This is a genomic window from Micromonospora sp. NPDC049230, from assembly GCF_040647875.1.
Classification (GTDB): Bacteria; Actinomycetota; Actinomycetes; order Mycobacteriales; family Micromonosporaceae; genus Micromonospora.
This window is the reverse complement of the sequence record NZ_JBEZCZ010000022.1, coordinates 1-57,671: the sequence shown is the minus strand read 5'-3', so window position 1 is coordinate 57,671 and position 57,671 is coordinate 1. Positions and strand designations below refer to the sequence as shown.

The 57,671-nt window shown below is 72.6% G+C and carries 44 protein-coding genes and 1 pseudogene (1 of these 45 running past the window's edge); 31 read left to right on the top strand and 14 right to left on the bottom strand.

The features are described from left to right. Positions 1–1,150: the 3' portion of an AAA family ATPase gene (locus AB0A95_RS19585; protein WP_357557162.1), read on the top strand. The gene continues 1,583 nt to the left of window position 1, outside the view; 1,150 of the gene's 2,733 nt are visible here — the last part of the coding sequence; its start codon lies off the left edge, out of view; its stop codon occupies positions 1,148–1,150. Here the strand turns inward: AB0A95_RS19585 and AB0A95_RS19580 are convergent. Further along, positions 1,135–3,576, bottom strand: a complete 2,442-nt coding sequence (locus AB0A95_RS19580) for a hypothetical protein (RefSeq protein ID WP_357557160.1) — start codon at positions 3,574–3,576, stop codon at positions 1,135–1,137. The two genes, AB0A95_RS19585 and AB0A95_RS19580, sit on opposite strands and share 16 nt — an antisense overlap. A 138-nt stretch (positions 3,577–3,714) precedes the next feature. Beyond that, a complete protein-coding gene (locus AB0A95_RS19575) occupies positions 3,715–5,172 on the bottom strand; it encodes a hypothetical protein (RefSeq protein ID WP_357557159.1) in 1,458 nt (485 codons plus the stop codon). A gap of 122 nt (positions 5,173–5,294) precedes the next feature. Between AB0A95_RS19575 and AB0A95_RS19570 the strand changes: the two genes are divergently transcribed. The 8 genes from AB0A95_RS19570 to mycP all read left to right on the top strand — a co-directional run bounded on the left by AB0A95_RS19570 (position 5,295) and on the right by mycP (position 13,406). Continuing rightward, a complete protein-coding gene (locus AB0A95_RS19570; protein WP_357557158.1) occupies positions 5,295–5,582 on the top strand; it encodes a hypothetical protein in 288 nt (95 codons plus the stop codon). Continuing rightward, on the top strand, positions 5,579–5,920 hold the full coding sequence (locus AB0A95_RS19565) for a hypothetical protein (RefSeq protein WP_357557157.1): 342 nt from the start codon (positions 5,579–5,581) through the stop codon (positions 5,918–5,920). The genes AB0A95_RS19570 and AB0A95_RS19565 overlap by 4 nt, the downstream gene beginning before the upstream one ends. A 38-nt stretch (positions 5,921–5,958) precedes the next feature. Further along, a complete protein-coding gene (locus AB0A95_RS19560; protein ID WP_357557156.1) occupies positions 5,959–6,909 on the top strand; it encodes a zf-HC2 domain-containing protein in 951 nt (316 codons plus the stop codon). Positions 6,910–7,097: 188 nt separating this feature from the next. After that, entirely contained in the window at positions 7,098–7,655 is a 558-nt protein-coding gene (locus tag AB0A95_RS19555; RefSeq protein WP_357557155.1) for a sigma-70 family RNA polymerase sigma factor, read from the top strand. A 100-nt stretch (positions 7,656–7,755) separates the two neighbouring features. Beyond that, complete coding sequence (locus AB0A95_RS19550; protein ID WP_357557154.1) at positions 7,756–9,516, top strand: RICIN domain-containing protein; 1,761 nt, start codon at positions 7,756–7,758, stop codon at positions 9,514–9,516. Beyond that, positions 9,513–11,189: a S8 family serine peptidase gene (locus AB0A95_RS19545; RefSeq protein ID WP_357557153.1), complete on the top strand. Its 1,677-nt coding sequence runs from the start codon at positions 9,513–9,515 to the stop codon at positions 11,187–11,189. The genes AB0A95_RS19550 and AB0A95_RS19545 overlap by 4 nt, the downstream gene beginning before the upstream one ends. Positions 11,190–11,319: 130 nt before the next feature. After that, the gene (locus AB0A95_RS19540; protein ID WP_357557152.1) at positions 11,320–12,204 is read left to right on the top strand and encodes a zf-HC2 domain-containing protein; all 885 of its coding nucleotides are present in this window, start codon (positions 11,320–11,322) and stop codon (positions 12,202–12,204) included. Positions 12,205–12,206: 2 nt separating this feature from the next. Next, positions 12,207–13,406: a type VII secretion-associated serine protease mycosin gene (gene mycP / locus AB0A95_RS19535; protein WP_357557151.1), complete on the top strand. Its 1,200-nt coding sequence runs from the start codon at positions 12,207–12,209 to the stop codon at positions 13,404–13,406. Between the two features lie 15 nt (positions 13,407–13,421). On the opposite strand, the gene eccCa is transcribed toward mycP, so the two are convergent. Continuing rightward, positions 13,422–17,393, bottom strand: a complete 3,972-nt coding sequence (gene eccCa, locus AB0A95_RS19530) for a type VII secretion protein EccCa (RefSeq protein WP_357557150.1) — start codon at positions 17,391–17,393, stop codon at positions 13,422–13,424. 202 nt (positions 17,394–17,595) lie between these two features. Here eccCa and AB0A95_RS19525 point away from each other — a divergent pair, with 202 nt between their 5' ends. From AB0A95_RS19525 to AB0A95_RS19470, 12 genes are all read left to right on the top strand, one after another. Next, positions 17,596–18,459, top strand: a complete 864-nt coding sequence (locus AB0A95_RS19525) for a hypothetical protein (RefSeq protein ID WP_357557149.1) — start codon at positions 17,596–17,598, stop codon at positions 18,457–18,459. An 18-nt stretch (positions 18,460–18,477) separates the two neighbouring features. Beyond that, positions 18,478–19,866: a type VII secretion integral membrane protein EccD gene (eccD, locus tag AB0A95_RS19520; RefSeq protein WP_357557148.1), complete on the top strand. Its 1,389-nt coding sequence runs from the start codon at positions 18,478–18,480 to the stop codon at positions 19,864–19,866. Then, complete coding sequence (gene eccB / locus AB0A95_RS19515; RefSeq protein WP_357557147.1) at positions 19,866–21,278, top strand: type VII secretion protein EccB; 1,413 nt, start codon at positions 19,866–19,868, stop codon at positions 21,276–21,278. The genes eccD and eccB overlap by 1 nt, the downstream gene beginning before the upstream one ends. A 129-nt stretch (positions 21,279–21,407) precedes the next feature. Further along, the gene (locus tag AB0A95_RS19510) at positions 21,408–21,731 is read left to right on the top strand and encodes a hypothetical protein (protein WP_357557145.1); all 324 of its coding nucleotides are present in this window, start codon (positions 21,408–21,410) and stop codon (positions 21,729–21,731) included. Positions 21,732–21,763: 32 nt separating this feature from the next. Further along, complete coding sequence (locus AB0A95_RS19505) at positions 21,764–22,066, top strand: WXG100 family type VII secretion target (protein ID WP_357557144.1); 303 nt, start codon at positions 21,764–21,766, stop codon at positions 22,064–22,066. Between the two features lie 83 nt (positions 22,067–22,149). Beyond that, positions 22,150–25,026 (top strand): hypothetical protein, encoded by a 2,877-nt coding sequence (locus tag AB0A95_RS19500; protein WP_357557143.1) that lies wholly within the window; start codon positions 22,150–22,152, stop codon positions 25,024–25,026. A gap of 3 nt (positions 25,027–25,029) precedes the next feature. Continuing rightward, positions 25,030–25,950, top strand: coding sequence for a hypothetical protein (locus AB0A95_RS19495; protein ID WP_357557142.1), 921 nt, complete (start codon positions 25,030–25,032; stop codon positions 25,948–25,950). Continuing rightward, positions 25,943–26,395: a YbaB/EbfC family nucleoid-associated protein gene (locus tag AB0A95_RS19490; RefSeq protein ID WP_357557141.1), complete on the top strand. Its 453-nt coding sequence runs from the start codon at positions 25,943–25,945 to the stop codon at positions 26,393–26,395. The genes AB0A95_RS19495 and AB0A95_RS19490 overlap by 8 nt, the downstream gene beginning before the upstream one ends. Beyond that, positions 26,388–26,693 carry a hypothetical protein gene (locus tag AB0A95_RS19485; RefSeq protein WP_357557140.1) on the top strand — a complete coding sequence of 102 codons (306 nt, stop codon included), beginning with the start codon at positions 26,388–26,390 and terminating at the stop codon, positions 26,691–26,693. The genes AB0A95_RS19490 and AB0A95_RS19485 overlap by 8 nt, the downstream gene beginning before the upstream one ends. A gap of 55 nt (positions 26,694–26,748) precedes the next feature. Then, positions 26,749–29,190, top strand: a complete 2,442-nt coding sequence (locus tag AB0A95_RS19480) for a right-handed parallel beta-helix repeat-containing protein (RefSeq protein WP_357557139.1) — start codon at positions 26,749–26,751, stop codon at positions 29,188–29,190. 234 nt (positions 29,191–29,424) lie between these two features. After that, complete coding sequence (locus AB0A95_RS19475; RefSeq protein WP_357557138.1) at positions 29,425–31,536, top strand: hypothetical protein; 2,112 nt, start codon at positions 29,425–29,427, stop codon at positions 31,534–31,536. 361 nt (positions 31,537–31,897) lie between these two features. Continuing rightward, on the top strand, positions 31,898–32,962 hold the full coding sequence (locus AB0A95_RS19470; RefSeq protein WP_357557137.1) for a discoidin domain-containing protein: 1,065 nt from the start codon (positions 31,898–31,900) through the stop codon (positions 32,960–32,962). A gap of 69 nt (positions 32,963–33,031) precedes the next feature. On the opposite strand, the gene AB0A95_RS19465 is transcribed toward AB0A95_RS19470, so the two are convergent. Next, the gene (locus tag AB0A95_RS19465; protein WP_357557136.1) at positions 33,032–35,179 is read right to left on the bottom strand and encodes a glycogen debranching N-terminal domain-containing protein; all 2,148 of its coding nucleotides are present in this window, start codon (positions 35,177–35,179) and stop codon (positions 33,032–33,034) included. A 148-nt stretch (positions 35,180–35,327) separates the two neighbouring features. Continuing rightward, entirely contained in the window at positions 35,328–35,729 is a 402-nt protein-coding gene (locus tag AB0A95_RS19460; RefSeq protein WP_357557135.1) for a hypothetical protein, read from the bottom strand. Positions 35,730–35,828: 99 nt separating this feature from the next. Here AB0A95_RS19460 and AB0A95_RS19455 point away from each other — a divergent pair, with 99 nt between their 5' ends. Beyond that, positions 35,829–36,368, top strand: coding sequence for a hypothetical protein (locus AB0A95_RS19455; RefSeq protein ID WP_357557134.1), 540 nt, complete (start codon positions 35,829–35,831; stop codon positions 36,366–36,368). Positions 36,369–36,493: 125 nt separating this feature from the next. Here the strand turns inward: AB0A95_RS19455 and AB0A95_RS19450 are convergent, their stop codons facing one another. After that, positions 36,494–37,201: a Crp/Fnr family transcriptional regulator gene (locus AB0A95_RS19450; RefSeq protein WP_357557133.1), complete on the bottom strand. Its 708-nt coding sequence runs from the start codon at positions 37,199–37,201 to the stop codon at positions 36,494–36,496. Between the two features lie 328 nt (positions 37,202–37,529). Between AB0A95_RS19450 and AB0A95_RS19445 the strand changes: the two genes are divergently transcribed. Continuing rightward, positions 37,530–37,787: a hypothetical protein gene (locus AB0A95_RS19445; RefSeq protein WP_357557132.1), complete on the top strand. Its 258-nt coding sequence runs from the start codon at positions 37,530–37,532 to the stop codon at positions 37,785–37,787. Here AB0A95_RS19445 and AB0A95_RS19440 read toward each other — a convergent pair. Next, positions 37,707–38,765 carry a hypothetical protein gene (locus AB0A95_RS19440; protein ID WP_357557131.1) on the bottom strand — a complete coding sequence of 353 codons (1,059 nt, stop codon included), beginning with the start codon at positions 38,763–38,765 and terminating at the stop codon, positions 37,707–37,709. The two genes, AB0A95_RS19445 and AB0A95_RS19440, sit on opposite strands and share 81 nt — an antisense overlap. 679 nt (positions 38,766–39,444) lie before the next feature. Between AB0A95_RS19440 and AB0A95_RS19435 the strand changes: the two genes are divergently transcribed. The 8 genes and pseudogenes from AB0A95_RS19435 to AB0A95_RS19400 all read left to right on the top strand — a co-directional run. After that, positions 39,445–40,260 (top strand): hypothetical protein, encoded by an 816-nt coding sequence (locus AB0A95_RS19435; protein WP_357557130.1) that lies wholly within the window; start codon positions 39,445–39,447, stop codon positions 40,258–40,260. Beyond that, positions 40,244–40,585, top strand: a complete 342-nt coding sequence (locus tag AB0A95_RS19430) for a hypothetical protein (RefSeq protein WP_357557129.1) — start codon at positions 40,244–40,246, stop codon at positions 40,583–40,585. The genes AB0A95_RS19435 and AB0A95_RS19430 overlap by 17 nt, the downstream gene beginning before the upstream one ends. After that, positions 40,582–41,337, top strand: a complete 756-nt coding sequence (locus AB0A95_RS19425) for a VWA domain-containing protein (protein WP_357557128.1) — start codon at positions 40,582–40,584, stop codon at positions 41,335–41,337. Before AB0A95_RS19430 ends, AB0A95_RS19425 begins: the two co-directional genes overlap by 4 nt. Next, complete coding sequence (locus tag AB0A95_RS19420) at positions 41,334–42,113, top strand: protein phosphatase 2C domain-containing protein (protein ID WP_357557127.1); 780 nt, start codon at positions 41,334–41,336, stop codon at positions 42,111–42,113. The genes AB0A95_RS19425 and AB0A95_RS19420 overlap by 4 nt, the downstream gene beginning before the upstream one ends. Next, positions 42,110–43,156 carry a hypothetical protein gene (locus AB0A95_RS19415; RefSeq protein ID WP_357557126.1) on the top strand — a complete coding sequence of 349 codons (1,047 nt, stop codon included), beginning with the start codon at positions 42,110–42,112 and terminating at the stop codon, positions 43,154–43,156. Before AB0A95_RS19420 ends, AB0A95_RS19415 begins: the two co-directional genes overlap by 4 nt. Further along, positions 43,153–43,809 carry a 4Fe-4S single cluster domain-containing protein gene (locus AB0A95_RS19410; RefSeq protein ID WP_357557124.1) on the top strand — a complete coding sequence of 219 codons (657 nt, stop codon included), beginning with the start codon at positions 43,153–43,155 and terminating at the stop codon, positions 43,807–43,809. The genes AB0A95_RS19415 and AB0A95_RS19410 overlap by 4 nt, the downstream gene beginning before the upstream one ends. Continuing rightward, positions 43,806–45,032, top strand: coding sequence for a hypothetical protein (locus AB0A95_RS19405; RefSeq protein WP_357557123.1), 1,227 nt, complete (start codon positions 43,806–43,808; stop codon positions 45,030–45,032). The genes AB0A95_RS19410 and AB0A95_RS19405 overlap by 4 nt, the downstream gene beginning before the upstream one ends. A gap of 1,022 nt (positions 45,033–46,054) precedes the next feature. Continuing rightward, a pseudogene (locus AB0A95_RS19400) lies at positions 46,055–46,648 on the top strand (AAA family ATPase); the annotation flags it as partial. A gap of 260 nt (positions 46,649–46,908) precedes the next feature. On the opposite strand, the gene AB0A95_RS19395 reads toward AB0A95_RS19400, so the two are convergent. From AB0A95_RS19395 to grpE, 7 genes are read right to left on the bottom strand one after another with little or no spacing between them, the layout of a single operon-like run. Then, positions 46,909–47,193 carry a hypothetical protein gene (locus tag AB0A95_RS19395; protein ID WP_357557122.1) on the bottom strand — a complete coding sequence of 95 codons (285 nt, stop codon included), beginning with the start codon at positions 47,191–47,193 and terminating at the stop codon, positions 46,909–46,911. Then, complete coding sequence (locus AB0A95_RS19390) at positions 47,186–48,745, bottom strand: hypothetical protein (protein ID WP_357557121.1); 1,560 nt, start codon at positions 48,743–48,745, stop codon at positions 47,186–47,188. Before AB0A95_RS19390 ends, AB0A95_RS19395 begins: the two co-directional genes overlap by 8 nt. 3 nt (positions 48,746–48,748) lie before the next feature. After that, positions 48,749–51,148 carry a GTPase-associated protein 1-related protein gene (locus AB0A95_RS19385; RefSeq protein WP_357557120.1) on the bottom strand — a complete coding sequence of 800 codons (2,400 nt, stop codon included), beginning with the start codon at positions 51,146–51,148 and terminating at the stop codon, positions 48,749–48,751. Beyond that, entirely contained in the window at positions 51,145–52,338 is a 1,194-nt protein-coding gene (locus AB0A95_RS19380) for a hypothetical protein (protein WP_357557119.1), read from the bottom strand. The genes AB0A95_RS19385 and AB0A95_RS19380 overlap by 4 nt, the downstream gene beginning before the upstream one ends. Position 52,339: 1 nt before the next feature. Then, a complete protein-coding gene (locus AB0A95_RS19375; RefSeq protein WP_357557118.1) occupies positions 52,340–55,000 on the bottom strand; it encodes a hypothetical protein in 2,661 nt (886 codons plus the stop codon). Between the two features lie 5 nt (positions 55,001–55,005). Further along, a complete protein-coding gene (locus AB0A95_RS19370) occupies positions 55,006–56,676 on the bottom strand; it encodes an Hsp70 family protein (RefSeq protein ID WP_357557117.1) in 1,671 nt (556 codons plus the stop codon). A gap of 29 nt (positions 56,677–56,705) precedes the next feature. Further along, on the bottom strand, positions 56,706–57,506 hold the full coding sequence (gene grpE, locus AB0A95_RS19365) for a nucleotide exchange factor GrpE (protein ID WP_357557116.1): 801 nt from the start codon (positions 57,504–57,506) through the stop codon (positions 56,706–56,708). Positions 57,507–57,671: the final 165 nt, after the last annotated feature.

Sequence of the window (57,671 nt, the reverse complement as noted above, 5' to 3'; positions counted from 1 at the left end):
CGATGCTCCGGCCGGCGACGGCTCGGCCGGCGGCGTCCCGGTGGCCGGCGCTTTGGCCGGCGGCGTCCCGGTGGCCGGCGCTTCGGCCGGTGACGGCTCGGGCCTCGGCGGGTCGGTTCGGGGCGCTGCCCGCCGACGTTTCGCGGACACCGTCGCGCGGGTCAGCCTGGCGGCGGTCGTCGGTGCGCTGGACCGGGCGGACAGTGCGCTGACACAGGCCGGTCTGACGGTGGCCGACCTGCCGGCGCCCGAGCGGTGCCTGGTGCACTGGCGCGCGGGCCGGTGGGATGCCGCGAGCGACGCCGCGCTGCTCGCCATCGCAGCCGATCTCCCCGTGACCCGCCCGGTGGCGCACAGCACCGTGCACCGGGCGGCGGCCGAGATACTGCTCGCCCGTGGCTGGCCGGTGCGGGCCCGGACGCTGCTCGACGCCGCCCGCGCCGACGCCGCCCCGCTGCCGTACCTGCTGGCACCCGTGGCGGCCGAGGCGCAGTGGATCCTCGGCGACCCGCCGGCCGCCGAACGCGTCGTCGGCGACGCCCTGGCCGCCGCCACCCGGCACGGGCTTGTCGTCGGCCTGGACGAACTCTGGCTGCTGGCCGCGGAGTTCGCGATCGAACGCGGCGACGGCGGGGCCGCCCGCACGGCCGCCGAGTCCGCCCTGGCGACGGCGGACCAGACCACCGCCATCGGCGCCCTGCGGGTCGCCACCGCCCAACTCATCGTTCGACCGGACCGGGTGCGGGCCGGTGACCTGGTGGCACTGGCCCGGATCGTCGGTCAGCCCCACGAGGTGGCCAGGGCGATCGAGCGGGTGGTCCGCTGGACCGGTCGGAGCGTCGAGTTGTTGGGTGAGGCGTACGAGATCCTCGGCGACCTGGGCGCGATCCTGCACCGGTCCCGGGTCCGCCAGGCGATGCGCGACCATGGCATCACGGTGCCGGGACGGGCGCAGACCCTCGCCGAGGGCGAACGGTTGCTCGCCGCCCTGGTCGCGGAAGGGCTGTCGAACCGACAGTTGGCCGCCGCCACGCAGAACAGCGCGAAGAGCATCGAGGGGCGGCTCACCCGACTGTTCCACCGCACCGGCTACCGGTCCCGGGTGGAGTTGGCCACTGCCGTGCTGCTCGGTGACTACCGCATCGGCTGAGGACGCCACAGCTCCGGTGCGGGCCGACGCCCGAGGAGGTCCGGCAGAGCCAGGTCGACTCGTTTCGCCCGCTGCCGCCAGCGCCCGCCGTCGGTGTGCGGCACCTGCTCCACCCGGGTGTCGTCGTAGGAGCCCGACGGCAACAGCAGCGTCACACCGTCGGCCACCACCTCGGGCAGGCGCGACCGGACCGAGGTGTGGGGGGCGAGCGCGGCGGCGCTGGCTCGCGCGTCGATCGCCCGGCCCGCCGCCACCCGAAGACGTACCAACAGGTGTCCGTCACGCACCGGCGGTCGGCCCTGGTGCAGCGGCAGGAAGTCGTCAGTCGGCTCGTCACCGGCGGCCGGGATCAGCGCCCAGACGCCGGCCCCCCGCCCGCCTCCGGGCCAGCGCACCACATCGTCCGGGAGACCGTCCATGCCGTGTCGGGCTCCGGTGCAGCGCAGCACGACGTCATGGCCGGGCAGCTCGGTCTCCTCCTGTGGCCGCCCGGTGTCGTCGATGTCGTAGCCCGCCTGTAGCCGCGCCTGGTCGAGCCAGCCCGCCGGCAGCAGGAACCTGCCCGCCGCCCCGGCGGCACCGTGGACCAGGGCCGCCGGTAGGTCACCGACCCGGTCCAGGTCCACCAGGCCGCCGGCCTCGACCCGCAGGCACAGCAGATGCTGGTACGGGTGGGCACGGGCGACCCGCTCGCCGTCGAGGTCGCCGACGAGGAACAGGTCGGCCGACGGCACACCCTCGACCGCGACCCGCTGCGGCGACCACGGGCTGGCCAGCCAGACCCGCACGGGTTCGGCGTTCACCTCGGGCCGGTCCGGCAACCACCGCAGACCGTGTGGTCGGCCGCCGGGTGCGGGAACGGTCAGCGCGGGGCGCGGGCTCGGTGCCGGCAACACCCGCTCGGGCGACGGCGCCGCTGCCGCCTGCTCAACGGGCGACAACCCGTCTGGCGGCGAGGCGGGCGACGGCCCCGGCGCGGGCGTCGACGCCTCGCCAGTGCCCCGCCGACGTGGGATCAGCCAACCATCGTCGTTGCGCCACCGACCGGTCTCGGCCCGCAGATCCGGATCGGCGGCCCGCAACCAGCGCGCCGGGCGTCGCTGCTCGTCGACGGCCCGGGCCAGGCCGTCGCGGACCACGACGACGGCGCCGGGGGCCAGTGACCAGATCTCGACGCCGAGGTCCGCCTCCAGAACGCCCAGGTGCTCCCGTAGGCCCTCGGTCCACTCGTCGGCCACCGGGGTCAGCAGTTGGAGGTCGGCGCCCTGCCATCCGGCGTTCGTCAACAGTGCCCGCAACTCGACGGCGCTCACCGCGAGGTGGCTGCCATCGGAGTGGCGCAGAGCGAGACGCCCTCCGTCGAGAATGGTCAGGTCGACGAGTGTCATGCCCGGCTCGGCCGACAGGTCGGCGTACCGTTCGAGGAACGGGACCTCCGACGGCCGTTCCGAGCTGATCAGCGCCACCCCGCCGGCGGCACCGACAGTGGGTCCGCCGGCGGGCATGAGCCGCCCGTCGCGATCGGCCGCGAAGCGGGACGCGCCCGGCGCGTGCGGGGGGCGGTATTCCCGCCAGCGGGCGACCGCGCCGGAGCGGTCCCGGGCGGCCAGGTCCAGGCAGCCGCGCAGCAGCACCGCCTCGCCGCCGATCTCGGGGGTCCACACCGTCGCGCCGGTCGCCTCGGCCAGAGCCGTCACCTCGGCGTCGAGGCGCGCGCACTGTGCGGGGTCGTCCGGCCAGCGTAACCACAGGCGCAGGTCACCGCCGTACAGGAACGTCGCGGAGAGGGCCGCTGCCACATCCTGCCCGGAATATCGGCCCGGCCTCTCCCCGGCGGCGTCCTGCCGGTACGTCGAGAGCCGGAACTGGCCGGCGCGGGTCGCGAGGGCCACCGTCACCAGGTCCGGATGACCGACGCCGAGCCGGGCGGCCGCGGCCCGGCGTACGGCGAAGTCCTCGCGGTTGGCGAACTCCAGGCCGCCCGCCAGCGGCAGCGTCGCCAGCCCGCTCCTCGGCAGCACCAGGCCATCGGCCAGGTCGAACCACCCGGGCCGGGTGGTCTGGAGTGCGGTGGGCTGCACCAGGACCCAGTCGACCACCGCCCCGCTGACCCGGTCGACAGGGACCGCCTCGGCCGGGCCGGCGTGGCCCGGGCCGGTCCGGCGTCGCACTGTCGCCCCGCTGGGCGCGACCAGAACGTCGCAGCCCAGCGCGGTGGCGACCTGCCCGAACAGGGCCGCGTCACGGGCACCGTCGTCGACGAGGACGCGAAGGTCCCGCCCCGCGACTCCGAGCGCCCGCGCGCAGCCGGCGACGTCCTCCGCGGTCAGCGCCGTGGCGTCATCCGCTGGCCGGGCCAACCCGCCGTCCTCGGTGCGGACCAGCACGAGGTCGCACAGGCCGTCGACGGGTAGCGGCAGGTCCACCGGGGGAGCCTGCCCCGGGCCTGCACCGAGCGTGCGCTGTCGGCTGGGTCGCAACGTAGTCCTCGCTCTGTGTCCCGCCTCGGGCCGGCACCGGCCGCGAGGCGTCCATTCTGGGCGTACGCCAGCCGCTGGGCCAGTTCACCGTCCGGTCTGCGCCGCGACGGGTGGACCCAGCCGCACCGACCACCGTGCCGCGGGTCCTGCGCCGACGACGATCGGCACGGTTCGTTGGGGGCTGTGCGACAACGCGCGCAAGGGAGCCAACCGCGCCACGGCAGCGGGGCCCGCGCACACCACCACCCGTACCCTCGTCGACGGTTCCTCGGTTGCCACATCGGCAACGGCGTCGACCCGGCGGCAACCCTCGGGTGTCGCGTCGCCGAGCACGTCGCCGACCACCACCACGTCCGTGTCGGCGTCGAACTGGTGCACCAGGGCCAGCGCGTGCCGGCGAGAGGCGGCCAGGTCACCTCCGATGGTGAGCACGTCGGGCGCCACCGTCAGGTCGATCCACAGTCGACGCCCATCCCGGTCGCCGAGCACGAGAGGCGCGCTCGACGGCGGCGGCCGCTGCCCGTCGGTCAGCCACCCGTAGGGGGATCCCCAGCGCGCCGGGCGTGCGCCGACGAGCCGCACTGTCGCCCGGTCCGGTCCGCAGGTCAGATCCGTGACCAGGGTGGCGAACGGGTTGGGACGGGCCAGCGGAAGAAGGCCGGCCGCCCGGACGTCGGGCACCGCCCGGGCCGGGGTGCGATCCGCGGCTCGCGGCGACGAGACCGCCACCGGCGGCTGGGCGGGTGTCTCGATCGTGACTGCCGCGGGTGGTTGGGCGGGTGGCTTGGCCGCGACCGCCACGAGCGGCCGTGTGGGCGGCTCGGTCGCGACCGGGGGTGGCGGCACGAGGGTTGGTGTCGCGGACGCCGGGGGAGGTGGTTGCTCCGCTGGTGGCGCGGTCACCGGTGCGGGTCTGGGATCCGGGGGAGCCGTCGCCGGGACGGGCCGGACCGGGCTGCTGTCCGCCGCGCCGCCACGGGCGGGTCGTCGCCGTGCGCGGAGCGCCACCTGTGCCCAGAGCAGGAGGAGCACGGCGAGCGCGATCAACGCCACCCGCAGCCCGGTCGGGGACCACAGGGCGGACAGGCGCGGCAGCGTGACAGTGGACGGTGCCGGCGGGCCGACGGATGCCGTGGACGCGGTCGACGGTGGGGACTGTGACACCGCTGTCGGTGCTGGCGTCGGTGCCGGCAGCGCGCCGGTCTGGACGCCGGGGCCCGACGCGTCCCGGGGCAGGACGAGGATCCAGCCGGGCTCCAGGGTGGTCGCGTCGGTCAGCCGACGGCCGTCGGGTTGGAGTCGCCCCTCGTTGAGGGCGAAGATCTCCCGGGACCGGTTGCCGTTGCCCAGCGTCTTCGCCGCGATCGCGAAGAGATACTCCCGTTGGCCGTCGACCGGAGGTCCGACGACGTAGTACTTGCCGGTCTCGCCCGGAGCGCGCGCCGTCGAGGTGGGTGCGGCGTCGGCCACCGGAGCGATCATCTGTGTGCTGACGCCCAGCATGAGCAGGCAGAGACCGAGCACCGCGAGCCGTCGTCTCATCGTGGCATCGTCCTTCGCCGGGGTCGTCGGGCGCTGCGGCGATCCAAGGATCGTCGGAGGAATGGTGAACCGGGGCGTGCCACCCGTCGTTCTCAGGATGTTCTTCCGAGATCGGAGGCGTTATGAGGGGAATTACACCGTATCCGCAGGGCCAGGGCAATATCGCCGACGTGTGCCGCGACGCGGCGGCCGGCATCAGTACACAACTCGACCGGCTGCGCGCCCACCTGGCGAGCCTCGACCCGGCACGTCTGCGGATGTCCGCCTCCCGTCGCGACGCGCTGCTGACCGGGTACGACATCTACGCGCGGATGCTCGACGACGCGCTCCAGGACATCGCCGGTGACCTCCAGGCGGAGACAGACCTCCGGCCGGCCGATCTGGCGCTCGCCGCGGGTGGGTCCCGATGAGCGGCGCCGAGGGGGCACCGGTCCCCGACGGCGCGGGTGACCCGGCCGACCCCGGGCCGGCCATCAACGCGCTGGCCACCGACGTCGCCCGGCGGCTCGCCACGCTGCGCGAGCAGTTGGAGCCGACGCGGGGGCGGTGGGCCGACAGCCACGACTACCTCGATCCGGCGGAGGAGTGGGCCATCGCGACCGACGGTCTGCTCGGCCCCACGGGCGTGCTGGGCATCATCAGCGACGCGGTGCGGATCACCCTGCCGGACCTTGTCGGCGCCAGGTGGTCCGAGCGCACGTCCGGCTCCTGCGCCGGGCACGGGGGATCGACAGCGGGTGGTGGCTGATGTCCGCTGCCGCCGTCCCCCGCGGGGAGTGACCGCTCATGGCCACGTCCACCTGCGTCGACGCGACAATGCGGACAAGTGTCTGCATGCTCGTGCTCGGTCTGCTGTCCGAGCTGGAGAGACACGACGTCGCCACCCACCTGGACAGTTGCGCGAGCTGTCGGGCCGAGCGGGAGGAGATCGGCCACACCGTCGACACTCTCGGCCTGCTCAGCGCGACACACGTACGACGCTTGATCGCCGATTTCGGGGCGGGCCCGGCCGAGCCGGACCGTACCCCGCCTGGGGATCGTCTTTTCGGCGCACCCGGCGCCCCGCCGGCGCGGGACTTGCCCGCCCGCACCGAGGCCCCGGTCGGGATCGTGCGCGAGACCCGCGCGGTGTCCCGTCTCGGCGTCCCCGACGACGTCCGTCCGGTCACCCAGGCCCGCCCGGCGACGGTGTCCGACCGGCACCGCGCCGGACCCGGTGAGGGTTTCCTGCCCCCCCGACCCGCGACGGGCCCGTTGTCCCGCGGCCCGCACTCGCACCGCCGCCCCAGGTCACGTCGTCGTCGCCTCGGTGGCGTGGTGGGCGTGAGCGGTCTGCTCGCCGTCGCGCTCAGTACGACGCTGCTCGTCGAGCCCTGGCACGCGACTGACTCGCCCGGCCCTGTCGTGGCGGTGGCGACCACCGACGACGGTGCCAGCGGCGTGGAGTTCTCCGCGGTTCTCTACGACGACGACGGTCAGGTCAACCTGCGGGTGTCGACCGATGGTCTGGCACCGGACGCGTCGTACCAGCTCTGGGCGCTCACCACGGCGGGCGAGGAGTTGTTGCTCGGTCGGCTGAACGGCACACCGGGCCGCGGCGGCTACGCCGGTGACGTCGCGGTGTCGGTGGACGACCTGAGTCAGCTCAGCGTCCGTCACGTCGACGGCGGGGTCCTGGTGACGGCCGAGGTGATCAAGGGATCGCCGCGACCGGACGGGGGACCGGATCCGACGTGAGTCGAGCCGACGCGCGACCCGTCCCATCGCGACCGTACCGGGTCGCGCCGTCCGTCGCGATGTTTCGGCAGGTCAGCGTACCCAATGGGGTTCCGACGCCGAGCCGGCCCGCGAGGGTCTGCCAAGATTCCTCGGGAAAACCCCCACGAACACTGAACGCGGGTACCGATGCACTCGTTATCGCTGCCATGAACCAGGCCGCGGGGAACATGCTCTCGGGTGCGTCGTCGCCAGAGCCGACCTACGACGACGCGTTGCGGCTCGCCTATGAGACACATGGGCCGATTCTGCTCAACTACCTGCTGCGCCTGACGATGGGTAATCGTGGCCTCGCCGAGGACATCGTCCAGGAGACGCTGGTGCGTGCCTGGCACCATCCGGAGGCGCGGACGACCGACGGTCAGTGGAGCCGGGGCTGGCTGTTCACCGTCGCCCGACGCATCGCCATCGACCACCTGCGGGCGGCCCGGGGCAGGCCGTCCGAACAGCTTGACGAACGCATCGAGGAGCGGCACGCCGTCGTGGACGACATCGACCGCCTGCTCAACGGCCGCGAGGTGCGCGACGCCGTGGCCAGGTTGCCGGAGCGGCTGCGCAGCGCGCTGATCGAGATCTACTTCCAGGAACACACTGTCGCCGAGGCCGCGCGCAACCTCTCGATCCCCGAGGGGACCGTCAAGTCACGGACCTTCTACGCGCTGCGGGCGCTGCGCGAGGACCTCGCCGGGCGGGGGTTCAGCATCTGAGTGGCCGCCGGCAGAAGTTCCGAAGTTGGCCCGCCCAACCGTGAACCAACCTGTCGCTCGGCTCGTTCACAGCGCGTACCCGTCGGAGAGGGAAGCAACAGTGACACTGAGATCGGTGATCGGACGCCTGGCCACCCCGCACACCTCGGGCCGGCGCGCATGGGGCTCACTGCGGACGACCCGTCAACGGATCGAGGCCGGGGTCGCCTTCACCGCGGCCGTCGTCTGCGTCGTGGCGGCCGGGCTCCAGGTCGGGCCGGCGTTGGCCGAGACCACAGTGGAGGGCGAGCCGGTCCCGGCCGACGTGCTGCCGGCAATCGTGGTCGGCGCCACCTCCTGCCCGACGCTGACCGGGCCGCGACTCGCCGCACAACTGATGGCCGCCTCGGGGTTCAAGGCGACGGCCGTGTCCGAGTCCGGCGAGGGCATCGCCGGGCTGGACTCCCGGGCCTGGCAGACGTGGGCGCCGTGGCAGCGGGCCCAGCGCGCCGACGTCCGGGCCAACGTGCTCGCGCTTGCGCACCGCACCTGCGAGGCGATCGGCCAGGTCCGGGCCGGCGGCGCCGGCGGCGACCTCTGGAAGGCGGCCGTCGCGGCCGACAAGGTCGGTCTGGACGCGGTGGTCGAGGCCAAGGGCGTGCCGACGTCCGCCCGGGAGCACGTCGACACTGTCGCCGGGTACGCCAACTGGTACGCCAAGCAGCCGCAGTTCTCGGGCGCGACGAAGCCGGCCCGGCCGTCCGCCACTCCGGCCGCGGACAAGGTGGGCATTCCCGAGGAGTACGTCGACGCGGTGGTCAGGGCCGGTCAGGTCTGCCCCTCGACAGTGTCCGCCGCCCGGATCGCCGCGCAGCTCAGATCGCTCTCCGCCTTCAACCCGAACCTGAAGGGCAGCGGCGGTGGTCAGGGCATCGCCCAGTTCACGCCGTCGCTGTGGGAGGAGTACAAGCCGTCCGACAGCGCGTCGGTCTGGGACCCGCAGGTGGCCATCCCCACCCTGGCCACCGCGATGTGCGACCTGCGCAACCAGCTCTCCGGAATGAATCTGCGCCAGCCGGGGGAGGAGACCGACCCCTACTCGCTGGCGCTCGCGGCGTACCAGTGGGGGGTCACCGCGGTGCGGGCCAAGGGCGGGGTGCCGCGCGGTGCCGCCGTTCCGCAGCTCGTCGACACTGTCGACCTCTACCTCAACGCGTACAACTCGGACAGCCGCCTGGCCAGCGCGTTCCCGTCACCGTCGGTGAACCGCCCGGCCCCGCCGCCACCGTCGTCCTCGGCACCGTCGTCGTCGCCACCGTCGCCCTCGCCCTCGGCCGTGTCCGCCCCCTCGCCGACGAAGCCGGCCGCGCCACCCACGCCCGCCACGACTCCGTCGCCAGTGCCCCCGCCGCCGGTCACGGCCCTGCCGGCGAAATGGGACCCGGCTGTCTCCTACCAGTTCACCAACGTCCTGAGCGGCCGGGTCATGGAGGTGCCGGGGAAGGACAACGTCACCGCCGGCGGGACGACCATCCAGCTCAATGACAACCTGCACCAGAAGGACCAGTACTGGCACATCGCCAAGGCCGCCGATCCGAGGTATGTCGTGATCACGAACGCGTTCAACAACAAGGCGCTCGGCATCCGCGGCGGCTCGATCAAGGACGCCGCCGAGTTGGTGCAGGTCGACCCGGCGTTCGACAACCCCAGCCAGCAGTGGTCGTTCATCGACGGCGGCACGTGGGTCACCCTCATCAACCGCAACTCCGGCAAGGCGGTCGACATCCTCGGTGACGACTGCTGCGGCAAGAACGGCACCCCGATCACCCAATGGGGTCGGCAGAGCTACGCCGTGGACCAGCGCTGGGTGCTCAGCAGATGACAGGGACGCGGGGCACGGATCCGCGCGGCGCGCGGGGCTGGGTGGGGGCGATCATCGCGGCGGTCGTGCTCGTCGCCGGCGCACCCGCCGCGCCGGCGCGGGCCGCTGTCGACGAGTACGTCCTCTACTACACCGTCACCTCGGCCTACCAGGGCAAGCCGGAGAACCTCGGCGACATCGCGGTCCGGCTGCTGGGCAACTCGTCGCGCTCCACCGAGATCTTCAACCTGAACACGGCACGACGGCAGCCGGACGGCGGCGCGCTCACCGACCCGAACACCCTCCATGCCGGCTGGTACCTGGTCGTGCCCTGGGACGCGGTCGGCGCGGGTCTCCAGCACGGCGTGTTGCCCAGCACCGCTCCCGCCGCCGCACCGGCCGCGAGCGCTCCGGGCGTCCCCCCGCAGGCGTCCACGCCGCAGGCACCGGGCGTTGTCGGCGTTCCCGCGGTTCCGGGCAGGCCGTCGGCTCCGGCGTCCCCCCTCGGTGGGACGCCGCCGATCCCCGGGCTGACACCGGGCCCGGCACAGCTACCGTCCGCGCCGCCACCGCCCGCACCGCCGGGCAAATGCGTCACGGCGACCGCCGCCAGCGCGCCGTCGAACTGGGCCACCGCGCGGCTGGCCGCCGACCTGGCCTGGCCGCACACCCGGGGCGTCGGGCAGCTCGTCGCGATAGTCGACTCCGGTGTGGATGGTCGAGCGGCTCAACTCGCCAGCCGGGTGTCGGTCGGTGCCAACATCGTGACCGGAGACGGTCGCGGCGACAGCGACTGCCTGGGCACCGGTACGGCGATGGCGGGCCTGGTGGCCGCGCAACCGACGGACGGCGACGCGTTCGCGGGTGTCGCGCCGGAGTCGGTCGTCATGCCGGTGCGGGTGGTCACCGATGTGCCGTCCGCGGACGCGGTCGCCCAGGCGACGGCGATCGAGGTGGCGGTCTCCGCCGGGGCGACGGTGATCGCGCTCGGCTCGTACGTGGATGTCACAGCCGAGGGCGTGCTGCGGGCCGTCGAGGTGGCGCTGAGCCGCAACATCGTCGTGGTGGCCGGCGCTCCGGCCGGCCCGGGCGCCACCGCCCCGCCGGCGGAGCTGATCAGCGTCGGCGGCGTCGGCGTCGACGGCAAGCTCCTGGAGGAGTACGCCGCGGACCTGGTCGACGTGGTGGCACCGGGCGTCAACGTCTCCAGCATCGGCATCAACGGCACGAAGCAGTTCGTCGGCAGCGGCACGCAGTACGCGGTCGCTCTGGTCGCCGGCGAGGTCGCCCTGGTTCGTGCCGCCCACCCCGACCTGTCGGCCGCGCAGGTCGCCCACCGGGTCGTGGCCACTGCCGACAAGATGGGTGACGCGCAGCCGGATGCCCGGTACGGCGGTGGCATGATCAATCCGGAGGCCGCGGTGACCCGGGAGCTGCCCGAGGAGGCGACGCAGGTGTCCACCGGTCGGCGTTCCGGTCAGCGCACCGGGGGCGACGGCGTCCGGGTGGCGTTCCTGCTGACGGTACTGGCGGGGCTCGTACTCAGCGCGCTGCTCGTGATGCGCCTCCGCCGCAGCGTACGGCGGGCCGAGACGGAGACCGGGGGCGAGGACGATGGGTTGGACGCGGACTGGCCGGCGGGCGCCGCGCCCGACGAACACCCGCATCAGCCGACGCTCACCGGCGCGCACTGAGCGACGGTCGGTTTCGTGACAGCACAGACGTCCCCGGTCGTGAACTGCCCCCTGGGCAGTTCCGTTCTTAGCAGATCGGGGACCGCGGGCGACCAGCCGCGCGGGCGAGGGATTGAGGACTTGGTGCGACATGGCTGACGACGTGTGCGATGAGCCGCAGCTCCGCAGCGCGCTCGGCGTGTACCTGGCCGGCGGATTGGCCGAGGAGCAGCGCGACGCGGTCGAGAGTCACATCGCCACCTGTGCCCAGTGCTCCGCCGAGGCCGACGTGCTGGTCGAGGCGGTGGCGATGCTCGCCCTGCTCTCCGATCTCGACCGCCGGGAGATGGTGGCCGAGTTCGGCGTCCCGCCGATCCCGGTGGTGGCCGCTCCGGAGCTGGTCGACGAGCGGGAACCAGAACCGGATCCACCGTCGGCGCCTCCCGCCGTGTGGTCCCCTCCGGTGGACACGGCACGTGCGGTGGGGCCGACCCGTGGGCCTGTCGCGAACCGGGCGAGCACCGGCCCGGGGCGTACGGCGTCCACGGCGACCACCCGGCCCGGCCGTCAGCAGCGCCGCCGCCGGATGAAACTCGCGGGTGCCGGCCTCGCCGTGGTGGCGCTGATCTTCGCGGGTCTGCTCGTCGGCCAGTCGTTGCGCACCCCCACGACCACCCCGGACCTGGCGGTTCCGAACGGTACGAACACAGTCCTCACGCTCGTCACCAACGCCACCGACACGCCCAGCGGCGCCACCCTGTCGGTGGTCGTCTCGCAGCAGGCCGGCGCGGTGAACCTGCGGGCGACACTGGCCGGCCTGCGGGTCGGTGCGGCCTACCGGCTGTTCGTCACCGACGTCGACGGGCAGAGCTGGGAGCTGGCGGTGGTGACCGGTACGGAGTTCCGGCAGGAGGTTGCCCGGAGCTGCCCGGTGCCCTTCGACCGACTCGACAGGTTCAGCGTCACCGCTGCCGACGGGTCCCTGGCGGTCGTCGCCGTCGTGGACCGGGCGTCGCGGTCGGCGACGCCGCGATAGTCGTGGCGGGAGGCCTGACCGGCGCGGTGGTCGTGGCGCTCACGATCGTCACCGGCTGGCCGGTGGCCGTGGCCGCGCCCACCCCGCCGGTGCGCACCGGCGGTTGCCTGCGTCCGCCGGAGACCGTCGAGACAGGTGTGCCCTGGGCGCAGGAACGGCTGGGTGTGGAACGGGCCTGGCCGCTGTCGCGCGGTCAGGGCGTCACAGTGGCGATCGTGGACACGGGCGTGGCCACGAACAGCCCGCAACTCAGCGGCCGGGTGCTCGCCGGCGTCGACCTCACCGCCGCCGGTCGGCCGCGCGCCGATGACGACTGTTTCGGGCACGGCACGTTCATCGCCGGCATCATCGGTGCCGCGCCGACGGCGGGCACCGGCTTCGTGGGCGTCGCACCCGAGGCGCGGATCCTGCCGATCCGGGTGGCCAACAGCACCGACGACGGTACGGCGGCGCTGCTCGCCAAGGGCATCCGCACGGCGGTGGACGCCGACGCGGACATCGTCAACATCTCCGCCAGCACGCAGGCCCCGGAGCCCAGCCTGGTCGAGGCCATCGCGTACGCCGAGGCCCGGGACGTGGTGGTCGTCGCCGCCGCGGCGAACGGCGCCCAGCACGGCCAGCAGGTGGCGTACCCGGCGGCGCTGCCGACGGTGCTGGCCGTCGGCGCGATCGACGCCACAGGTGCCCTCGCCGGGTTCTCCCAGACCGGCCGGCACCTGGGGCTGACCGCACCCGGTGTGGACGTGGTGAGCATCGGCCCCGGCGGGCCGGGCCACTGGCAGGGCAGCGGCACCAGCTACGCCGTACCGTTCGTGGTTGGCGTTGCCGCGCTGGTCCGGGCGTACCGGCCGGCCCTGACGGCGGCCGAGGTGCGGCACCGGCTGCTGGTCACGGCCGATCACCCGGCGGTGGCGTTGCCGCACCCGGGTTACGGCTGGGGCGTGGTCAACCCGGCTGCCGCCGTGGCGACGGTGCTGCCGGAGGAGGACGCCGCCCGGCCCGGCGTGCCCGTGCCGGCCGCCCGCCGCCCCGACCTGCCGCCCCCCGATCCGATCGGGCGCTACCTGGTCACTCTCGGCGCGGGGCTCGCCATCGTGCTGACCGGGCTCGTCGTCCTGCTCAACGTGCTGATGCCCGCCGGGCACCGACGCCGCTGGCGGCCCGGCCGCGTCGTCGAGGTCCGCCGACCGCCGACGACCTGAGGCCACGGTACGACGTCACCGCGCCGGCTGGTCCGGTGCCGGGACCTCGGGGGTCTGCACCAGGCGGACCGCGCGTCGGCGGTCGATGTACTGGCCCCGGGCGGTGGGCAGCGTCCGCGGCCGGATGTTGCCGAGGAAGGCGCCCTCCTCCCGGGGGCAGGAGAACAGGATCGCGGGAGAGCCCAACTCCCAGGCCCGACGCAGCACCGGGCTCGTCATCGCCCGGGAGGCACCCACGGTGCTCCGCGCGATGATCAGGTGTAGCCCGATCTCCGCGCCGTGCGGCAACAGCGGCAGCAGGGGTTGCAGCGGCGAGTCCCGGCCGCCCTCGATCAGCTCGAAGTCGTCGACGATGATGAACAGCCGACCGCCGGTCCACCAGTCTCGTCGGGGCAGCCGGCTCGGTGGGACGTCCGGGCCGGGCAGCCGACCGGTCAGCACCTGGCCCGCCTCGGCCATTGTCGCGGTGAGACGCTCCGCCGACATCGAGTATCCGATCTGGTTCGCCTGCGGGATCGCGTCGTGCAGCTCGCGGCGGAAGTCGGCGAAGACCACACGTGCCTCGGCGGGCGGGTGGTGCGCCGCGACGCTGCGCGCGATGTGCCGCAGCAGGTTCGTCTTCCCGGTCTCGGTGTCCCCGAAGATCAGCAGGTGCGGGTTGGCGTCGAAGTCGTGCCACAGCGGTGCCAGGCGTACGTCGTCGAGCCCGAGCGGGACGCGGATCTCGGCCTCGCGTGAGGGCGCTGTCGCGACCGGCAGATCCGCGACCGGCAGCACCTCCGGCAGCAGCCGCACCCGCGGTGCGCGCGGCGCGGTGGGCACGTCCAGGGCCTCGACCAGCTCGGCCGTCGCCTCGGCCAGGTCCTCGGTCTCCGGAATCCCGTCGATGCGGGGCAGGGCCGTCAGGAAGTGCCGCCGGTCCGGGGTGATGCCCCGGCCCGGGATGGCCGGCACTGTCGCCGCCACCCGGCTGTTGACCTCCGACTCCACCGGGTCGCCGAGCTTCAGCTCGAACCGGGTGCCCAGCACGTCCCGCAGCCAGGGCCGGATCTCCGACCACCGACCGGCGGAGACGAGCAGGTGAACGCCGAAGCTCAGGCCCCGGGCGGCGATCTCGCCGAAGCGGTCGTCCAGGTCCTGGAAGTCCTGCCGTGCCGTGTACCACCCGTCGATCACCAGGAAAACGTCTCCGTACGGGTCCTCGTCCTGGTATCCGCCGGCCTGCCGGGCCCGCCGATAGCTGGTCATCGAGTCGATGCCGTGCTGGGCGAAGATCTGTTCCCGGCGGGCCATCAGGTTCGTCAGGTCCAGCACGGTACGGGTCACCCGGTCGCGGTCGAGCCGGCCCGCGACGCTGCCCACGTGCGGCAGCCGCGACAGTGCCCCCAGCGCGCCGCCGCCGAAGTCCAGGCAGTAGAACTGCACCTCGGCGGCGGTGTGGGTCAGCGCCAACGCGCTGATCAGCGTCCGCAGCAGGGTGCTCTTGCCGCTCTGTGGGCCGCCCACCACACCGACGTTGCCCTTGCTGCCCGCCAGGGAGGCCAGCAGCAGCTCCCGCCGTTGCTGCGCGGGCAGGTCGACGAGGCCGATCGGCGCGACGAGCTGGCCGGTGCCGTACCCGCCCACCGGGGCCAGGCCGAGGGTGGGATGGTCGATCAGCGGAGGCAGCAGCTTCTCCAGCGTCGTGGTCTCGGTCAGCGGCGGCAGCCACACCTGGTGCGCGGCCGGACCGTGCCCGTGCAGCACGGACAGCAGCACGTCGGCCAGGACCGGCGGTTTCTCGTCGTTGTCCTGCGCCGGGTCCGGCTCCGGCGTCACCGGCACCTCGGGGCGCAGGTGCTCGGTGCCGAACGGGACGAGACCACCCTGGACCGCCTGGAGGCGGCGCTGGTGCGGCGGCCGCCACGGCCCGGAGCAGTAGGCGCCCTTGAACCGGATCAGGGTCTGCGTGTCCGGTCGCAGATAACCGTTGCCCGGCACGTTCGGCAGCTCGTACGCGTCCGGCACACCCAGCACGCTGCGGCTCTCCATCGAGGAGAAGGTCCGCAGACCGATCCGGTACGACAGGTGGGTCTCGATCTGGTGGATGCGCCCCTCGTCGAGGCGTTGGCTGGCCAGGAGCAGATGCACGCCGAGGCTGCGGCCCAGCCGGCCGATCATCGCGAAGACGTCGATGAACTCGGGTTTGCTGCTGAGCATCTCGCTGAACTCGTCCACGACGATGAACAGCGCCGGCATCGGCTCCAGCACGACGCCCTCGGTGCGCGCCTTCTCGTAGTCGCGCCGGGACGGGTACCCGCTCGCCCGCAGGTGCTCCTGACGACGGTTCAACTCACCGGTCAGCGCGTCCTGCATGCGGTCGACGAGTTCCAGCTCCTCGGACAGGTTGGTGATCACGGCCGAGGTGTGTGGCAGCCGCTCGAAGCCGAGGAACGCCGCACCGCCCTTGAAGTCGACGAGGACGAGGTTCAGCTCCTCGGAGGTGTGCCGGGCGGCCAGCGCCAGCACCAGCGTACGGAGCAACTCGCTCTTGCCCGAACCGGTGGCGCCGATCAGCATCCCGTGTGGGCCCATTCCGCCCTCGGCGGCCTCCTTGATGTCCAGCTCGATCGGGGTGCCGGTGGCCGACATGCCGATCGGCACCCGCAGCCGTTGCGCCGCCGTCCGCCCGGCCCGGTAGGCGGCCAGGTCCACGGCGGTCAGATCACCGAGCTGGAGCAGGCCGGCCAGGTCGTAGTCGGTGGCCAGCGGCTCCTCGGTGTCGGTGCCCGCGCCCACGCGGTAGCGGGCCAACGACCGGGCCAGCGCCGCTGCCGCCACCACACCCAACCGGTCCGGACGACACAGTCGGCTGCTGCTGGACTTGCCGAGGTGGTCGAAGGTGACGATGTCCAACTGCTGCTCGGTGGCCCGCACCAGCAGGGTGTGCGGGTGCGCCTCCCAGCCCAGCGTCGCGCCCACGTCCAGCGTGAGCACGTTGCGATAGCCCTCCATGCCGAGGCGGTGGCCGGGCGGCAGGCGTGGTCCGTCGAGGATGAGCACCACGAACGGCTCGATGGCCGTGACCGGGGAGTCCGGCTCGTAGCCGGGGCGGTCCTGGACGTTCAGCGCGGCGAGGACCTCCTCGATCTCGGTCGCGTCGGTGGCGAACCTGCGCCGAGTGCCGGTGACGTCGGGGACGGTGTCGTCCTGCACGTGCGGCAGCCACTTGGCCCAGTCCCATTCCGGGCCCCGGGTGGCGGCGATCACCACCAACAGATCCTGCGGGGAGTGGGCGACGGTGAGTTGGGCCAGGATCGCGCGCACCGTGGACCGGGCCACCGCCACGTCGCCGCCGAACCCGATCCGCGCGAAGCCGCGCAGGTAGATGGCGATCGGCGCGTCCTGAAGGGTGGAGTACGCCCGCAGGAAGCGACGCAGGGCGTGCGCGGCCAACGGCTCCAGATCCTCCAGCGGCTTACTGTTCGGTGCGGCCAACCGCACCGTGGAGCGTCGGGTGCCGAGCCCGACGCGTACCTCGCCGAAGTCGTTGTGCGCCGTCCGCCGCTCCCACAGCCGCTGACTGAGCGCCATCGACCACAGCGCGCCCGGGTCCGGGTGCAGCCAGCGGGCCGCGCGCCGCTCCTCGGTCAGCGCGGCACGCACCCTGCGCCGCACCTGGCCGAGGTAGCGCAGGTAGTCGCGGCGTTCACCGTTGAGCCGGTGCTTGTGCTGCCCGGCGTTGCGGATCAACGGCACGATCAACATCGCGATCGCCGAGAGCACCATCAGGCAGACGCCCACATAGGCCAGCGCGCCCGCGTTGGGTCGCAGGAACATGAGCACCATGGCGAGCGAGGCGATGGCCATCGGCGCCAGCATCAGCACGGCGCTCAGCCCCCGCTCGGCGGGCTCGGGGATGACCGGTGGCTCCTGGAGCGCGATCTCCTCGGCCGGCGCGACCGGGCCGGCGCGGCGAGCCCTGCGGACGTACGGCACGGTGCCCACGTTCGTCTCCTTCGGTGAGGGGTTTCCCTCCGATCGGCCCGGTCGCCTGCCGAGCACCCGTCGGGCGCGCGACAGCGGGCTTATCGTCCTGGGGATTCGGCGCTCGACCCGAAAGCGATGTCGGAGGCCGCGGTCTCGCTTGTGGAGGCAGACCCGGCACCGGAGAAACGAACAGCAGTGACCATAGCAGGAGGGGGCGGTTGTGGCGGAGACACGCGTTACCCCGGATCAGTTGCGGGAGATCGGCAAGAAGATCGGCGCCCTTCTGGAGGACCACCAGTCGGTCTTCAGCAAGCTGGCGAAGATGGAGCCGAACGCCGGGAAGTTCGACGCGGCGACCTGGCTGGAGGATCTCTTCGTCGACCGCCGGGACGGAATCGTCGAACACGTGAAATACCTGCAACGGGCATTCGACGAGATAAATACCGGCCTGTACCAGATCGCCGACGACTACGAGCGGATCGACGGGAGCAACGCCGACGCGGTGTCCACGTTCAACAAGGACGCCAAGAAGGTGGTCGGCGGCATGGGTGACGCCGAGTTCGAGCCGACCAAGGTGCGCGAGCAGTCCAGCTACAAGACCGGCGACTACGGCTCCGAGGTGGACAAGTCGACAATCGACCCGGGCAAGGACCTGATCAAACCCTTCAAGCCGGGCGACATCGAGGGCATGGACGAATTCCTCGACATCAAGGGCGTGGGGCCCAAGGACGACACGAACCTCGACCTCCGCGAGAGCCCGTTGCTCAAGGACACCGACGGCTACCCCGACTCGCGGCTCAGCGAGGAGAGTGCCGAGGAGAAACCGGAGGAGAAGAAGCCGGACGAGAAGAAGCCGGACGAAAAGCCACTCCCCACCGGTGACAACTTCGATCCGCATCACGAGCCGTCGGGGGAGAAGGTCGTCCACAACCCGGCCAACGACGAGGATTTCCAGGGCAACACGTACCGGTACTACGAGATCGACGGTAAGCACCAGACCGGTCCGGGCGGCGTCGAGATCTGGTGGCTGAACCTGGAGCCCTACTACTACGACGGCCGCTACTACCGTCCGTACGAGCACTGACCCACCGAGATGGAACGGTTGAGCACGCAGCGCCTCTCGGCACCCGTACGTCTCCGGTTCGTGCTCGGCTCGCGTGCCGTGGACGTGGCCCTGCCCGGGGACGCGCCGCTTGTCGATCTGCTGCCGTCGGTGCTGCTCCAACTCAACCCGGAGGCCGCCGATCACGGCGCCGAGCATGACGGGTGGGTGGTGCAGCGCGTCGGTGAGCCGCCGCTGGACGAGGAGCAGTCGGCCGTCGAGCTGAACCTGCTCGACGGCGAGGCGCTGCACCTGCTGCCCCGGGCCGAGCAGTTGCCGCCGATCGACTTCGACGACCTGGTCGACGGCGTGGGGGAGCAGGCGCGTACCAGCCCGTGGCGCTGGACGGTGGCGCGCACCCGCGCGATGCTGCTCACCGACGGCGTGGTGCTGCTGGCGGTGGGCCTGGTGGTGCTCTGGCTCGGCGGGCCGGCGGTGGTGCGTGCCACAGTCGCCGCGGCGCTGACCGTCGTGCTCCTCGCCGCCGCCGGCCTGGTCAGCCGGGCCGTTCCGGACCCGCAGACGGGAACGCTGCTGGCGATGGCGGCGGCGGGATACTCGGCGACAGCCGGTTGGCTCGGGGCTGTCGCGATCGCCCCGCACTCGGCACTCTCGGTCCGGATCTGCCTGGCGGCACTGGCCGCGCTGGTGACGCTCGCCGCCGGGCTCTCCGCGGTGGCCGACGCCGGCCTGCTCTTCGCCGGTGCGCTCGCCCTCGCGGTGAGCGTCGCGGTTCCGGCGCTGCTCACCGCGGCGGGTCCGGTGACCCCACCGGAGGCCGCCGCGTGTGGGCTGGTCTTCTCGATGGTGGCGGCGCTGATGCTGCCGCCGGCCGCGTTCCGCCTCGGCGGGCTGACGTTGCCGCTGCTGCCCGGCAAGCCCGAGCAACTCTCCGAGGACATCGACCCCGAGCCCCACCGGATCGTCGTGGAACGGGGGAGCGCGGGTCTCGCGTACCTGGCCGCGCTCACGATCGGGGTGGGTGCCGCGCAGGTCCTGATGGCCGCGGCGCTGCTGGTGTCCGGCGGGCGCTGGGAGATGATCCTGGCGTTGCTGGCGGCCACCCTGCTGAGCATGCGGGCCCGGCACCTGAGCGGCCTGGTGGCACGCTGGGCGACGATGACGCCGGCCGTGGCGCTTGTCCTCTTCACCCTGCTCCGGTACGCCGCGAACCAGGACGGCGTGGCGCGGGTCGCCGTCCTGGTGCCCGCCGTGGTGGCGGTCGCCGGCGCGTTCCTGACCGCGGCGTCCACGCTGCCCGGCCGTCGGCTGCGCCCGTACTGGGGGCGGACCGTGGACGTGCTGGAGATCCTTTTCGCGGTGGCCCTGATCCCGGTGCTCGGCGCGGTGCTCGGGATCTACCAGATGGTCCGGGCCTGGGCCAGCTGATGGAGTCCCGCAAGGATCAGGTCCACGCCTACTTCTACACGGTCAGCCGCCTCAACTCGGCGGTGATGCAGGGCCGTCCCGACCCGCACGAGCCGCCGAACCAACGTCCGCTCCTCGGCCTGGTCATCGGGATCCTGCTGGCCATCGTCGTCGCGGGCGGCTTCGGCATCTACGGCGTCTTCCGACCCGGCGGAGACTCCTCGTGGCGGCAGGCGGGTGTCGTCATCGCGGTGAAGGAGACCGGCGCGCGTTACCTGCTGATCGAGGGGCAGCTCCGACCGGTGCTGAACTACGCCACCGCCCGCCTGGTGCTGGGCAGCGGCAGCCCGGCACGCCTCGTCCAGGTCTCCCGCAACTCGCTGCGGGGCGTACCGGTGGGAGCCCCGATCGGCATACCTGGCGCACCCGACACGGTGCCGGTGGCGGGCCGGCTCTACTCGGGTGCGTGGACGGTGTGCGCCCAACCGCCCGAGCCTTCGGGTGCGGCCGCCACCACGCTGCTGTTGGGTGACCTCGCCAGGCCCGTCGCACTCACCGACCGGGAGGGGTTTCTGGTCCAGACGACCGACCGTCAGCGGTACCTGGTCTGGCAGGGACGCCGCCACCACCTGGCCGACCAGGCCGCGGTGGCGCTGGGCTACGCGGCCGTCGAACCGGTGTTCGTGACCCCGGCGTGGCTCAACCCCATCCCGGCCGGTCGGGACCTCGCCTTTCCCGCGGTGGGCGACCGCGGGAGGCCGGGACCGGCGATCGGCGGGCGAGCCAGCCTGCTCGGCCAGGTGTACGAGGTACGCAACCCGGTCGGCGGCGTACCCGAGCTGTTCCTGTCCCGCTCGGACGGATTCGTGCGACTGAGCCGCACCGCCGCCGCCCTGGTCCTGGCTGATCCGGCGATTCAGGCGGCGTACCCCGCAGGCGGGGTCGCGCCGATTCCCGCGCGGCCGGACGAACTGGCGGGCGCCACGGTCGCCGGTAGCACCGAGTTCGTGGACGGCTATCCGCCCGAGCCGCCGAAACCCGTCAGCGGTGCGTCGGTGCTGCCCTGCGTGGGCTTCCGTCCGGGGCGGGACGCGGTGACTGTGACCCTGACCAGGATCTCGGTGTCGGCGGCGCGGTCCGCCCTGCCGGTGCCACGGACCGCTGTCGCGGCGGGCGGCATCGTGGACCGGATCCTGATCGCCGCCGGCACTGGGGTGCTCGCCCGCAACCCGTACGCGCCGGGCGGTGGCGGGGCGCTCTATCTCGTCTCCGAGTACGGCGTGAAGTTCCCGCTGCCGCCCAGGGGCGCGGAGGCGCTCGGCTATGCCGGCACGACGCCTGTCGACGTCCCTTCCGAGTTGCTGGAACTGCTGCCGACCGGTCCGGCACTGGACCCGGCCGCGGCGCTGGTGAGCGAGACCTGGGGTGGTTGACGGGGGTTTTCCCCGCGAAGGGCCCGCAGGGCCCGCTGGGACGGCCCGGTCGACAAACCCGCTGGTTGCATGAGCCGTACCAGGCGAGAAATAACGGATCACCACAGTCCACAGCAGGGAGAGGAAGCCATGGCCAACGGTAATACCACCCTCGATCCGCGCACCGCCAACCGTGTCGCGGGGGAGCACCGCCAGACGGCCGGCGACGTTGACAGCGCCAAGAGCAGGTTCAGTGCCGCGGTCGACCTGATGGACGACTACTGCGACGGCGCCATGATCAAGGCGTTGCTGGAGGCGCGCGACGACTGGATGGCGGAGGTGACCCGCATCGTCGCGGACCTCAACGAGATGGCCGGCAACGTGGACGGCACGGTGCAGGACTTCGACGAGCAGGACCTGGCGAACGCCGGCCAGGTCGGCGCCATCGGTGTGGGCATTCTCAAGGACATCTGAGCCAGCACAACTGATCGGAAAGGGACCCGGCAATGCCCGACAACGGCCTCATCGGCTACCAGTACGACCAGATCTTCGAAGGCATCTCGCAGATGCAGCGGGTCAACCGCGACGTCGAGGGTTACATCGAGAAGCTGTCCCAGGAGACCGGCCACGCGCTCGACACCTGGACGGGGCCGGCGGCCGCGAACTACAACCAGCTCTCGAAGCAGATCGAGGACAACTTCGCCGACATGAACACCATCGTGGCGGAGTTGGCCAAGGAACTGGGGATCCGTGCCGACGACATGAAGGAGCAGGACATCCGCTCCGGCAACCGGTTCGGCAACCGCTGAGCGTTTCGAGGTGACGCCGGGGGGCTCGCGGGCTCCTCGGCGCATTCCGGCAGATCGTGACGAGTCCGAGCGGTGGGGGAATCGTGCCAACGGGTGAAGTCGGGTCCTTCGACGAGAAGAGCCCACCCACGGGAGAGACGTTCCGCAACTATGAGGTGTGGACGGAGATCGGCCCGTTCGTCGCGGACATCACCGAGCCGGGCCTCAACGCCGAGGGCGGCTGGGCCGAGGCGGAGGAGGCGTTCAACAAGGCGGAGGTCGAACTCGACCTCGTCCTGGAGGACTTCGACAAGCTGGCCAAAGAGCTGACCGGTGGGACGAAACCAGCGTTCGCCGGAGATGCCGCCGCCGCCTTCGACACCCATGTCGCGGAGGTGGTCGGAAAGAGCAGAAAGGGCGTCTACAACGTCCTCGACAGCAACGCCTACGGCACCAAGATCGGCGACGTCGGCGATGCCATAGTGAGCTTCCGCCGGGATTTCTGGGACATCATCGAGACTGGCCACCGTCTGACCGACCGGTTGCGGGACTGGGTCACCTCCGAGATCGACAGGATCTACACAGGTGTCGACGACCAGAGCTCCAAGCAGTCGGACCTGGAGCGTGGGCTGGGCCAGGCATACCAGGCCGGCGAGCGCTGGATCATGTCCAACCTGCGCGCACGGCTGATGGAGTTGTCCACGACGTATGAGGAGATCGGCGGCCGGCTGCCCCCGTTCGACATCGCTGTGCTGAAGCCGATCGACACCAGCAGCGGTAACGACAAGAAGGACGACAAGAAAGACGACAAGAAGGAGGACGAGAAGAACGAGAGCGGCGGCAGCGGGAGTGGCGGCGGTAGCGGTAGCGGCGGTAGCGGTAGCGGTGGCGGCGGGAACAGCGGCAGTGGTAGTGGCGGGAACAGCGGGAACAACAGCGGTGGCGATGGCCGTTCGAAGGCCCTCGACGAGGCCGAGGGCGCGGTGTCCGACGCCATCGACGATCTGAAGAACGGTGACCCCACGCATGACGCCGCGCTCGACGAGGCGAAGAAGGCCGCGTCCGACGCGATCGAGGGCCTGTCCAACGGGTCCGGCAGTGGGGCGCCGCCGACCAACGGCATCACGACCCCGGGGGAGATGGCTCCACTGACCTCCGGCGGGGGAGCGCCCTCCGGCTCCGGCGGGGGAGCGCCCTCCGGCTCCGGCGGGAAAGCCCCCTCTGGTTCCGGCGGCGCTGCGCCGATCGGTGGTGGGACCTCCGGTGGTGACGCCGCGCGGGACAAGGCGCTCAGTGACGCGAAGGGCGCGGCGACCGATGCCATCGATGATCTCAAGAACGGTGACCCAGCACGCGACCGCGCGCTTGAGGACGCCAAGAAGGCGGCGTCCGACGCGATCCAGGGGCTCGGCTCGGCGGGTGGTGGCGCACCCCCCACGAGCGGCGGTCCCGGCTCGGGTGCGGCGCCTGGCGCGGGTGCGCGCAAGGACGCGCTGAAGGACGCGAAGAAGGCGGCCGACGACGCGATCGATGGCCTGTTGGGCGGGGCTGGCGGCGGCGTCCCGGTGACGTCCGGTGAGCCCGGGAGTAAGAGTCCCGGCTCCGAATCCGGCAAGGCGGGGGGTGGCCCGGGTGAGGCCGCCGAGCAGGCGCGCAGGGATGCCCTCGCGGATGCCCGGGAGGCGGCCGACGAGGCGATCGACGGCCTCGCGGGCGGCGGCGACTCGAAGGACGGGACACCACCGACGTCGTCGGCTGATCCGGTGGCCGAGGAGGCGCGCAAGGACGCGCTGGAGGATGCCCGGAAGGCGGCGGACGAGGCGATCAAGGATCTTGAGGGCGGATCGACCGCCGACCCGGTCGCCGAGCAGGCCCGTGACAACGCGCTGGAGCAGGCGCAGGAGGCGGCCGACGAGGCGATCGAGGATCTGATCGACAAGCCGACAGGTGATCCGGAGGTCGACGCCGCCCGCAAGGACGCGCTGGAGGACGCCCGGGAGGCGGCGGACGAGGCGATCGACGAGCTGAAGGACGAGGACGCGGGCGACACCACCCCGAAGGAGGCGCGCGAGCGGGCGTTCGACGAGGCGCAGAAGGCCGTGGACGGCGCCATCGACGATCTCGACGGCGAGAGCACGACGGGCGGTGGCGCGGACACCGAGGTCAAGGAGGCCCGCGAGGACGCCCTCGCGGACGCCCGGAAAGCAGCCGACGACGCGATCGAGGACCTGACGGGCAAGGGTGACGGCCAACCCGACAGGGGCGACGGTCAGTCTGACAGGGGCGACGGTCAGGGCGACAAGGGCGGCGACGGCAAGGGCGGCGACGGGGCCGGCGAGAAGGCCCGCGACAGTGCCCTCGTCGAGGCCAAGGAGTCCGTCACCGACGCACTCGACGACATGATCGAGGATGAGCGGGCCGGCCGGGGTGAGGGCGACACCCCGGCCGAGCGTGAGACGCGGGTGGAGGCGCTCACCGACGCCAGGGAGGCCGCCGACGAGGCCATCGACGACCTGATCGACGGGCCCGCCGGCCACTCGTCCATCTCGGACTACCTCAACGGCAAGTCCACCGCCGGAGCGGGCGGCGGCTCGGGCGGCGGTGCCGGCGGGGGCGCAGGTGGTGGTCCCGGTGGCGGCTCGGGTGGCGGCCCCGGTGGCGGTTTCGGCGGTGGTGGCGGTGGCGATGGCGGTGGTTCCGGCGGCGGTGGCGACCCGGGCGGTGAGAACCTGCCCGCCCCACTTGAGTTGGCGCCGGTGGCCTCGGCCGATCCCGGCAACTCTCCGTCGTCCGCGTTGTCGGCAGGCGCTCAGGCCGGTCAGGCCGCCGGGTCCGGAATGCCGATGTCCCCGCCGATGGGCGGCGGCATGGGCAACCAGGGCGACCGGGACCGCGAACGCAACACCTGGCTCGTCGGCGAGGACGGCATGTGGGGCGACGACGGCGAGGCGGTCTCCAGCAAGGCCGTGGGGAGGAACTGACCCGTGGGCATCGCGAGACGGGGCCCGAGCGGGCAGCCACAGACACTGCGGGACATCGCCCACGCTCTCGACGCGGCGTCCCCGGCGGACATCGAGACGTCCGCCCGACTCTTCGACGAGGCCCGCAGCGGCCTGCGGGCGATCGCCGAGTCGTTCGACAGTGCGCTGGGTGAGCTGGACGACGCGTGGCGGAGCACCCAGGCCACAGTTGTCCGACTGGGCGAACCGTCACGCCGTACCCGGCAGTTGGTGCACAGTCTGGACGACGCCGAGTGCGGACAGCAGCTGCGGGTCACGGCGACCGCCCTCGGTGTCGGGCAGGCGCGGGTGCGGGACCTCCAGGTCCAGCGAGCCGCGGACAGCGGTCCTTCCGAGGACGAGTGGGACCGCCGGGCGCGGATCGTACTCCAGGGCCTCTCCGAGACGTACCGCGATGTGGGTCTCGGTCTCGGCGGCCAAGACCCGCCGACGGCCGAGACCGTCGACGAGCCGGGGATCCGCCAGGCCCTCTCCGCGGCGCGGGACGACCCGTCGGGGGTCGTGCTCGCGGCGGACTCGGCTGCCGCCGACCTCTTCCGCCCGGCGGCCCCGACGATCAGGGCGGGTCAACCCGGCGACGCTGCCGCCGCGCCGTCCGGAGGCGGCGGCGGGGCGGGCGGCGGCGGCCTCCCGATGATGCCGCTCATGCCGATGGGCGGCATGGGAGGTGGCATGGGTGGCATGGGAGGTGGCATGGGTGGCATGGGTGGCGAGGCCGGTGGGCAGCGTCGCGGCAGCACCCTCGCCCAGGGCGACCCGACGGTGTGGAAGGACGCGGATGCCGGGTGGAACGTGCTCGGGCGCGGCGAACGGATCGACGAGCACATTCGGGAGGGGCTCCGCAAGGAGCTCGGGGACGCGAGGAAGGGTGACCGGAATGGCTGACCAGACTGACCACGGGCCAGGCGGCCCAGGACTGAACGCGGTCTTCGCCATGCTCGCCGAGGAGCGGCGCAAACTGGATGAGTTCCAGGCCAAGATGCGTGCGGCGAGCACCACCGTCGAGTCGCCCAACAAGATGCTCAGCGCCGTGTTCGACGGCCGGGGCGAGCTGGTGAAGCTGACGTTCAACAACACCAAGTACCGCGGCATGGCACCCAACGAGCTGAGCAGCCTGCTGGTCGAGACGCTGCGCCGGGGCCGTGCCGAGGCGTTCGGGAAGATCGACGAGATGGCCGGCCGGGACGTGGTGCCCGGCGTCTCCTTCGGCGACCTGGCCGGCGGGAAGGTGGACCTCGACGTGGTCGTCGGATCGTTGATGACCTCCGCGATCGACCTGCCGTCGATCGTCAGGGCCGCGAAGGGCGAGGCGGGCCGGGCCGATGGCTGACGAGACGAGGATCGACCCGGAGGGAGCCCACCACCTCTTCAAGGTGGTCGACAGCGTCGCCGACGACATCCACGATGCCCTGACGCGGGTCAGGAACATCCGGGCGAGCCTCAACGAACCGTGGGGCACCGACGAACACGGTCGCAAGTGGGCGCAGCAGCGGGAACCCAACGCCGAACAGACGCTTGGTTACGTCGCGACGGTGCGTGACGGGATCAGGGAGTTGGCCAGTGAGGGGCACGGCGCGATCGACGCGCTCGTGGACCAGGACATCGACAACAGCGCCAACCTCTCGTAGGTCCGCGTAATCAGCCGCATCGGGGAGTCTCGGTGTCTGTGGAGGTAGGACGAGCGTGAACCAGCGGCGAATCACCGTCACCCAGTCGGCGGTCTCCGGTTACCGGACACTCACGGAAGCGCTGGCCGCTGCGTCGGACGGGTCGGTGATCAGCGTGCAGCCCGGCAGCTACACCGAGAACCTGGTGCTGACGAAGATCGTCACCATCACCGCCGAAGACGGGCCGGGCACCGTGAAACTGACCGCGCCGTCCGGGGTGCCGGTCGTTCTCGCGGCGGAGTCGGCCGCGCTGTCCGGGCTGTCGATCATCGCGACCGACGCCGACAGCCCGGCGCTGGCCCTGGTGATGGGTCAACTGAGCGTCACCGAGTGTGAGCTGGTCGCGTCGTCGTGGGCGGCCGTCTTCGTCCGGGACAGCGGCTCGCTCACCATGCGCGACAGCCTGGTGAGCAACGAGGTCGGTGCCGGGGTCGTGGTGACCTCCTCCACCGGTAGCGTGCTCGACGACTGCCGCATCGAACGGCTCGGCACCTCGGGCGTCGTCGTCGCCGAGCGCGGCGAGCTGCGGGTCCGTGCCTGTAGCGTGCGGGACGCCGGCGGCAACGGCATCTGCCTCAACGGCCAGGGCCGGATCTCCATCGAGGACACCGAGATCACCGGTACGAGCAAACCCGCGCTCGCCGCCGAGCAGCAATCCGCCGCGACCGTGCGTCGCTTGAGTATCCGCGACACCAACGGCGTCGGCATCTACCTGGCCACCGCCGGGGCGTGCCTGCTGGAGGACTGCACCGTGGACGGCTGCGCGGCCGACGGGGTCTTCACCGACGAGCGGTGCGCACCGGTCCTGCGCCGTTGTCGGGTGAGCGGGGCCCGGCGCGCGGGATTCCGTTTCACCGGTCGCGCGGGCGGTCGGCTGGAGGCGTGCGTCGCCACGAAGATCGACGGAGTCGGCGTGAGCGTCGGCGACCGTGGCACACCCGAACTCACCGACCTGGTGGTCAGCGACTGCACCGAGGCCGGGGTGCTTCTCGACGGCGGCGCGGACCCGTTCTTCCAACGGATGCAGGTGCACGGCTGTGACGGAGCGGCCGTCGAGATCACCGGTGGTGCCCGTGGCCGGTTCGAGAATCTCACGATCGAACGCTGCGGCGGCGTCGGCATCTCGGTCAGCGGCCGTGCCCAGCCCTCGCTGAGTGGTGTGAGCGTGCGGGGCAGCGCCGCCGCGGGAGTGCTCGTCGCCGACGCGACAGCCTCGCTCAATGACTGCGACATCGCCGACGCCGGTGCCGACGGTGTGTCGGTGGGCGCCGGTGGGGACATCTCGCTGACCGGGTGCCGGGTCCACGCCGCCGGGGGCGACGGATGCGTCTTCGACGACGAGTCGCGGGGGACGGTGACCGACTCGGAGTTCACCGCGAGCGGTGGCGACGGCATCGCGGTGCGGACCGGCGGTTCGGTGCGGCTGATCGGCTGCGTGGTGCGGGACAACCAGGGCTCCGGGGTACGGCAGACAGTGCCGGGCGGCCACCTGATGGTCGAGGAACTCGTCAGCTCCCGCAACAAGCTCCCCGACGCGTACGGCACGGCCGCCGTCGCCACCGCCGGGAGCGCCCCCGCCGCCGCCGAGGCGTCGCCCGACGGGGAACGGCACATCGTGGCCCGCGGCTCCGACCCACTGCGTGAGTTGCAGTCCCTCGTCGGACTGCACGGGGTGAAACAGGAGGTGACCTCGCTCGTCAACCTCAACAAGATGTCCAAGCGCCGCCAGGAGGCCGGGCTGTCCGCCCCGCCCATGGCGCGGCACCTGGTCTTCGCCGGCGCGCCCGGCACCGGCAAGACCACCATCGCCCGACTGTACGGGCGGATCCTCGCCGAGCTGGGGGTGCTGCGCAAGGGGCACCTTGTCGAGGTCGCCCGCGCCGACCTCGTCGCGCAGATCATCGGCGGCACCGCCATCAAGACCACAGAGGCCTTCAACTCGGCCCTCGGGGGCGTCTTCTTCATCGACGAGGCGTACACCCTCAGCAACAGCCGTGGCGGCACCGGGCCGGACTTTGGTCGGGAGGCCATCGACACCCTGGTGAAGCTGATGGAGGACCACCGGGACGAGGTGGTGGTCGTCGCGGCCGGCTACTCCGCGGACATGGAACGCTTCCTCCAGGCGAACCCCGGTCTGGAGTCACGCTTCAGCCGGACCATCGAGTTCGCCAACTACACGCCGGCCGAGCTGGTGACCATCGTGGAGAACCAGTGTGTCCGGCACGACTACCAGCTGGACCCGGCCGCGGCGTCGGCGCTGCTGACCCACTTCGACCGGATCCCCAAGGACGGCACCTTCGGCAACGGCCGGGAGGCGCGTAAGGTCTTCGAGCGGATGGCGGACCTACAGGCGTCCCGGTTGGCGGCCGCGTCGGAGGTGACGACCGCCGAGTTGGCGCTGCTCACCGCCGAGGACCTGCCGACCGCCGTGATCGGGGTGGGCGTCGCGGGGGTGTGAGGAACGGTCCACCCGAGGCAGCACGCCGGAAACACTGAGGCCCTATCATTTCGCCGAACGCGTCGCACCCGGCGTGCCACGGGCAGCCGCGCCGATTGACAATTTCGTTGTCCCGAGTCAACCATGTGGTGGATCTCGGGGTGGGGTGCGGGTGGAACGAGATGAGACAGGATTGGTGGGTCTCGCGTGGGAGCGGTCCCATCTGTTGCATCGGACTGGTCCCGGATGCCGTCCATGATGTCCGCGGCCTCGGCGCCGCTGGGCAGCGGTCCACGGCGTGGCTCCGCGACCGCGTTGCGGTGGGTCGCGGACAATCTCGCGGTCGTCGGGCCCGACCCGGGCGGCACGATCGTCGCGATGGCGCGCCTGTTGCCGTCGGAGCCCGGAGTCGTCACAGTGGTCGGCCAGATCGTCGACCCTGACGACTGGGCCCTGATCACCGAGGTCCTGCCGATCGCGGTCCCGCCCGGGGCGGCTGCCCGCCTCGCGGTCAGCGGCACCGGCACGACCCCGACAACCGGCCCGCCCCCGGCCGCGGCCCTGGCCCGACAGCTCCAGGCCGACGTGTACGCGCCGAGCGGTCAGCTCCTGCTCGTGCCCGGTGGTGGTCTGTTCGCCGTCGACGGTTGGCGCTGGTTCCGGGCCGACGGCAGCGTCTCCGACGGTGGCCACCGGTATCCGCCGCCGCACTGGGAGGCCGAGGTCGACACCCTGGTCCGGCACGTCGGCGCGGGCGTCCGAGCCCACTGCGTACCGGCCGGTCTGTGGCTGCACGCGGACGCTCCGGACCTGCCCGCCCCGAGCCCGGACGACCTGGCGTTCGCGGTGCCGATGGACGCCGACCGGGTGACTGTGGTGCTCGGTCGTCCCGGGGCGGCCGCGCCCGGCGTCGAGGCGACGCTGTCGATCCTCGACGCGTTGGATCCGTCGATGGTCCTCGCCCCCTACGGCGGGGCCGCGGACGAGGCCATGCGCCTGGCCGCCACCATCGCCGACCGCTGGGACCGTCCGGTCGAGGTCGCGGCCGGCCTGCCGATCCTGGACGACGAGCACCGGCTGGTGTCGGTCGCTATCGACCCCGACGGCGACACCTGGTGGACGCCCCCGGTGGCACGGCTGCGGTGCGCCCCGGGCGTCCCGGCGATGCCGATCGGGCCTGTCGACCTCCTCGCGGACCTGCGACCGGCCGGCCCCGGCACGTTCCGGCTCGACGAGCGCTGGGTGGTCGAGCCCACCCAGTTCGGGCTCTGGGTGCGGCCCCCCTTCGCCGGCCAGCACACCGGTGACGTCCGCCGCCGTCCGTGGCATCCACAGTGGTTCACCATCGCCGTCGGCCTGCCGGGTCTGCCCCTGCCCGACGACGTGCTGCCGATCCTGCACCTGCTGCTGAACCGCCTGCCGGCAGGCGTGCGGGCCCGGACGCGGTTCGTCCCGGAGGAGCTGAGCCACCTGCTGACGCCCGACCCCGTCGACCGGCCCGACGTGGTGCTCGCGGCACAGCGCTCGACACCACCGCGCTGGTGGCGTCGCGACAGCCGGCTCTTCGCGGTGCTGCTCACCGCCGACGCCCGCACCGGCACTGTGCACACCGATGCGGGCGAGGTCGAACCCGGGCAACTGGGCGAGATCATCGCCGCGTACCGGGAGTTCGATCCGCGGCCGGTCCTGCTGGTCTCCTCCGTGCCCGTCGCCCCGGACATCGAGCAGCAGGTGGCCGACCAGATGCAGGTCGTCACGATCGGTCGACGGACGGACGGCTGGTGGGCCAGTCTGCCCCGCCAGGTGGGCCGTACGCCCCGCCCGGCGTTGCGCCTCGCCTCCTCCTTTCCCTTCCGGGAGGAGGACCTGACCGAGTTGCTGGCACCGGCCCGGTCCACGCCGCCGCGGGTCCAGGACGGTCCGGACGACGACGAGCCACTGCTGGCGTTGGCCCGGATTCCCGAGGGTGCGGACATCCGGCAACGGACCCACGACGCCGGTCTCCGTACCGTCGTGGCGGCCCGCGGCCCGGACTGGCGCCGGCCGTTCCTACTGGCGGGCCAGCCGGTCACCGCCTGGGACTTCGCCACTGTCGTCGCCGACCGGCGGCCGGGATGGGTCGGTGGGCGGGAGGTCGTCTGGGTGGAGGCCGGTCAGCTCACGGAGGCACTGCTGCGACTGCTCGCCAACTACCTCGGCTGTCCGGTCGGCGCACGGGCCGGGCTGGTGCAGGACGCGCCGCCAGCCGCGCTGGCCTCCGGATGGTGCACGGTGCCACCGCGTGCCGACGGTGGCGAGGGTCATTCCGGCCAGGACGGCCGCGGAAGCGTCACGGAGCAGGAGAGTCACGAGCATGAAGAGTCCTGAGCGAGGGCCGACGCCGCACTCCGGCCCCGCCGGAGATGGCTCGCCGACGGAGCGTCAACCGTCGCCGGGGGCCGGTGACCGGGGCCCGGGCGGGGACGTGCCAGCGGCCCCGGGCGAACGTCGACCCCCCGTGCAACGAGCGGTGGCCTTGAGCGGACTGCCACCCTATGCGGCACCGCCCGCCGATCCCGCCCCTGCCGCCGCGCTGCGGCCCGCGCCACCGGTCCCGACCGCCGACCGGACCCGGACGGCGGCACGCCGGCCCGCCGAAGATGGATCGGATACCGCACCGACGCTGCTCCGGCCGCCCGGGCCTGTCACACCGGCGTCGACCCTGCCACAGGCCCCGGCGGCGGTGGCTGTGGGTTCCGCCGCTGCGACCGGCCTGCCGCCGGCTCGGCCGGAGGCTGCCACCGGCCCACCGACTGCCCCACCGGACACCCCGACCGCCCTGCCGCCGGCACCGCGCTCGATCCCGGTCGACAGGTCGGCGGCGTCGCTCGCGACCTCGGTCGGCAGGTCGGCGGACGACGTGGCACCCGTTGCCGGTGACCCGCCGCGCGCGCAGTCGACTCCGCCGGCGCCCGCCATGCCCGTCACGCCCGCCACGCCCGAGCCCGAGCCCGAGCCCGAGCCCGAGCAGCAGGGTGCCACCACCGGAAACCGCCCCTTCGCCACTCTGCTCCGGCCCTGGTCCGTGTCGCTCCTCCTGGTCGGGCTGGTGGCGGTCGCCGCGGTCACGCTCGGTAGCCGCCTGCCCGACGATCGTGCCGTCGACCCGACGAACCCGCCCGGGGACGGCGGATTCGTGATCACCGCGGGTCCGGGTTACGGGCCGCCGCTGCCACCCGGGAGCGGCCCGCCGACTGCGACGCCCATCCCGTCGGCGTCGGCACCGTCCGGGTCCGCGTCACCCGTACCGGCGCCACCCGTACCGGCACCGCCCGCGACGAGCCGCGCCGCCGCCAGCAGCGTCGCGAGACCTCCCGGCGGCTCGGCGCCGAAGACCAACGGCCCCGTCTCCGGCCTGGAGAATCCCTCGGGCAGGAACCTCGCGTTGAACCGCCCGGCCTCCGCGTCCAGCTTCGAGAAGGCCTGGTGGAGCCCCGCGTACGCGGTCGACGGCGACGCGTCGACCCGCTGGGGCAGCGCTTTCTCGGACCCGCAGTGGATCTCCGTCGACCTCGGCGACGTGTACGCGATCACCACGGTGACCCTGAACTGGGAGCACGCGTACGCCACCGCCTACCACGTCGACGTCTCAGTTGACGGCGCCTTCTGGAAGAGGATCTTCACCACGACGTCGGGAGCGCAGGGCCCGGTGCTCATCCCGGGGGACAAGGTGCCCGGGCGGTTCGTCCGTGTCACGGGCACCAAGCGTGTCAACCAGTACGGCTACTCACTCTGGGAGTTCGGGGTTTCCTGACTCAACTGCCGGCTTCGTGGGTGCAGAGCTGTGCCGCGCGCCGGCCGGTGGTGGCAGGCACCCGGCGGGTCAGCCCGAGGAACGCGGTCCCGCCGAGACCTCGACGGTCTGCCGTGTGTCGTGGATGGCGAGACCGGTCAGCCGGATGCCGCCCAGCACCTCGGGGACATGCGGATCGGTGGTGAGGATGCCGTCGTTGACGTCGATCCCGAGCATCGTGCGCAGGAACAGCAGTGGCGCTCCGCTGGCCCAGGCCTGGGGGTTGCAGGCGGTGGGGTACGGCACGGGCCGTCGGCCGAGTGAGCGGTCGTACCCGGAAATGGCCTCGGGCAGGCGGTTCTCGAAGTGGGAGGCGGCTTCGAGCATCGCCATGGCGATGCGGTTCGCGGCGTCGCGGTGGCCGTACCGGGCGAGCCCGGCGGCGATGATCGAGTTGTCGTGTGGCCACACGGTCCCGAGGTGGTAGCCGATGGGGTTGTATCCCACGTCCTCGGTGGAGAGGGTGCGGACGCCCCAGCCGGAGAACATCTGGTCGGACATCAACTGCCGGGCCACAGTGGCGGCCCGGTCGGGCGGGACGATGCCGCTCCACAGCAGGTGGCCCATGTTCGAGGTCATCGAGTCGATGGGGCGTTTGTCGGCGTCGAGGCCGATCGCGTAGTAGCCGCCGCGGGCGGGCAGCCAGTAGTCGCGGTTGAACCGTTCGCGCAGGTCGGCGGCTTCGGCGCGGAGACGTCGCGCCAACGCGTCGTCGGCCCAGGGCCCGTCGGCGAGTTGGGCGGCGCGCAGCTTCGCGTCGTAGGTGTAGCCCTGGATCTCACAGGTGGCGATCGGCAGGGAGGGGAGCCTGCTGTCGGCGAACTGGACACCATCCGGCGAGTCGCGCCAGCAGTGGTTGCGCATACCCTCCGGCGAGCGCGTGGCGTACTCGACGTAACCGTCGCCGTCGCGGTCGCCGAAGTCGTCGATCCACCGCAGGGCCGCGTCGGCGTTGGGACGCAAGCGTTGGACCAGCGCGTCGTCGCCAGTCCACCGCCAGTACTCGGAGAGCAGGATGAGCCACAGCTGGGTGGTGTCGGACGCGCCGAAGCACGGGCCGTACGGCTTGATGCCCAGCTGCGTCAGCTCGCCGGAGCGGTACTCGTGCAGGATCTTCCCCGGCTCCTCGTCGCTGAAGTCGTCGACGGTGTCGCCCTGGTGTGCGGCAAGTGTGACAAGTGCGCCTCGGGCCACGTCCGGCCCGCAGCTGATGCTCTGGTAGGCGGTGATCAGGGTGTCCCGCCCGAACACCGCCAGGAACCAGGGCATGCCGGCGGCCAGCAGTACGACCCGCTCTCCCTTGATCTCCTTGACGATCCGCATCGACACCAGGTCGGCGCCCGACTTGTGGTACACGTCGCGCAACAGGTCTGAGTCGGCGCTCAGGTGCGGCTTATTCGCCCGCCACCGGGTCACCGGGTCGTCGGCGCCGGGGTCGTGCGGTTCGCCGAAGGTGCGGCTGGCGGGCCGGTACTCCTCACCCTGGCTGTTCAGCAGCACCCGCAGCTCGCACCCCCAGGTCTCACCCCGACCCAGGTGCACGTCCCAGAGCAGCGAGTCGCCCTCGACCCGGTCGGCGCGCGGCTCGGCCTCGACGGTCGTGGCGACCGACCAGTGCGACTTCTGGTAGGAGAAACACAGTGTGGAACCGTCCGACCGGTGGTCCCGCCGAACGTCGGGCAGCCTGCTCCGCCCCGCGCCCTTGATCTCGAAGAGATCGGCGAAGTCCGTGTCAACCGCCAACCGCAGACGTACGTGGACCGGCTCGGCGCCGAAGTACTGCACAGTGATCCGCTCGTACATGCCGTCTCCGACGAACCGTTCCCGCCGCACCCCGACGCGGTTGGCGGCCAGGCCCGGAACCTCCGGGTTGGCGAGAAAGAAAGCGGCCGAGTACGAGTCGACGGTGTTCGCGCTCAGGACAAGCGGAGGAAGACCATCGACAGTCAATTCCCAACGACTGATGTAGCGGGTGTCGTCGTGCACCAACCCGGCGATGGAGTCGGCCGGAACATCACCCGTTGGATTGGACAACATGAAGGTGCGGCCCTCGAATATGCCGACCGCGTCCGAACCCAGTTCCGGCGGCATGTCGCGGTTGGCGCCACCGCGGGTCTTCTCGGGCTGCTGTTGTTGTTGCGTCGGTTGGGACGCGGGCGGCGTCGACCGAGATCGCATGACGTTCTCCCCCCGTCGGCAGGGACAACGCCCCGCCGTGCACCCCCGCAGTCTAGGGCCCGAAAAGATGACCTCGCGGTGATATCGAAGTGAGCCGGAGCCGCTGACGCCGCCCTCCGCGCCCGCCTTCGGTCGACGTCGACCGCATTCAACCACGCTGCTGTCGGAGTTGGTCGATACGCTGCATCTCGTAGCCGGTCAACAGTGCGGTCGGCAGCCCACGCGAACGTTTGAACTCGATGCCGCCGTCGATCAGCGGGAGCGCGGCGGGAATTCCGAGGGCCTCACCCCCGTACATCTCCCAGGTGAGGCGGGCCGCGCCGAATGTCGCGAAACCACCCTGGTCTGTCGCCACGATGGCCCGCAGCCCGGACAGGAAACCCTCCCGGTCGCTCATCGCGTACTCGTAGAGTTGCCCGACGCGCTGCCACAGATTACCGCCGTCGATGCCACTGCCGTGGGCGTCGAACTCGTACCGGCCGAAGACCTCCAGCCAACCGAACATGTCGTCGGGGAACGGAGATCGGGGTGCTCGTTTGAAGATTCCCATGCCGCTAGCTGACGGACCGCCGTCCGTCAGGTCAGGGCGGGATGCCACACCGGAGGAGTCCGCGGTGTCCAGCGCTTCGGCGAGAGGACGGTATCGGCAGTGGGTCGACGGCCGCCACGAACCTCCTACGGGTACCTCGCGCCTTCCGGGGCGCGGGTGCTGGGCTGGGAGTGCAACAACGACGGCTGTGGGACCGGTGACCGACCAGCGCCGCCGTCCTGGCCGCACCCGTGTCGGGAGTGTGGGAGGCCGACCGACGCCAGCTTCGACGAGCCGTGGGCGCACGAGGCCAGGGGCTACAAGATCCAGCACCACCTGCACAGCACGGACCGGGACGTGCGGGAGATGGCGCGACTGGAGCGGCACGTCTGGGCGTACAAGGAGGCGTGTTTCCGCGACGATGCCCCGGCGGCCGACAGGGCGTGGCGGGCGTATCGCCGGGCGCGGTCACCACTGTGGCAGGAGGCCGAGGGGGACGAACCGGCTGTCGCGCTGAGCCGCGCCCAACAGTGGCTCCGCACCGCCACCCGGGCCGACCTGACCGCTCTCCTGCCCGACGTCGAGCCGTCCGGCGCGCCGGGCGGCCACCCCTACACGGATCCGGAGTACTGGGCGGCCTTCGCGTACACCGGTGCCTGACCCAGCCCACCGCGACCGTGCCGGTCCGGACGGCCCGCCAGCGGCCGAACCGTGCCGTGGGTGGGGTCAGGTCGTCGCGTCGACGCTGCCGACGGCCGCGACGCGCCTCCGGCGGACGGCCGGTGTCACCGCGGCTCGCCGTGGGCGGCGAGCGCGCGGAGACCGGCCAGGTCGAGCACCGCGATCCGGCGGTAACCGGTGCGGATCAGCCGTTCCGCGCGGAGCGTGCGCAGCGCCCGCTGGATGGTGTCCGTCGCGGCGCCGACCAGCGTGGCAAGCTCCGCCTGGTTCAACTCGACTCCGATGACCAACTCGTCGTCGTTGGCCCAGCCGCAGCTCGCCGCGATCTCGGCGAGCACCCGGGCCAACCGCACGTGCACCGGAAAGGCGGCGAACTCGGCCCGGCGATCGTTCGCCCATCGCAGGCGCTGGCCGACCGTCGCGGTGACCTGTGCGGCCACCGCGGAGCGGCGGTCGAGGAAGCGGAGGAAGTCGGCCTGCCGGATGACCGTGCACACCACCTCCCCGCAGGTCGTCACCGTCGCGGAGCGACCCTGACCGCTGATCGCCGCGAACTCTCCCACGAGATCACCGGGCAGGCGGATCGCCAGCAGCCGGTCCGCGCCGTCCGCGCTGGTCGTGATCTTGACAAAGCCCCGGCGGATCACCTCGACGTGGGTGTCCCGCGCTCCTTCGGTCAGCAGGCGTCGGCCGGGCGAGACGGTACGGGTCACGCCGAGGGCCAGCAGCTCCCTGCGGTCGGCGGGAGTGATCCGGTCCAGGAACGACCCCTGCGCCCAGACCGCGTCGACGTCGAGCGGTGCGGCAGACATGACCGGGCCTCCTTGGGGGGTGGAACCGGGCGAGAACCCGTCCTTCCCCGGAATACCGCTCGTCGGGCCGGGATGCAATACCCACAGAGGACCGGATCCGTTACCTGACGAGGGGAGCTGACGTGGAATCCCATCGCTGACAGTCGTACCGCTTCCCTTCGCATTGTTGATCGCCGGCTCGGCGGGCACGCGCCCCGCCGGGCCGGCGATCCGTCCGCCCGTCCGTCAGATGTGTGACAGATGACCCGCAGGGCGGTGCGGCACGGATCGGAGGGGATATGGCTACCTGTCACCCGTCGGCCGACACCCGATGGGTGGTGGCTGGGCCATGAGCACGCCACCGCCGGCCGGAGAGCCGCCCGGGGACCTCTCGTCCGAGCAACGGGCCCGTCTCCTGCGGCTCTTCGAACGAGAGTTCGGCGCGGCGTGGCGGGCCACCATCGCGGCCGGAGCGAACCCGGCCACTCTCGCGGACGCCGCCGCTGACCAGGTGCGGGAGATGTGGTCACGCGCCGCCGTCGGCGACGATCCGCAGCACCTCGTCGACGATGCGCCGCACGGTCCGGTCGTCGGCGAGCAGGACTGACAGCCGCTCCTCCGGGGCCGGCACACCGTCCGGCGTACGGTCCATCCGCTCGCTTCCGGTGCCGGCGCCGAAGACCACGCCGAGCACCTCCACCACCGCGTCGGCCGGGTCCGCGCCGCCGCGAAGACGACGACCGATCAGCTCCACCGCGGCGGCGGCGAGATCGGCGAGCCGGCCCTCGTCCCGCTCGTGTGCGTCGATCACGACAAGTGGTCGGGGACCGGCCGCCCCGTCGGCGGAGACCGCGAGCACGGGGGCGCACTTGTGGCCGAGCGGCCGCTCCACGTAGTCCGCGTACCACCGGGGCCGCCGCCGCATCGCGCCGAGCACCCGCTCGATGTCCAGCGAGAGCAGCGGGCTGTCGCTGCCGGTCGGGTCCCCGGTGGCGGCCTCCCGTCGGAGCGCCCAGCTGTCCAGTGGCCACAGCTGCGTCCCGGCGGTGGTGGGCACGCCGACCCAGGTGAGGATCTGCACGGCCAGCTCGGTCAGCCAGGGATCACCGCCGAGTTCAGCGGCGAGCCAGGCCGGAACCCGGGGCCGCTGCAACGCGCCCCGACGACCGCGTCGCCGGCGGTGGCCGTCCACAGTGGCCGCGTTGAGCCGCGCCGACAACCACCGCTCGACGTCGACGATCGGCACCTTGGCGTTGGTGAGCAGGTCGGACACGACGGCCTCGACGTCGTCGTGGTGTCGGTCGAGGCAGTCGTCGGCAAGTCGCTGCACCGAGGTCGCGCAGACCCAGTGCCCCCGCCGGCGCTCCATCGGACGGGTCACCCGGGCGAAGACGATCGGCCAGACGATCGCGTACGCGGCGCCGCTGAGCCGGGCGTGAACCTCGGGCGTCGCGGACGCGACAACCGTCGACAGCTCCCCACGACGGGCCAGGTCGCACAGGTCGTCCACGGCCGGACGGGCGCACTGCTCCCCAGACGTGCGAACCGGAGAGCGCCGTACGGTCGGATCATCCGCGATCGTCATGACGCCCCCTCCAGAACGCGAAATGAGTCACGTCGCCTGCGGCCCGCACATCGCACCGGAAAAGATTCCGGCACTTACCAACAACAATGTGGCGAGTAGGCGGTGAAGGCGAGCCCTCGCTCGTCGAAGAAGCGGTTCGTCGTGCATCGGTGGCGAATCCGCCGAGCCGGGTCGGCCCTCCCGCCGACCCGGGCACGGCCGTCAGGGCGACCGACCCCCGTTCGTAGCCCGGCCGATCGGCGGCTCGGCACCTGGTCCGAAGTGTGCTATGACCATCCACTGTCTTCACCCGCATGGCGCGGATCGATCCCTCGTTCGCTGAGACGGCGACATGACGCGTTCATCCTCGTGGGCGGGGGGCCTCGACACTGGCCAGAAAATGGCCTTGTTCCTGGCCAGATAATGGCCGCCGGCGGGATACTCGGCGCACGACAGGGCCACGGGCCCGCTGGAGTGCCGGTAACCTCCGCACGGTCCTGACGGACCATCCACAGAAGAGGAGAGGGCCCTGCCTCCCGGGAACGACACCGATCCCTCCGACGGGCTCCGGCAAGAGCTGCTGAGCCTTCGCCGGGGTCCGGGCCTACAGAGCAGCCCGCTGCACCGTCGGCTCGGGCCACGGCTGGCCGACCTCTGCGGCGTCTCGCCGGCCGAGTCGGAATCGGCGGTACGGGCGAAGGTGCGCCACACCCTGCTCGCCCTCTCCAACCACATGCCCGGTGACCTGCGTCGGGCCGTCGTCCTCGCGTACGCCCTCGATCCCACCCATGCCTATCTCCGGCTGGACCGCCGCACCGACCAACTCGCCCGTGAGCTGTCGGTCCAACAGCGCACGGCACGTCGCCGGATCGACGAGGCGGTGGCCCGGCTGGTCCGCGCCGCCGCAGCGGAGATCCCCACCGGCGCGACCGACACCGGCCCCGGCTGGCACCTGCGCGCGATGAACGCGCTGCTCCGGCTGGACACACCGACACCGGAGCTCTACGAGACGCGCAGCGTCGTGGCCACCCGCCCGATCGACGAGCTGACCGTGCAGTTCAGCCTGCCCCGCCAGCCCGACGACGACGGTCCGGAGCACGGCGTGCACGCCGACGTGCTGTTCGGCGCACGGATCCGGGAGCTGACCCGGCACATCTCGGACCAGTGTTTCCGGCTCACCCTCGCCCTGCCCAGGATGTTGGAGCCGGGCGAGCGGCACGACCTCTGCCTGCACTACCGGCTGCCCGAGGGGCAACCGATGCGGGAGCACTACGTCTTCCAGCCGCTGACGCCGTGCGCGCACTGCACCGTCCGACTGCGGTTCCCGACCGACTGTCGGCCGGCGACGGCCTGGCGGCTCGACGGTGTCCCGCCCCGCGCTGTGGACGACCGCACACCGGGCCCAGACCGGCTGCACCCGGACACCGTCGGCGAGGTGACGGCGGTCTTCGACGGGTTGCAGCAGGGCTACGCGTACGGGATCGCCTGGACCTTCGCCGATGGCACGCGCACCTGAGTCGTACGGCCGTGGCTCGGGCGGCGCGGCGGGCGGCCCGTTCGGAGGCGGTCCGTCAGAGCAGAACGTGGCGAGTTTCTCCGCCCGGCTTCGGGCCGGCGAGTTCGGGACCCGGCACCTGGTCCGGCGTACCCCGCCGCGACCCGGTCCGGAACTGGGCACTGTGCGTGCGACGTTGCGGCCGCGAGGGCTCGTCGGGGCCGACGGGGTCATCGTCACGGCCTGGTGGGTCGGCGACGGGCCACCGCCGGCGGCCGGCGTGCGCGTCCGACGACGGCCCGACCCGGGTGGGTGCTGGCTGGCCGAGGCGGTGGTCGGACCATGAACCCCTTCGCCCTGTTCGAGGAGGACACCGACGGGCCGGACGAGGTCGCCTTCATCACCGACACCCACCGGCGTCGTTTCGTGGCGCTCCTGATCGACACCTCCTGGTCGATGGCGGCCACCCAGAGCAACGGCGTACGCGCGATCGACGCGCTCAACGAGGAACTGGCGCGGTGGCTGCCCGCCGTGCGTGCGGAAGGGCGCGGCTCGCTGCGGGACGTCGAGTTCCTGGTTGTCACGTTCGGCGCGGGCGGGGTGAGCGTGGTCTCCGGCAACGGGACGCCATCGGCCGAGGACGACGGCGCGTTCGTGCCGGCGGCCCGACTGGAACTGCCGACCCTGGTCGCGGGCGGCGCCACGCCGATGGTGGCGGCGGTGGACCTGGCGCTCACCCTCGTCGAGCAGCGTCGCCAGCACGTCCAGACGGTGCACGCCCAGCAGACCGGCGGGCCCCGACTGATCCTGGTCAGCGACGGGACCCCCACCGACGAGGAGGGCAACCCCACCGACGACTGGCAGCCGCTCGCCCGACGGTTGGAGCAGTGGCGGTCGACGCGGCGGTTGCAGCTGTTCGCGTTCGGCGTGCCCGGGGTGGACGACGAGGTGATGCGGGCCCTCGCCACCCCGAGCGGCTACTTCCCGCTGGACGACCTCGACCTGCGCAAGCTGCTCGACCTGATCCTGGTGGCCACCTCCGACCACGTCGACTTCGAGCGGGTGCGCAGCCAGGTGTACGGGGCCGACCTCCCATGACGGCACGATGGTCGGTCCTCGGCGGCAGCGCGGCGGGCGGGGCGCACGTCCGGGCCGGGGTCAGCGGCCAGGACGCCTACGCCGTCCGCGAGGTCGACGGCACCCTGCTGCTGGTGGCTGCCGACGGCGCGGGCAGCCGCCGCTGCGCCGCGACCGGCGCGTCCCTCGTCGTCACCCTTGCCGTGCAGATGCTCGTCCCGCTCCTGGGTGACCGGCTACCGACCTCCGCCGACGCCTGGTCCGGGTGGCTCGACAGGGTGGGGGACCGGCTGTTCCGCCGGTTCCGCCGTGCGGCGCGGGCGGTGGCCCGAGCCGTCGGTGGAATCGAGCCGGAGGACCTGGCCACCACTGTGACAGTCGTGGTGGCCCGCCCGCCGTGGGTCGCCGTGCTCGCGGTGGGCGACGGCCTCGTGGTGGTCCGGGCCGCCGACGGCACCCTCGACCTGCTGCTCGCCCCGCCGGGCGGCGCCGATCGGCTGCCCGGCGCGACGACGCTCCTGCCCAACGCCCGCGCCGGGCGGCAGGCGCGTCGGCTCGTCGCCCGACTGCCCGATCTCACCGGGCTCGCCGTGTGCACCGACGGCCTCGACAGCCTCCTCGTCGAGTACGACGGCAGCCGGCCCCGCGAGCCCGGCGCGGCGGCCTTCGCGCAGCTGTTCACTCTCGTCGAGGCCGCCGACACCGACCCGTCGGCGCTCGTCCGGTTGCTCAACGGCAGGCGGGTCGGCGCCCTCACCGACGACGACCGGACCCTCCTGCTGGCGGTGCCCCGATGAGCATCGACGTGTGGCTGACCGGCCCGGACGGCCACCGGGCGGCCGACACCCTCGACACGCCGGTCGGCTCGGTCGGCTCCCAGGGGCAGGTCTTCCGGCTGCGACAGCGGCCGGACACCGTGGCGAAGATCCTGCACCGCGCGGACCCGGAGGAGTTGGCCACCCGTACCCGGGTCATGCTCGCCGAACCGACCGGGTGGACCATGCGGTCGGGGCGGCCCGTGGTGGCCTGGCCCACCGCCGCGGTGCACCGCCGCGACGACGGGAGGCTCCTCGGCTACGCCGCCCCGCGGCTCGCACCGCCCCGGTTCGCGCCCCTGCCGCTGCTGTTCAATCCCGCGGTGCGGGCCCGGATGCTGCCCGGCGCCACCTGGGCCTGGTGGCTGACCCTGGCGGAGGATCTGGCCCGGCTCGTCCAGTCCGTGCACGCGCGCGGGCACGTGATCGGTGACCTGGCGCCCGCCAACATCTTCGTCTCCGCCGGCGGCGGCGTCTGCCTGATCGACGTCGACGGTTGGCAGTTGCACGACCGGGAGACCGGTGCGGACCTGCCGTGCCCGTTCTCGCGCCCGGAGTACACGGCGCCCGAGGAACTCGGTCGTTCGGGCGGGCGGCGGGAGGTGGCCAGTGACAACTGGGCGCTGGCGGTGTTGACCGCCCAACTGGTCTGCCTCGGTTTCCATCCCTACGGCGGGGTGCGGCCCGAGGCGACAGGTCCGGTGGAGGAGGTCGACAACGTCCGGCTCCGCTGTTGCCGGCTGCTCGGGGCGGACGTCCGGGCACCGGTCGCCGCGGTACCGGCGCAGGCGCTGCCGGTCGTGCTGCGTCGCCGGCTCGCCGAGGCCGTCGACGTCGGGTACGACACGCCGGGCCTGCGTCCCGGCCCGCGGTCCTGGGCCGCCGCGCTGGCCTACGTGCGGGACCACCTGGTCGGCTGTGCCACCAGGCCGACGCATGTCTTCTCGCGGGAGCACCGCGACTGCCCCTGGTGCGCGATGGTGGCCGCCGGCGCACCCGACCCGTTTCCCGAGGATGGACGATGACCACGACCATCGAGATCAGCCGGGTCGCCGACCGGACCGCCGTGCTCGGGCCAGGTCTGCGGGCGGTGGTCTGGGTACGGGGATGCCCGTTGCGCTGCCCCGGCTGCGTCGCGCCGGAGGACCTGCCCTTCGCCGGAGGGGTCACCCGCACCGTCGACGACCTGGCCGGATGGCTCGGCGGACTGCCGTCCGACATCACCGGGGTCACCTTCTCCGGCGGCGAGCCGATGGCCCAGGCGGCCGGGCTCAGCGCGCTCGTCGACCGGATTCGCGTCGACCGCGACTGGTCGGTGCTGTCGTTCACCGGGTGGACCCTGGAACACCTGCGGCGGCAGCGCGACGCCGACCAGCTCCGGCTGCTGGGCCAGCTCGACATCCTGGTGGACGGCCCGTACGTGGCCGCCCGCCACGCCGACCTGCTCTGGCGCGGCTCGACGAACCAGCGGCTGCACTTCCTCACCGACCGGCACGCGCCGTCGGCGCAGGACACGTCCGCCGGCATCGAGCTGCGCCTGGCGCAGGACGGCGTCCAATGGATCGGGGTCCCTCCGGTGCCGGACTTCCGCGCCGGGTTCGAGACCGCCATGCGTGCCCAGGGCGTCGAGATCGCACCGCACACGCCCACCGAATCCGCCGACGAGAGAGGCCGATGATGTCCGGCAGTCCGAAGTACACGACAGTCGCCCTGGACGTCGCCCGCCGTGCGCAGTTGGAGGCCGCCCGGCGGCGGCGTGCGGAGGAGCGCCGGCGGCGTCGGGAGGAACAGCGCCAGCGACGTCTCGCGGCGGGCATCCGGGCCGCCGACGTACGCCGCGACGCGCTGACCGCGCGACTGGGCGAGCTGGTGGACTCCTCGCGTGGGCTGCCCCAGCACGCCCAGGTGACCGCGGCGACCAACCAGGTCGTCGGCCTGCCCCGCCCCACCGACGAGGCCGGGCTGAGCCGGCTCGGCCGGGAGTTGCGCGGCGCCGAACGACGTGCCGACGAACTCACCGTCGCGGTGTCCCGGGAACTGACCCGGCAGGAGCAGAGCCGGGCGGTGGACCTGGCCGTCGCGCCGCTGCGCGGACTGGCCGACGGGCAACAGTTCGACCCGGTGGGCCACCGGGCCATCGCGGCGCTGGTGGACGAGACCAGGCGGCGCGCGGGGGACGCGCGGGGCTTCGCCGACCTGCACCAGCGGCTCGGCGAGGCGGTCGGCGCACACCTGGAGACGGTCCGGGACAGGCAGGCGCAGCTACGCCGCCTCGCCACGGACACCGACGAGCTCTCCACCCACGTCGTCGACGCGTTGGCCGACGCGGCGGCGGCGGGCATCGAGGTGGCCGAGGAATCCGCGCTGCGCGCCGAGCTTTCCGGTCTGCGTCACGAGGCGGCCAGCGGCAACGTCGACAGGTGGGAGCGGCACGTCGCCAGCCTGCGTGACCGGGTCGAGGCGGTGACCGCGGCGACCGACGAGCGACTCGACCAGCTCGACCGGATGGCCCTGATCGTGGAGGCGGCCAGTGCCGCGTTGCCGGCGGCCGGCCTGCGGGTCGTGCCGAACAGCCTGGCGGAGCGCGCGGACGCCGTGGTCTTCGTCGCCGAACGCGCCGACGGCTCACCCGTCGAGATGACCGTCTACGCGGGGGACACCGACGGCAACCGGCTGGAGTACCGGACGGCCGGCTCCGACATCGTCGTGGAGAACGCCGTCGACGGGGTGGTCTCCCGCTGTGACCTGACCGAGGAACTGCTCGAGCGCTTCCACACCGAGCTAGCCGACCAGGGGGTGGCGGCCGACGGCCTGCACTGGGAGGGCAAGCCCGGCCAGCCCCGGCCACCGGCCGTGGAGGCGTTGCACCGGCCGGGGCACGACGACCGGAGCCGGTCGTGACCGCCCCGCAGCCGGGCCGGCCCACCGCGCCACCGGCGGCGGCCTGGCTGGAACGGGTCACCGCCGAGATCGCCCGTGGCCGGCACGTCGTCATCCACGGCAACGTGCGTGACCTGGTCCGCTGGGACCGCTCGTTCCACCCGCTGCGTACCGCGGTCTCCGGCCTACTGTCGATCTTCGGCTACCAGCTGACCGGCTACTTCGATCCGATCGACGGGCTCAGTTTCGGCAACGCGGAGGACCAGCGGGAGTTCCACCGGCTGCTTGTCGTACCGGACGTCGGCCGGCCCGCCGCGGCCGAGCCGGCCGCCGCCAACGACCGGGCCGCGTCGGCGCGCAGCCGGTTCTCCGCCGCGCTGCGGGACGCGCCCGCGCCGACCCTGACCAACCCGTACGACTCGCTGGCGGCGATCCGGCGGGTGCTGCGGCAGACCGGCACGTCGTCGGCGTTCCTCATCGACCAGGCCGACCTCATGCTCTCCCCGCCCGAGCGGGGCGGCGACGCCGAGCGGCGGCTGCTGGGCACGATGGCCAAGGCGATGACCGAGGCGGCCCAGACCGGCAAGCTGCGCAATCTCCTCGTGCTCGTCGCGGACGACCTCGCCGCCCTGCCGGCCTGGCTCTACCGGGACCGCCCGTACGTCCAGGTGGTCGAGGCGGCCCTGCCGACCTTCGACGAGCGGCACGTCTACCTGCACCAGCAGGCCCGCCACTTCCACCAGGCGGCCACCGCGAAGAAGGCGCCGGAGGATCTGCGGGTGCTGGCCAACCTGAGCGAGGGTATGGCGATCAGCGAGTTGGACGGGCTGTGGCGGATGAGCAACCTCCAGGAGATCCCGCTCGACGAACCCCGGACGCTGATGAAGCGCACCCTGTTCGGCCCGCGCCAGGATCCGTGGCGCCGCGTGCGCGACCGGCTCGCCCGGTTCGGGCCGATGGCCGGTGAACGGGTCGTCGGCCAGCCCGTCGCCGTCGACCGGGTCCGCCGGGCGCTGACCTCGGCCACCGTCGGCATCGACTTCGTCGCCGACCCGCACAACGCGGAGTCCCGGCCCAAGGGGATCTTCTTCTTCGTGGGGCCGACCGGGGTGGGCAAGACGGAGCTGGCCCGGACGCTCAGCGAGTTCGTCTTCGACGACGAGACGGCGCTGGCCCGCTTCGACATGTCCACGTTCGCCGAGCCGCATTCCGCCGAACGGCTCACCGGTGCGCCACCCGGGTACGTCGGTCACGAACGCGGCGGTGAACTGACCAACCGGGTGAGTCAGCGCCCGTTCAGCGTGCTGCTCTTCGACGAGATCGAGAAGGCGCACGCGTCGGTGTTCGACAAGTTCCTCCAGGTGCTCGACGATGGTCGGCTCACCGACGCGCTCGGCAACACCGCGTACTTCTCCGAGACCGTCATCATCTTCACCTCGAACCTGGGGGCCGCCGAGACGTACGGCTGGCTCGACGGCGGTGAACTGCCCGACTACGAGAAGGTCACCGCCCATTTCGAACGCGCCGTGCGCGACCACTTCACCACCACCCTCGGCCGGCCGGAGCTGCTCGGCCGCCTCGGCGGCGGCATCACCGTCTTCGACATCCTGCGACCGGAGTTCGTCGATCAGATCGTCGGCAAGCTGCTCGCGCAACTGGTGGCCAGCGCCCACCGGCAGGGGGTCCGACTGACCCTCGACGAGCAGAGCGTCGTGACCCGGGTGCAGGAGGTGATGCGCCGGCCGGAGGCGCTGCGGCTGGGGGTGCGCAGCATCCGCGACGTCCTGGACCGCCTGGTACGAGAGCCCCTGGTCGAGCACGTCTTCGCCAGTCCCGGGCAGGCGGCGCTGCGGTTGTCGGTGCAGCCGCACGGCACGGTGATCCGCGCCGACTGAGTTCAGCCGGCCGGGCTCCTGGTCGGCTTGGGCTTGGGCTTGGGTTTCGGCTTGACGGGCGTGGGGGTGGGCGACGGCGTGGGCGGGGGCGTCGGTGTGGCCCGGTCCCGCAGCGGCGCCAGGAAGTACGCGACGACCTGCCCGGCCTGGTCCCAGGCGCCCCTGGTGAACCCGTCCGCGGCCGGCGACGCGAGACCGACGGCCAACGCGGCCACCAGCGCGCCGAGGAGCACCAGCCGTGCCGCCCGGTGACCGGGCGGCAACCCTCCCTGCCCCTGCTCAGTCAAGACCGCTCCACTCTCTGGTGAGGATCCAGTTCGCCGGCCCGAACCCGCCGTCCGGGCCGGCATCACGCCCGGACACCAGGAAGAAGCGCACCTCCCGGAAGTCACGTTCGACCGTCAGCACGAGGTTGCCCAGACCGTTCTCCCGCAACCAGGTCCGCACCCCGGCGGAACCGTCGGGACCGGCGGACATCTTCTCCAACAGGTCCGCCTTGGACACCACGAAGGCGAGCCGCCGACGGCCGGTGGGGACACCGAACTCCTGCAACCGCTGCACCGTCGCGTTGTAGGCGTCCTCCGGGTCGTAGGTCGCCGGGTTCGCCGCGGCGAAGACCTCCGGCGCCCCGGCGGCGAACTCGTCGCGTACCCGACGGACCGAGAACGGGTCGAGCACGTAGATCAGGGAACGCGCGTGGTCGAGGTACGCGAGGCGGGCATTCTGCTCGCGGTCCACCAGATTCTCGCCGGCCGCGTCGAAGAGGTGCACCAGCGCCACCCGTGGCCCTCGGGCCAACCGGAGGGTGACTGCCACCGGCGGGCCGGACGCCGAGGTCTTGGCCGGCGACGCCCCCTCGCGCATCAGCAGCGCGTACACCTCGTGCTGTTGCCGGCTGTGCTCGTCGGGCAGGGCCACCGCCACGCCGACCCGCTTCGCGGCCTGCTCCAGGCCCGCCAGTGCCGACATGATGAGCTGGGTCTTGCCCGCCGACGCGGCCCCGAACACCGGCATCCGTACGTCGGTGACCACCCCGGCGCCCGGCAGCAGCGCTTCGGTACAGCTGGGGCAGCAGGCCTCCAGCCGGCGGCTGAACGCCGCGCGCAGCACGGTCGTGGGCAGCAGGTCGCCACAGCCGCAGCGCCGCCACAGCACGCCGAGGCGCCCGGGACGCAGATCCCGGTGCAGGTCCGCGCCGGTCAGCCGGTGGTCAGGGGGATGCGGTCCACGGCAGCGGTACGCCGGGACCGCCGCGAGCTGGTGGCAGTGTCGGCAGCTCGCCCGCGCGCCGAACACCGCCTGCCAGCCCGTGTCCAACCCGCGCAGCAGCAGAACCACGGGTACGCCGACCAGCCAGGCGGCCGCCGAGACGCCGGCGGTGACCAACCCGGCACCCAGCACCCCGGCCGCCACGCCCACCGTCAGCCCGGCCTGTACGGCGAGGACCGGCACGTAGAACGGCCACCACATCCGCACCCGGTGGGCGCGGGCCCACCGGTGGGGCCGGACCCAGACCGCACGGGTGATCAGCCGCACGCGTTCCACGATCGCCCGGGCGTCCAGCAGCACCTGGGCGGCGAAGTACTGCGGCCAGGCCCGGTCCCGCCGCACGAAGGTCGGCGCGACCCGCCCCGCCAGCGCGCCGCCGTGCACGTCGTCGGGTGTGCGTACCCGAACCCAGGAGGCGCGTCCGACCAGGACGACACCGGCGACCCCGAGCACCACGGCGACACCCGCGGCCAGGCCACCGAGGGCGGCGAGGTTGGCCAACGGCAGGGCGACGATGAACAGCAGAGCGACGCTGACGGCGAAGTGCAGGAGGCGTCCGAGGAATCGCACGGCTCACCGGTCCCGGAACGGGTGGGCGATACGGTACCTGCGGCGTCGACCGCTGTAGGTGTCGGCGAACCGCTGCCAGTGCTTGCGCCAGTCGCTGCTGTGCCGGGCGAAGTGCTGGGCGACCCGTTCGAGTTGGGCGTCCGGCGACCGGGTCAGCCACCGCCCGAGCGCCTGATCGAGGCGCGTGATCTGCTGCGCGCGGGGCGCTCCCGAGCCGGTCAGATAGTAGGCGAGCACCGCGGGTGCCTCCCCGTCTTCCGTCGTCAACGCGTCGACGAGTCGGTCGACGAAGGGGTCCAGCAGGGTCGGATGCCGGTCGAGGACACCGTCGAGACTGAGCAGGGCCACCACCCGGCTCAGCGCCGTGACCACCTCGCCCTGCCGCATCTCGACAAGCCGCGCGGGGCAGTCGCGCAGCCGGCGCATCAGCACCGCACTGCGCACTCCGTCGGGGCGGTGCCGCAGTTCGGTGAGGGTGTCGGTCAGCTCCTCGTCCTCCGCCAGGGTGGCGGCGACCCGGGTGGTGGGTGTCATCAGGCCGGAGGCGACCAGCCGGCGACAGAGGTCGAAGAGCCGCAGGTCCGCCACCGCCGCGCGGGTCACCTCGTCGGTGACCTTCCAGAAGATGCGGTCGGGCAGGCGGGTGCCCTTCGGAGCGACGTCGAGCACCAGCTCCAGCTCTGCCGCTGTCGGCGCGGACTGGCTCCACAGCGCCCCCGCCACCCAGGAGAAGCCCCCGGGATCGTGCCGGTGCGCGGTCAGGTGCCGCTCGACGACGGTGTCCCGTTCGTCGCGGTGCCGCACCGCCGCGCCGAGCACCGCCTGCGCCAACGGGGAGTTCAGCGTGTCGAGCCGGGGCAGCAGCAACTGCCACCAACCGTCACCGACCTCCGCCTGCTCCTGCGAACCGAGTCGAGCGCGGTCCGCCAACACCGACAGCAGCCGCTCCTCCAACCGGTCGTGGCAGGCGAGCCCGGCGGGCCGCACATCCCGGGGGTGGTCCGCCCAGTACCTGACGAAACTCTCGGCTGCCCCGGCGATGTCGGGCCACCGCACGTCCACCTCGAACCGGGTCGCGACCCGCAGGAGCGCCTCGAACCGCTGCGGCGGCACGCCCGAGGTGAGGGCCTCGGTGAGGAGCTGCCGTGCCTGGTCGCTGTGGTCGGGGTGCCACTCGCCGGCCGGCAGCGGGGGCAGCCGACGGTCGGTCACCGCACCCCGGACGCGGGCGCCCTCCACCTCGCTGATGATCAGGGCGAGCCGGACGTCGGCCGCCCTGCCGGGCACCAGGCCGTCACAGCCGACCTCGTCGAGCAGCACCAGCACCCGCTGCGGCCAACGTTCGGGCGTCTCGGCGAAGAGGTCCGCCACGTCCGGGCCGTACGCGTGGCGCATCCCCTCCGGCCCGGTGCGCAACCACCCCACGATGGCCTCGGCGTGCCGGGGATCGGGAAGGCGGTGCAGGATGGCGGCCATCCCGAGCGCGGCGGCGGCCTCCTCGCGGCCGTCGTCGCCGGCCAGCCCGGACGCCGTCGCGACACCCAGGGCGTCCACCACGTCCCGCGGGTCCTCGGTCAGGAAGAGATCGACCCATCGGCTGGCCGACGGGGTCGGCTCGATCGGTGTGTGCTGGTGCCGGTGCAGGTCGAACACGGCGTAGCCGAGCGGGTTGTCGATCCGGCCGGCCGGGCCCGCGAACTCCGGCAGGACCGCGACGACAGGTAGGGCCGAGCGCGCCGGGTCGGTCGAGAAGATCTTGAAGCCCACCTCCAGCGCCCGCTCACGGGGCAGCAGGAGGGTGCCGGCGACGAGCCATCCCACGATCGTGGCGATGTCGTCACCGACGAAGAGCACCCGCGATCGTCCGGGTCGACCGGCGTCGGCGAGCGCGGACACCAGCGCCAGCAACGTCTCCCGGCCGTGCGGTTGGCCGAGGACGAAGGCCTGGGCGTGCGCCGGAGAATGGTCGGTCCCCACCGCGTCGCCGAGCCGCACCGGGTCCGAGTGGGTGGTCGGTGCCGGCCCGCCCGACCAGAACCCGGCCTGGAACAACTGGGCCGGACGCAGGTCGGCGTAACTGGCCGGGTCGGTCGTGACGATGGCGTGGGTCAGCTGGTTGCCCTCCCGGGTGCCGTTGGCCTCCCGCCCGAGGTAGAGCCCGCTCGCCGTGACCAGGATGCCATCGGAACTGATGTGCGCGAACGACGGTGGGTACTGCTCGACCGGTCGCCGGTCGGCCATCCACCGCGACGGCGGCTCGTAGAGCAGGTGGTCCCGGACGAGGGTTTCCGCCGCCGCGGCGGAGTCCGCCGACCGGGCCTGGAACTGGAGGCCCGCGTTGCCGTTGAGCCCCTGCCCGGGCCGGCAGTCGGTGTAGACCAACGTCTCGAAGCGACCGCTCATCGGGCCGCCTGGCGGCGCGGCACCACGTTGAACTCGCTGAGCAGCCAGAGCAGTGGCTCGTCCACCCGGAACGGTTGGACCCCGCGCACGTCGACCATGTTGGCGTCGTAGTCCGGTTCCGAGCCGAGCGCGGAGACCGTGAAATAGCGGAAGTTCCGGTAGTTGAGGCTCAGGTGGGTGTCGATGTCGTCGGCGCCCCAGTCGTGCAGCAGCGCGCGGACGTGTTCGTGGGTCTCCCGCCCGGCCTGCTCGTCGTAGTAGGGCCCGGGTTCCGGCCGGCGCACCAGGGGATGGTCGGCGCCGAGCACGTCGAAGAACGCGTCGATCTTCGCGAACGCGACAGCCACCGGAATCGGGATGTTGCGGCGACCACCCAGGCGATGGCTGGTCCGCAGGTTCTCGGTCACCCGGTTGACCACGTCGATGGTGCTGGCGTGGGTGTCGACAGCCGAGGCCGGCAGTCTTAGCCGGTCCCGCGCCTGCGGGATCATGAACGGGTCGAGCAGCAGGATGAGCGCGTCGGCCGCGCCGAGGTAACCGAGGTTGTCGACAGTCTCCTGGTCGAGCAGATCCTCACCGGCCGTGTCGAAGAAGGACAGGAAGGTCGTGTCGTAGCCGGTGATGCGGCGGTTCTGCCGCCAGGCGAACACGATCGGCTCACGTCGACCCTGCCGTGCCGCGTTGGTCCGCTGGTAGAGGCGGCCGTCGGGGAACAGCTCCCCGGCCGGGTCGAGGAAGTCCGTGCCACCGCCGGTCTCGGGCCGGAACTGACCGTCGCCGGCGAGCCGTACGTCGGCACCGAACCGCTGCCCCATGCCCCGGCGTAGCTGGTGCGCCAGCACCTTGAGGTAGACGCTCTTGCCGGTGTGCCGGGCGCCGGCCATGGCGATCAGCGGGCTGCGTCCCTCGCCGAACGCCGCGGGCAGTCGGCTGTGGCAGTGCGGGCAGACCTTGACCGCGGACTCGCTTCCACAGTCCGGGCAAGGAGCGGCGACCACCGGGCGCAGGGTGCGTCGGGGCCCGGCGAACGACGGCAGCACCAGCTCCTTGATGCCGAGCCCCTGCTCCCGCGCCTCGTCCCACTGCGGCTTGCAGGGTTCCTTGCCCGGCGACCGCCGCCCGGTGCACCGGAACCACGGCCCGCGAGGGTCGATCTTCCCGTAGCAGTACGGGCAGGAGAGGGTCGTCATCTCAGGACACCTTCATTTCGTCGATGGGATCGGTGACTCGCACGTTGGGCGGCCGGATCACGAAACACCGCAGCCAGTACGGTTTCCTCAGCCCGGTGGGCAGCGTGAAGGGCAGCTGCCACGGAGTGTCGGGGTGCAGCGAGAGCCCGGTCACCCGGCTCACCACGGTGCCGCGCTCCGGCCGGGCCGGCATCGCCACTCCGGACGCGGCCACCAGGAGCAGTTCCACTCCCTCGCACGGCTGGTCGACGTCGACGCTCAACAGCCGCTTGCGGCTGAACAGGCCACCGTCTCGCCGGATCCGGTAGCCGAACGCGACGGGCACCCCGTCCACCGACACCGACTCGGCGGCGGAGTACGCCTCGCCGCCGGGGCCACGCTCCACGGTCCGGACCGAGACCCGGCCACCGGCGGGACCCACCCGCAGGCGGCAGCCCGACTCGGCGACCTGACCCCGGGTCAGGCGCCGGACCGTCGCCGTGCCGTGCGGTGGGGTGAAGGTGACCTCGGCCAGGTTGACCGAGGGTGGCCACACCCACGCCACGTTCACCTCGTCACCAATGCGGCGGGCGACGAGCTGCTGGACCGGCTCGGTCACCCCGAGCGCGAGAGGTTCACCCACCACGGCGGTGTCCGTCGCCCGGTCCAGGGTGAACGGAACGTACACGAACCGTCCGCTCGGGACTGTCACCTCCAGCAGGGTCTCCGCCTCCTGCACGATGCGGTCGCTGACCAGCGCCTCGCCGTACCCCTCCATCTCCTCGCGCCGGATCCGCGTGCCCGGCGCCCAGGTGGGCCGCAGCTCCGACCGGCGGATCGACACCGTCCCGCCGACCGGCGTGAGCCAGGCGAAGTGCGCCGTCGCGGTCCGCGCGTCGAGTGCCGTGACGTGGGCGCGCAGGCGCTCCACGTGCGACGGCGCCGCGTCCCGCAGGACCGCGCGCGCCACCACCATGGGCCCTTCGACCTCCGTGCCGCGCTCGTCGCGGTAGACCGCGACGATGCCGTAGTAGCGGTCGGTGACGCCGTCCCCGGTGTCGTCCGACAGCCCGGCACGGCTCGCGGGCACCGGCTCCCCGTCCTGCGCGGAGGCCGGTGGCCGACCGAGGGTGCGCCGCACCCGGACGCCGTCCGCGGCCGGGTGCGTCCGCCAGGAGCAGGACAACTCGTCGGGGCGGACCGACACCCGCACCGCCGTGACCGGCGGGACGATGCGCGTCGTCACTGTGGCGGGGCGCGACCAGTCGCCACCGACGCTGGCGAAGACGCCGTAGTGCAGGGACCGGGCGGGCGGCGCGCCCGGGTCCGTCGCCTCGGCCAGCGTGCTCTCGCTGACCGTCTCGCCGTCGGCGGCCGAGCGGGGTGGCTGGTCGGACCGGACGACCCGGTAGCGCACCTCGGCGACCTGACCCGGTGGGGCCGTCCAGGTCAGCCGAACGCCGGTCTCCGTCGCCCGTGCCGCCAGGCCACGTGGGGGCGGAGGCGCGAGCGCGGCGAGCCGGTCGGCGAGGTCGTCGTCGTCCGCGGCGATCCGCAGCGCCGATCGGAGCAGCCGGGCGGCCTCCTCCTCGCGCTCCGACCGGGTGGCCTCGTCGGCGGCACGCCGCAGTGACTCGACCTCGCCCAGCAGAGTGTCGACCTGGTCGCGCAGCTCATCCCGGTGCGGGTCGTCCACGGGCAGCACCGCGACGGCCTGCCGGGCGGCGAGCAGGTGTCCGTCGCCGACCAGGTCACGGATGCGGCCCGCCGGCCCGACGTCCTGGCCGGTGTCGAGCGGCAGGTTGGCCACCACCGACCGGGCGTCGGAGTGCTCCAGCCCGGTGTCGGTGGCGATCCGCACCAGCAACCCGTCGGCGAGCCCTCTGGCCCGCCCCGACCGGAGCCGGTCGACCACCTGGAACAGCGCCACCGTACGCAGGTCCACGCCGTCGGTGGCGGCCCGCTCCAGCAGACCGAGGGCCTCCTTGCGGTTGCGCACCACGGCGGCGTCGGCGAGCCGGTTCGCCTCCTGCGTCCGGGCTCGCACCGTGGCGACGTCGAGTGGCACCGCCTCCGCGCCGAGCAGCCGGAACGGCGCGGCGTCGGGATGCACCACCTGGACCACCGTGTGCGCGCCGAGCAGGTCCTGTAGGCGCAGGAGAGAACGGTAGGCGGTGCGCTCCATGCCCGGCTCGGTCGGCAGTTCCACCGGGTCGACAACGGCCAGGCCGGCACGCCGGACCGACTCGTCGATCTGCCCGGCGTCCAGGCCCGGCCAGTGCCCGGCGATCTCCGTGAGCTGCGCCTGGGTGATCCGGCCGAGCGCGCCGTACGACTGGGCCAGGTCCCGGGCGAACCGCTCCGACTCCGCCCGTGCTCCGCGCCCGTGTTCCTCGATCCGTTCCCGCCACCACGACGGCTCGAACATGGCAGTGCCGTGCTCGTTGCGCAGTTGCTCGTCCCGGCTGTGCAGCTGCGCGCAGACCCGGGCTGCGGAGTCGACGCCGCTGGAACGCTGGTTCCACAGTCGCCGGACCGCGATCAGCTGCTCCCGCAACTCGGCCGCGGACATCTCCGGGCTGACCGCGTAGTGCCGGGCGAGGTCGGTGGGCGACAGGGCGCCCGGGCGGCCCCGCAACGGACCGATCACCTCGCGCAGGTATGCGCGCTGGTCGAACGCCATCGTGGTCAGCCCCGCACCGTGATTCCCGCGACGATGTTCCGCGCCTTCTGCACTTCCTCCTCGCTGAGCACGCTGACCTGCACCTCGATCAGCAGCTCCTCGCCGCTGGTCGGCTCGACGGCGCGCAACGTGAGCTGACCGCCGTCGCTGACATCCATCGTGATGCTGATCGGCGAGTGCCGGGGCAGCGGGGGTAGACCGCTGATCTGGCCCTTGCCCAGGTCCACCGGCTTGTTCGCCGACAGCTCGGGGCTCTCCTCGGCGCCGGCCTGCTCGTGCAGCTCGATCTCGATCGCGGTCTGGCCCTCGACAACAGTGCTCGCACGCAGCTCCCGCTGAGTGATGGGCAACGACTCGTTCGCGTGCACCAGGTGCTCGACGTAGTACCTGTCCGGCTGGGACGCCCAGTCGGCCGCCGTGGTGTCCTGGAGTTTGACCCCGAACGACTTCGGCAGCACCGTGACGATCCTCTTGTTGGCGCTGGCGGACAGTGCCTCCTCGTCCACCCCGGTCGCCAGCGACAGCGCCTGGACCCGCTCGCGCTTCTCCTCGGGGGTGGGTGCGGCACCCTCGCCGTCCCACGCCCACACGGCGCGGCTGAGCGCGTAGCGGGCCGCGCCCTTGGCCACCGCGAGGTCCGGGTCGTGCAGACGTGGCGTCCAGCCCCACTTCTCGGTCAGCTGCCTCGCCACGGCGGGCATCTTGCTGGAACCACCGACGAGCAGCACCTCGTCGATGGCGGCGGCCGGGTCGTCGACCCCGAGCTTCTCGCCGAGCTTGCCCAGGGTCCGCTCGGTGCACACCATCGTCCGGCTGAGCAGGTCGCCGGTGATCTCCTCGAACATCTCCCGGCTGACCTCCACCGAGGCCGCCGCGCCCGCGTACCGCATCGGCACCTTGCGCGACGTCACAGTCGACAGCTGTCGCTTGACCTCCTCGGCGGTCAGCGCGAGGTCCTGCATGAACTCCTCGTCCAGCGCCGGGTCCTCGGGCGGCTCCGCGCGGGTGACGAACTCGTCCACCAGGTACTGCACCAGGCGGGCGTCCCAGTCGGCACCGCCGAGCTTCTGGTCACCGTCGGTGCAGAGCACCTCGACCGCGTCCGGCGCGATGCGGATGACGGTGGTGTCGAAGGTGCCGCCACCGAGGTCGTAGACGAGCACCGTCCGGGTCGTTTCGGCACCGAGGTCGTACTGGAGGGCGGCGGCGACCGGCTCCGGCACCACCTCGACGACATCCAGGCCGGCGATTCGGCCGGCGTTGCGGGTGGCGTCGCGCTCCAGCAGACCGAAGTACGCGGGAACGGTGATCACGACCTTGCGGACCGGGCGGTTGGTGTAGTACTCCGCGTCCTGCGCCAACTGCTTGAGGATCAACGCGGAGATCGACTCAGGGGTGTACGTCGTGCCGTCGAACTCCCACTGCGCCTCCTGGCCCATCTTCCGCTTGACCCGCTCGACCACCCGGGTCGGGTAGAGCCGGGACACGTTCTTGGCGGCCTCGCCGACCACCACCTCACCGGTGTCCTGCTCGAAGTAGACCGCCGACGGCGTGGTCTCGTTGTTGGTGATGACGTTGCGGACGACGGCGGGTCGTCCGGTCTCGTCGACATACGACACGACCGAGTACGTGGTACCCAGGTCGATTCCGTAGAAGGTCAGGTCCTCGTCCGACATCCTGCTCCTGTCCGCCGATCGATCGGCTGTCACGGTGTGGGCGCGTGTTGGTTGCCGTTCTCCGGCTCCGGATGGTGCTCGCCCGCCGGAGGCTCCGGTTCGGAGGTCCAGCGGTGCACGCGGACCGCGGCGGGCACGGTGGTGCGTCCCGCCTCGACGTCGTGGTAGCCGTCCAGGACCACGGTGGCGACGGTGCCGTGCTGTGTGGGGTCGCTCGCCGGCTCGGTCGCGGTGGCGCGCTGCGTCGACGGGTCGAAGATGGCGCCGACCGCGGGCGCCAGCACGCTGATGCCGCCCCGTTCCAGCGTCAGTTCGAGGTTGGCGGCGTAGCTGCGCAGCATCTCCGCGGCGGCGGTGGCGTCGAACGTCGGCGGCAGTCCGGCGGCGGTGCGCAGCAGGTCGTGGCGCAGTCGCTGGAGGTCGGTCAGGAGCGGGCGCAGCAGGAGCCGCCGCTCACCGGCCCGTAGTCGTTGGTTCTCCTCGTGCAGCCGGTCGATGACCTGCTCGCGGGCCGCCGCCCGGTCCTGCGTGCGGGCGAGTTCGGCCCGTAGCCCGGCCAGCTCGCCGGTGACCCGGTCCGCCAGCCCGGCCAGCTCGTCTCCCAGCCGCTCGGTCAGCCGATCCAGCCGGTCCGGCGCGTCGCCCGCCGGCTCCGCGAGGGTCTGGCTCGCCGGCTGGGCGAGGGCTGGCTCGGCAGGGTCTGGCTGGGCGGGAGCTGGCTGGGCGAGAGTGTCGCTCGGCGGCTCCACCGGCTCTGCCGTCGGCTCCGCCGGTGGCTCGACCACCGGCCCGGCGGCCTCCTGCGCGGGACCGTGCGCTTCCTCGTGCACAGGTGTTCCTCCCCTGATCCGTCCGCGGCCACTGTGTGCGTCTCGTCGTGTGTCCCTGACGGACAGCTCCGCCGTCCGTCCCGAGACGTCGGGCCCCAGCGAGTGCCTGCTCCGTGGTCGTCATGCGAACTCGTTCCCCTCTCCGGCCGACGCGAGTCGCTCCCG

Bases quoted from the DNA above. Each gene is read 5' to 3' on its own strand.
- AB0A95_RS19575 (WP_357557159.1), bottom strand. From the start codon at position 5,172: ATGAGACGACGGCTCGCGGTGCTCGGTCTCTGCCTGCTCATGCTGGGC.
- AB0A95_RS19570 (WP_357557158.1), top strand. From the start codon at position 5,295: ATGAGGGGAATTACACCGTATCCGCAGGGCCAGGGCAATATCGCCGAC.
- AB0A95_RS19565 (WP_357557157.1), top strand. From the start codon at position 5,579: ATGAGCGGCGCCGAGGGGGCACCGGTCCCCGACGGCGCGGGTGACCCG.
- AB0A95_RS19560 (WP_357557156.1), top strand. From the start codon at position 5,959: ATGGCCACGTCCACCTGCGTCGACGCGACAATGCGGACAAGTGTCTGC.
- AB0A95_RS19555 (WP_357557155.1), top strand. From the start codon at position 7,098: ATGAACCAGGCCGCGGGGAACATGCTCTCGGGTGCGTCGTCGCCAGAG.
- AB0A95_RS19545 (WP_357557153.1), top strand. From the start codon at position 9,513: ATGACAGGGACGCGGGGCACGGATCCGCGCGGCGCGCGGGGCTGGGTG.
- AB0A95_RS19540 (WP_357557152.1), top strand. From the start codon at position 11,320: ATGGCTGACGACGTGTGCGATGAGCCGCAGCTCCGCAGCGCGCTCGGC.
- eccB (WP_357557147.1), top strand. From the start codon at position 19,866: ATGGAGTCCCGCAAGGATCAGGTCCACGCCTACTTCTACACGGTCAGC.
- AB0A95_RS19510 (WP_357557145.1), top strand. From the start codon at position 21,408: ATGGCCAACGGTAATACCACCCTCGATCCGCGCACCGCCAACCGTGTC.
- AB0A95_RS19505 (WP_357557144.1), top strand. From the start codon at position 21,764: ATGCCCGACAACGGCCTCATCGGCTACCAGTACGACCAGATCTTCGAA.
- AB0A95_RS19490 (WP_357557141.1), top strand. From the start codon at position 25,943: ATGGCTGACCAGACTGACCACGGGCCAGGCGGCCCAGGACTGAACGCG.
- AB0A95_RS19485 (WP_357557140.1), top strand. From the start codon at position 26,388: ATGGCTGACGAGACGAGGATCGACCCGGAGGGAGCCCACCACCTCTTC.
- AB0A95_RS19475 (WP_357557138.1), top strand. From the start codon at position 29,425: ATGATGTCCGCGGCCTCGGCGCCGCTGGGCAGCGGTCCACGGCGTGGC.
- AB0A95_RS19465 (WP_357557136.1), bottom strand. From the start codon at position 35,179: ATGCGATCTCGGTCGACGCCGCCCGCGTCCCAACCGACGCAACAACAA.
- AB0A95_RS19460 (WP_357557135.1), bottom strand. From the start codon at position 35,729: ATGGGAATCTTCAAACGAGCACCCCGATCTCCGTTCCCCGACGACATG.
- AB0A95_RS19450 (WP_357557133.1), bottom strand. From the start codon at position 37,201: ATGTCTGCCGCACCGCTCGACGTCGACGCGGTCTGGGCGCAGGGGTCG.
- AB0A95_RS19445 (WP_357557132.1), top strand. From the start codon at position 37,530: ATGAGCACGCCACCGCCGGCCGGAGAGCCGCCCGGGGACCTCTCGTCC.
- AB0A95_RS19440 (WP_357557131.1), bottom strand. From the start codon at position 38,765: ATGACGATCGCGGATGATCCGACCGTACGGCGCTCTCCGGTTCGCACG.
- AB0A95_RS19430 (WP_357557129.1), top strand. From the start codon at position 40,244: ATGGCACGCGCACCTGAGTCGTACGGCCGTGGCTCGGGCGGCGCGGCG.
- AB0A95_RS19425 (WP_357557128.1), top strand. From the start codon at position 40,582: ATGAACCCCTTCGCCCTGTTCGAGGAGGACACCGACGGGCCGGACGAG.
- AB0A95_RS19420 (WP_357557127.1), top strand. From the start codon at position 41,334: ATGACGGCACGATGGTCGGTCCTCGGCGGCAGCGCGGCGGGCGGGGCG.
- AB0A95_RS19415 (WP_357557126.1), top strand. From the start codon at position 42,110: ATGAGCATCGACGTGTGGCTGACCGGCCCGGACGGCCACCGGGCGGCC.
- AB0A95_RS19410 (WP_357557124.1), top strand. From the start codon at position 43,153: ATGACCACGACCATCGAGATCAGCCGGGTCGCCGACCGGACCGCCGTG.
- AB0A95_RS19405 (WP_357557123.1), top strand. From the start codon at position 43,806: ATGATGTCCGGCAGTCCGAAGTACACGACAGTCGCCCTGGACGTCGCC.
- AB0A95_RS19385 (WP_357557120.1), bottom strand. From the start codon at position 51,148: ATGAGCGGTCGCTTCGAGACGTTGGTCTACACCGACTGCCGGCCCGGG.
- AB0A95_RS19380 (WP_357557119.1), bottom strand. From the start codon at position 52,338: ATGACGACCCTCTCCTGCCCGTACTGCTACGGGAAGATCGACCCTCGC.
- AB0A95_RS19375 (WP_357557118.1), bottom strand. From the start codon at position 55,000: ATGGCGTTCGACCAGCGCGCATACCTGCGCGAGGTGATCGGTCCGTTG.
- AB0A95_RS19370 (WP_357557117.1), bottom strand. From the start codon at position 56,676: ATGTCGGACGAGGACCTGACCTTCTACGGAATCGACCTGGGTACCACG.